Raw genomic sequence first — 54,174 nt, forward strand, 5'->3', positions numbered from 1 at the left:
CGGTGCCGCCGGCTGCATGCCGGTGCTGATCGCATGGGCTGCGGTGACGAACTCGGTTGAGTGGCCCGCCGTCGTGCTGTTCCTCATCATCTTCCTCTGGACGCCCCCGCACTACTGGCCGCTGTCGATGAAGTACAGCGACGACTACAACGCCGCGAACGTCCCGATGCTCGGGGCAATTGCCGGGGCGCGCGTCGTGTCCGTCCAGGTCGTCCTGTATGCGTGGGCGACCGTCGCGTGCTCGCTGCTGCTGGTGCCGGCCGGAGCCGGCTGGGTCTACACGGTGGCCGCCGCGGCTGCCGGCGCCTGGTTCATCCGGGAGACCCACCGCCTTCACGCCAAGGCCCGCCGGGGAACCCTTGAGAACCGGGCGGCCATGAAGGTCTTCCATGGGTCGATCAGCTACCTCACGGTGCTCTTCCTCGCCCTGGCGATCGACCCGTTCGTCGGCGGCCCCGTCTTCTAGCGCGGGAGACCTGCGCCGTTAGCATGGGGGCATGACTTTCACCGGGCTCGTCGCCTACCCCATCACGCCCTTCACCGCCGACGGCGGGGTGAACACCCCCGAACTCGCGGCCCTGGTCTCCTCCCTGGCGGTCTCGGGAGCCGACACCATCGCCGTCCTCGGTTCCTCCGGGAGCTTCGCCTTCCTCAGTTCGGCCGAACGCGACGCGGTGGCCCGCACCGCCGTCGAAGCGGCCGCAGGTACAGTGCCGGTGGTGGTCGGCATCAGTTCCGTGGGAACCCGCGAGGTGCTGGCGGCCGCCCGCTCCGCCGAACGTGCCGGAGCGTCGGGTCTGGTCCTTTCGCCGGTCTCCTATGTGCCGCTGACCGAGGATGAGGTGTCCTTCCAGGTACGCTCCGTCGCGGAGTCGACCGACCTGCCGATCTGCCTCTACAACAACCCCAGCACCACCCAGTTCAGCTACGGGCTAGAACTGGTGGCGGAACTCCTTGCGCTTCCCTCGGTGGTGGCGTTCAAGGACACCGCCGCGGACGTTAACTCCTTCCAGAAGCGGTATGACCGCCTCCGCTCGCTGACGGACGCCAGCTTCAGCCACGGCCTGAGCGGCGACCTGCTGATCGCCTCGGGGGAGCTGGCGGCGGACGCCTGGCACACGGGTCCGGCCGCGCTGCTTCCGGCCTATTACGCCCGGTTCCGCGCTGCGGTCACCGCGGGGGACGCTGCCGGTGTGGCGGAGTGCCGCAGGGTGCTCCTACCGGTGGTGCAGCACGTGGTGAACCTGCGCAAAATCAGCGGGCTGCACCTGCTCGCGCGCGTCTGCGGCATCGACGCGGGGGATCCCCGCCTGCCGCTGCTCCCGGTCCCGGGCAGCGAACAGCGCGAACTGGCTCGGCTCGTTGACGTGGTTGAGGAAGCGCTGGCCCTCAGCGGACCGGTGTCCTGACCTGCCCTGGAGTCCCGGCAGCGGCGCCGGCCGGCTGCCGGGTATACCCCGTGTAGACGGCGTGGACCGCCGCTGCGGTCAGCAGGGAGGCACCGAGCAGGTGCAGGGCCACCAGCCCCACCGGCAGGTGAAGGAAATGCTGGGCGTACCCCACGGCGCCCTGGGCCAGGACCACGACGGCAAAGAGCACCAGCGACCGGCGAAGGGCCGGCGCCACCCGGTACCGGAAGGCCAGCGCCACGGCCAGCGCCACGGTCATCACCAGGAGGTAGACCGGTGCGGCGTGGATGCGGGTCATCAGCTCCGGGTCGAGGTTGTTCCGGGCGGCTCCGTGATCTCCGGCGTGGGGGCCCGAACCGGTCACGATTACCCCGAGCACGACGACGAGCCCGGTCAGTACGGCAATCACCGCCAGGAGCTGGCGCAGGATCCGCGGGGCCGCCTGCGGCAGGCGCTCCCGGCTCTGGGCGGTGGTCAGCCGGGTCCGGTTCACCAGCACCGTCGCGACGGTCACCAGGGCCATGGAGACCAGGAAGTGCCAGCCGACCACCCACGGGTTCAGGTCGGTCCACACGGTGACGCCGCCGATCACGGCCTGCGCGGGGATGCCCGCCAGGAGCGCCACCGAGAGGCGGAAGAGATCCCGGCGCTGACGGCGCAGGTTGAGCACGGACACCAGCATGGCGACCGCGATCACCACCAGCACAAAGGTGAGCAGGCGGTTGCCGAACTCGATGACCCCGTGCAGGCCGAGCTCCGGGGTGCTCACGATCGAGTCGGCGGTGCACCGCGGCCACTCGGGGCAGCCAAGGCCCGACGCGGTGAGCCGCACCGCTCCGCCGGTGACGACGATGACGATCTGGGACACCAGGGATGCGATGGCCAACCGCCGGACGAGGGGGGTCTCGGTGGCGGGGAGCCGGGAGCGCAGGCGGGTCAGGGCAGAAGACGGCATGTTCTCAACTCCATCGGAACCAGCGGACGGCGGCGGCACTGGCCACCGCGGCCCAGCCCAGCAGAATCAGGCAGGACAGGGGATGAAAGGATCCCTCGAGGAAGGCGGCGCGCAGCCCGTCGCCCAGCGCGGAAGACGGCAGGATCCGCACGAACGGCTCGACGGCGGCCGGAAGTCCGGCGGCGGGAAGGATGATCCCTCCGGCGGCGGCCAGCAGGATCCACAGCAGGTTCGTCACCGCGAGCGTCGCCTCCGGCCGCAGCGTCCCGGCCACGAGGAGGCCGAGTGCGGTGAAGGCGGCCGCGCCGAGGGCGAAGGTCAGGACCGCCCAGGGCATCCCCGCCAGCTCCGGGCGCCAGCCCATCAGAACCGCGGCGCCGCCGATGAGCACCACCTGCAGTGCCAGCACCACGGCCACGGCCGCGGCCTTGCCGAAGACCAGGCCGGAGCGGCCCAGCGGGGTGGTCGAGAGGAACCGGAGCACCCCGTACCTGCGGTCGAAGCCGGTCGCAATCCCCTGGCCGGTGAACGCCGTCGACATGACGCACAGAGCGAGCACCCCCGGGGCCGCGGTGTCGATCCTGCTGGGACCGTAGCCGTCGAGGAGGGGCGTGGCCACGAGGCCGGCGAGGGCCAGCAGGGGCAGGGCGACGGCGAGCACGAGCTGTTCGCCGTTGCGGAGCATCGCGGCGGCCTCGTAGCCGCCGTGGCGCAGCACCCTCCGGGCGAGGGGGGCGGCAGAGGTCATCGGATGCTCCGTCCGGCGATGTCGAGGAAAACGTCTTCGAGGGATCGAGGGGCCATGGTCACGGATACCGGCAGGATCCCCTCGGAGTCCCACCACTGGGCCAGGGCCGCGAAGTCGGCCGCGGTGAGGGCGCCGCTGACCAGGTAGTGCCCCGGCTCCGGTTCCGCGCGGTGAAGGTGCGGCAGAATTCCGGGCGGAATCTGAAGGCCGGGCACGGTCTGGAATCGCAGTTCCCTGAAGTTCTCCGGAGCTGCTCCGGCCGTCAGGTCGGCCACGGTGCCCTGGGCGACGGTGCGCCCGCCCTCCATGATGTAGACGTAGTCGGCAAGCTTCTGGGCGTCGTCGAGCAGGTGGGTGGTGAGGATGATCGCGAGTCCCGCCGCGCGCAGTTCCTGAATCAGTTCGAACACGATGGTGCGTGACTGGGGGTCGAGCCCGGCGCTGGGCTCATCCAGGAAGAGCACCTCGGGCCGCCCGATCAGGGCGCACGCGAGGGCGAGCCGCTGCTTCTGGCCGCCGGAGAGGCGGCGGATGGCCGTGCCGCCGAAGTCGTCGATCCCCAGCCGTTCGGCGAGCTCATCGATCGGCCGCGGATCAGCGTACATGGAGGCGACATGGCGCAGCAGGGCCATCGGCTTCACCGAAGGAGGCAGCCCGCCGTCCTGCAGCATGACTCCGACACGGGCGCGCAGCCGGGGACTCGCGCGGTGCGGGTTCTCGCCGAGGAGCAGGACCGTGCCGGCGGTGGGGCGCTGGAGGCCCTGCGCGCATTCGAGCGTCGTGGTCTTGCCGGCCCCGTTGGCGCCAAGGATCGCGGTGACGCTGCCCATCGCCGCCTCGAGGTGGACCCCGTCGAGCACCCGGACCATCCGGCCGTCGAGCGAGGGGACCGGCCCGAAATCCTTGGTGAGGCCCTCGATCACCAGGGCGGCGGCTGTATGGTGCACCCGGCTATTCTACGGTACGTAGTAACCGCCCTTGTAGAGGTCGACTGCGGGGGAAGCCTGCCCTTACTGGCACCGGAAGGCACATTACGTCATGATTGTGTTGTGTATTTTTTGACGCGGGCGGGAGGGATGACGACATGAGTGTGGTTGACCATACCGCCGGGCGGGCGGGGCTTTCCCCCGCTGCGGGCGACACCGACGAGCGCACCCGCGACCGGGTCCTTTCGGCCGTGCTCGAGCGCGGGCCGGTCAGCGCCGCGGAACTGGGCAGCGGGCTCGGCTTCACCCCGGCCGCCGTCCGGCGCCACCTCGACGCCCTGTCCCGTGACGGGCTCATCGAAGTCAAGCGCGGCGGAAGCACCGCGACGGGCGCCGGACGGCCCGCGCGGCGCTACGTGCTCAGCCAGCGCGGGCAGAGCCGGCTCGGCAACGACTACCTCGACATCGCCCGTGCCGCCCTTCAGCAGCTGGGGGCGGCCGCCGGCCCCGACGCGGTGGCGGAGTTCGCCCGGTCCCGCTTCGCCGGCATGGAGGAGCGCTACCGCCCGCTGATCGAGGCCGCCGGGCCCAACCTCGAGGCCCGCGCCCGCGCACTCGCCGAGGCACTGAGCACCGACGGATTTGTCGGCTCGGCCCGGGTCGTTGGCTCGGCCGGCGCCGCTCGGCCGGCCGCCGGGGGAGCCGCCCCGCGCGGCACCCTGCTCAGTGTCCAACTCTGCCAGGGCCACTGCCCCGTGCAGCAGCTCGCCGCTGATTTTCCCGCGTTCTGCGACCAGGAGACGGCGGCGTTCTCCCGGCTGCTCGGCGTCGACGTGCGCAGGCTCTCCACCCTGGCCAGCGGCGGCCATGTCTGCACCACCCACATTCCCCTCGGGCGCACATCAGCCGCGCCCCCGGCGGGTGCCTCCCGCGCCGAGCCCGGCGCCGCACCCCGCTCCTCGAATTTGCCAAACCATCAGCAAGGAAGGCCGTGATGACGGATCAAGTAGACCAGAAGCCACTGACCCCGACCCCCGTCCCGGAGTCGGTCATCAGCGACATCCTGGAAAAGAACCCGGAACTCGAGGGCATCGGCACCTACCAGTACGGCTGGGCCGACAAGAACGAGGCGAGCGCCAACGCCCGCCGCGGCCTGAGCGAAGAGGTCGTCCGCGACATCTCGGCGAAGAAGAACGAGCCCGAGTGGATGCTCGACCTGCGCCTGAAGGGCCTGAAGTACTTCGACCGGAAGCCCATGCCCTCCTGGGGCGCGGACCTTTCCGGGATCGACTTCGACAACATCAAGTACTTCGTGCGCTCCACCGAGAAGCAGGCCAACACGTGGGAGGACCTCCCCGAGGACATCCGCAACACGTACGAGAAGCTCGGCATCCCCGAGGCCGAGCGTGCCCGCCTGGTCTCCGGCGTCGCGGCCCAGTACGAGTCCGAGGTGGTGTACCACCAGCTCCGTGAAGACCTCGAGCGCCAGGGCGTGATCTTCCTCGACACCGACACCGCGCTGCGCGAGCACCCGGAGATCTTCAAGGAGTACTTCGGCTCGATCATCCCGGTGGGCGACAACAAGTTCGCCTCGCTGAACACGGCGGTCTGGTCGGGCGGTTCCTTCGTGTACGTGCCCAAGGGCGTCCACGTCGAGATCCCGCTGCAGGCCTACTTCCGGATCAACACCGAGAACATGGGCCAGTTCGAGCGGACCCTGATCATCGCCGACGAGGGCTCCTACGTCCACTACATCGAGGGCTGCACCGCCCCGATCTACACCTCCGACTCGCTTCACTCGGCCGTCGTCGAGATCGTCGTGAAGAAGAACGCCCGCGTCCGGTACACGACCATCCAGAACTGGTCGAACAACGTGTACAACCTCGTCACCAAGCGGGCCGTGGCCCACGAGGGCGCCACCATGGAGTGGATCGACGGCAACATCGGCTCCAAGGTCACCATGAAGTACCCGGCGGTCTACCTCGTCGGCGAGCACGCCAAGGGCGAAACCCTGTCCATCGCGTTCGCCGGTGAGGGTCAGCACCAGGACACCGGGTCGAAGATGGTCCACATCGCACCCAACACCAAGTCCTCGATCATCTCGAAGTCGGTGGCCCGCGGCGGCGGCCGCGCCGCGTACCGGGGGCTGGTCCAAGTGCGTGAGGGCGCGAAGAACTCCGCCAACACGGTCCGCTGCGACGCGCTGCTGGTCGACACCATCTCCCGGTCGGACACCTACCCGTACGTCGATATCCGCGAGGACGACGTGACGATGGGCCACGAGGCCACGGTGTCCAAGGTCAGCGAGGAGCAGCTGTTCTACCTGATGTCGCGGGGCATGCCCGAGGACGAGGCCATGGCCATGATCGTGCGCGGGTTTATCGAGCCGATCGCCCGCGAGCTCCCCATGGAGTACGCGCTCGAACTGAACCGCCTGATCGAACTCCAGATGGAAGGGGCCGTAGGCTAGCAATGGCTGAAGCGACCAAGATGAACAACGAAGCGCCCCAGACCGGACCGGCCGGCGCCGCAGTGCCCGCCGAGAAGGCACGGATCGGTGCGCCGTCCTCGGCGCCCGCAGCGATCGCGGGCTTCAGCGAGGAGGGCGAGAGCCTCTCGGAGCTGAACACCGGCTCCATTCAGCACGGCTTGAAGAGGCACAGCCACGGCAACGCCCCAGTGGTCCCTGAGGCCTCCCGCGGGGAGCGGCTGAAGTCCTATCGGCTTGAGGACTTCGCCCCGCTCACCGGCCGCGAGGAGGACTGGCGGTTCACCCCGCTGAACCGCCTGCGCGGGCTCCATGCCGACCCCCTCACCGGGACCGGTCCCTCAGTGCGGGTCTCCGGCGCCTCCAATATCGAGGTGGAGACTGTCGGGAGGTCCGACTCCCGGATCGGCTCCGCCGCCACCCCCGAGGACCGCATCTCGGCGGCGGCCTGGGCCGCGGCCGAGGGCGCCACCGTCGTCACCATCCCCGCCAACACCGTGGCCGACGCCGAGGTGACCGTCACGGTCCTGGGCGCCGACAAGGCACCGGCGGCCCAGCACCTGATTCTCGAGGCCGGGGCGTTCTCCACCGCAGTGGTGGTCCTTGACCACTCCGGCTCGGCGACGCTCGCGCAGAACGTCGAGATCGTCGTCGGCGACGGCGCCCAGCTCACCGTTGTCAGCGTGCAGGAGTGGGACGACGACGCCGTCCACGTCTCCTCGCAGCAGGCGAAGATCGGACGCGACGCCCGCTTCAAGCACGTCGTCGTCAGCCTCGGCGGCGACCTTGTCCGCCTCACCCCGTCCTCGGTGTTCACCGCGCCGGGCGCCGAGGTCGAGATGTACGGGCTGTACTTCGCCGACGCCGGCCAGCACCTTGAGCAGCGCCTCCTGGTGGACCATGCGGTGCCCAACTGCAAGTCCCGCGTGACCTACAAGGGCGCGCTCCAGGGACAGGGCGCCCACACCGTCTGGGTCGGCGACGTGCTGATCCGCAAGGAAGCCGAAGGGACCGACACCTACGAGGTGAACCGGAACCTGCTGCTGACCGACGGGACGCGTTCGGACTCGGTGCCCAACCTCGAGATTGAGACCGGCCTGATCGAGGGTGCCGGCCACGCCAGCGCCACCGGCCGCTTCGACGACGAGCACCTGTTCTACCTGATGGCCCGCGGCATCCCCGAGCAGGATGCCCGCCGCCTCGTGGTGCGCGGCTTCCTCACCGAGGTCATCCAGCAGATTCGGGTCCCTGCCCTCGAGGAGCGCCTCGCGCTGGCCCTCGAGAACGAGCTCGCGGCAGGCAACCTGTGAGCGCGGAGGCCACCCCGAGGGGTGAACTGATCTGCAGCGTCGACGACATCGAGATCAAGCAGGCCCTGCGCGTGCTCATCGATGACTACCCAGTCGCGATCGTGCGGGACTCCCAGGGTGACATCCACGCTCTGGGGGACACCTGCTCCCACGCCGACATCTCCCTTGCTGAGGGCGACGTCGAGGGCTGCGCCATCGAATGCTGGGGCCACGGGTCCCAGTTCGACCTGCGCAGCGGCGCTCCCCTCCAGCTGCCGGCCTATGAGCCGGTTCCGGTGTTCGCCCTGGAGATCCGCGACAACAATGTGTACGTGGACATCACCACGGTCACCAACGGAGCACCCACCCCCCAGCTCGGCTGACCGGCCCGGCACCAGCACACTTAGACGACGCCCTGGCCGCCAGGGCAAAGGAGAACGGAAAACAGATGTCCACCCTTGAAATCAAGGACCTCTACGTCAGCATCGTGACGGAGCAGGGCTCCAAGCAGATCCTCAAAGGCGTCAGCCTCACCATCAACACGGGTGAGACCCACGCGATCATGGGCCCCAACGGCTCGGGCAAGTCCACCCTGGCCTCGACCATCGCCGGCCATCCCCGGTACACCGTCGACAGCGGCTCCATCACCCTCGACGGCGAAGACGTCCTGGCCATGAGCGTCGACGAGCGCGCCCGCGCCGGGCTCTTCCTGGCCATGCAGTACCCGGTCGAGGTGCCCGGAGTGACCATGACCAACTTCCTGCGCACCGCCAAGACGGCCCTCGATGGAAAGGCACCGAGCCTGCGCCACTGGACCAAGGACGTCAAGCAGGCGATGTCCCAGCTGCGCATCGACGCCGACTTCGCCCAGCGCAACGTCAACGAGGGCTTCTCCGGCGGCGAGAAGAAGCGCGTGGAGATCCTCCAGCTCGAGCTGTTCCGCCCCCGCTTCGCCATCCTCGACGAGACCGACTCCGGCCTCGACGTCGACGCACTCAAGGTCGTCTCCGAGGGCGTGAACCGCGAGCACGAAAAGGGGGAGATGGGCACGCTCCTGATCACCCATTACACGCGCATCCTCCGCTACATCAAGCCCGACTTCGTGCACGTGTTCGTTGACGGACGCATCGCCGAAGAGGGCGGCCCCGAGCTCGCCGACCGGCTCGAAGAAGAGGGCTACGACCGCTTCGCAGCAACCACCCCCGCCGTCGAGGCGTAGGCCCGACGTCCCCGTCCGGGAAAGGAAAAACGATGAGTGAAGTAGAAGCAGCGCAGACAGCGCTCGAAGACGTCGAAGAGGCGCTGAAGGATGTCATCGATCCCGAGCTCGGGGTGAACGTCGTTGACCTGGGCCTGCTGTACGGGCTGAAGTACGCCGAGGACGGCGCCCTCCTGATCGACCTGACGCTCACCACCGCCGCGTGCCCCCTGACCGATGTGCTCGAAGAGCAGGTCGGCCAGGCGCTCGACGGCGTGGTCGACGACTGGCGGCTGAACTGGGTGTGGATGCCGCCGTGGGGCCCGGAGAAGATCACCGAGGACGGCCGCGACCAGATGCGCGCCCTCGGGTTCAACATCTAGGACGACCGCAGGTCCGCGCTCCGGCGCGCATGTAAGCGAGAAGGGGCGGCTCCCATGGAGCCGCCCCTTTGCCGTCCTCGGAACCTGAGGGACAGCCGCCACGCAAGAGGTCCTCGCGGCAGACAAGCCCTCCACCACCTCGGTGAATTCTCCAAAAGTTCCCTCCGAGGTGCGGCGCCCTAGGGCTCGTCATCACTATCCGTGTGCTCGCCGAGGCCCCGGGCGGCCAGGGCCTGGCCGGTGGCCTGGGCATAGGCGACGGCGTTGACCACCACCGGGACCACGACGGCCCGCGGGCTGCGCTGCAGGCCGCGGGCCTTCGCCGCGTCCCGCAGGTCCGACAGCGAACCCACCAGGTACGGGATGCTGCGCACCATGATGGACAGGGCGAGGGCAAAGCGTTCGGGGTCGGCTCCCAGCCGCCGCAGCGGACGCACGAGGCGCACCAGCCCGTCGAGCAGTTCCTGCCCTGGGGTGGTGACGGTCAGCAGACGGGCCGCCAGGATGCACACGGCGATGCCTCCGGGCACCACGAAGGCGGCCTCCGGGCCGCGGGTGAACCCGGAATAGAGAGCGAGCAGGGCCAGCACGGGCAGCGCAGGCACCAGGGCGCCGAGCACCTTCCGCAGCGGCAGTCGGGCACCAAGGGTCATCAGGAGAAGGAACAGAACGAGCCCGGCGGCGGTGGTGAGCGGCTGGCGGATCAGCACCACCGGGGTGCTGGCCCCCACGCAGAGAAGGGCCTTGAGCGCCAGCGGAGCGCGGTGCAGCAGCGACTGCCCGGGAACGTAGAGGCCGAGGAGCTGGCCATGGCCCCTCACCGGAGGCACAGCTCCTGGTAGAAGGCAACGGCGTCGACCGGGTCGCCGTCGAACACCACGCGGCCGTCGTCGAGCACGAGGGTGCGGTCGCTGTCCTGGGCGAAGGAGAGGTTGTGGGTGGTGAAGAGCACCTGCTGGGGGAGTCCGCGGAGCACGGTGCGGATGGTCTGCTCGTTGCGGAGGTCGAGCAGGGTGGTTGGCTCGTCGGCGACGAGGACTTCGGGATCGACTGCCGCCACCACCGCGATCGCCAGGAGCTGGCGCTCACCGCCGGAAAGGTCGTAGATCGAGCGGTCCGCAAGGTGGCCGATGCCGTAGGACTCAAGCACTTCCATGCCGGCCGCCCGGCGCTCATCCGCGCGCCGGATCCGGCCGCGCAGGGACAGCTCGACGTCCTCGCGGCCCGTGGGCATGACCAGCTGGGACAGGGGATCGGTGAATACGAAGCCGACTTTGCGGCGGACCTCCCTGCCGCGCCGGGCAGTGTCGAGGCCGTCGACGCTGACGCTGCCCGAGGTGGGCAGCGTCAGCCCGTTGATCAGTTTGAGCAGCGTCGATTTCCCCGAGCCGTTGGCGCCGACCACCGAGATGCGGTGCTCGCCCAGCTCGAGGGTGACCGGGTGCAGGATGGTGCGGCTGCCGCCGTCCTCTCCGGGGGCAGTGACTGACGCATCGGTGAAACGGATCATGCCGTGCGTGCGGCTCCTTCGGCGCCATCATGGCCCGACGCAGCGGCGCCTGCGCGCGGCAGCAGCCGGGGGAACGCCCGGTGCACCGCAGCCGCGATGCCGGCCGCGAGCAGGTTTTTTAGAACGTCTCCGGGCAGGAAGACGGCGTCCGCGGCGATCGCATCTCCTACGCTCAGCCCGCCGTTGACCACCAGCCCGGTGATTCCGAGCGGGTGGATGAGCAGGAGGCTCGCCGTGAAGCAGGCAATGAACAGCACGCCCACGCGGAACCTGCGGGTCCGGCGCAGGAGCACGGTGGCGAGGAAGCCGGCGAGCATCGCGGCCAGCGGGAAGGCGATCAGGTAGCCGGCGGACGGTCCCGCGAGGACGGCAAGGCCGCCGCGGAAGCCGCTGAAGATCGGAAGGCCGGCCAGTCCCGCCAGGACATACAGCCCGACGGCGGCCCCACCCCGGCCGGGACCGAGGACCACCCCGGCGAGCATCACCCCGAGCGTCTGCAGCGTGATCGGCACCCCGAGCGCGCCGACCGGGATACCGGGTACGATTGCGAGGGCGGCAATAAGCGCGGCGAACACTGCGATCAATGACAGATCGGTGGAACTCCACCGCTTCCGGGCGCGCCGACGGGATACGACAGCTGCCCCGGAGGAACTCGGGTGGGCCTGGCTCATGGTTTCTTCCTCGCGGTATTGGATCGAGGCAGCATCCAGAGTGGATGCGGCATTGTGGCAATGTGACAACCGCATTGCGTCTCATCCCGAGAATAGCGCCGGAACCGCAACATTCCTTTGTAGATTATCGACAAAAAATGCCCCTGTGCAGCGCACAGGGGCACCGAAAGGCCACGGAATTGATTACCGTATCGAACCTTGAGCTGCGAGCAGGAGCCCGGCTGCTGATGGAGTCGGTGTCCTTCCGCGTGGACCGCGGCGACAAGATCGGCCTCGTCGGCCGGAACGGCGCCGGCAAGACCACCATGACCAAGGTCCTCGCCGGCGAATCCCTGCCGGCGGCCGGCTCGGTCTCACGCAGCGGGGAGATCGGCTACCTGCCGCAAGACCCCCGAACACCCGACATGGACCAGCTCGCCCGCGACCGGATTCTCTCCGCGCGCAACCTCGACACCGTGGTCCGCGACCTCCGGCAGGCGCAGGAGGATATGGCCAGCGAGAACACCTCGGTCCGGTCCAAGGCCATGAACCGCTACGACCGGATCGAGGCGGCGTTCCTCGCCGGCGGCGGCTACGCCGCCGAGGCCGAGGCCGCGGCGATCTCCTCCAACCTCGCCCTGCCCGAGCGCATCCTGAACCAGCCGCTGCGCACGCTCTCCGGCGGCCAGCGCCGCCGGGTGGAACTGGCCCGCATCCTGTACTCGGGCGCCGAGACGATGCTCCTTGACGAACCGACGAACCACCTCGACGCCGACTCCATCACCTGGCTGCGCGAGTTCCTGCGCACCCACCAGGGCGGGCTGATCGTGATCAGCCACGACGTCGACCTGCTCGAGGCCACAGTGAACAAGGTGTTCCACCTCGACGCGAACCGGGCCACCATCGACATCTACAACATGGGCTGGAAGCGGTACCAGCTGCAGCGTGAGACCGACGAGCGCGCCCGCAAGCGGGAGCGCGCCAACGCCGAGAAGAAGGCCCAGGTCCTCATGGACCAGGCCAATAAGATGCGCGCCAAGGCCACGAAGGCCGTTGCGGCCCAGAACATGGCCAAGCGCGCCGAGCGGCTCCTGGGCGGCCTCGATGCGGTCCGTGCCAGCGACCGCGTCGCCGCGCTGCGGTTCCCCGACCCTTCGCCCTCGGGCAAGACTCCGATGACCGCCGAGGGCCTCAGCAAGTCCTTCGGGTCCCTCGAGATCTTCACCGACGTGGACCTGGCCATCGACCGCGGCTCCAAGGTGGTCATCCTCGGGCTCAACGGTGCGGGGAAGACGACCCTGCTGCGCATGCTCGCCGGCGTCGACACCCCCGACACGGGCCGGGTGATCCCGGGCCACGGCCTCAAGGTCGGCTACTACGCGCAGGAACACGAGACACTCGACACCGAGCGGACGGTCCTCGAGAACATGAAGAGCGCGGCACCGGACATGAAGGACGCCGAGGTGCGCGGCATCCTGGGGTCGTTCCTGTTCTCCGGCGACGACGTCGAAAAGCCCGCCGGGGTGCTCTCCGGCGGTGAGAAGACGCGCCTCGCGCTGGCGACCATCGTGGCGTCCTCGGCGAACGTCCTGCTGCTCGACGAACCAACCAACAACCTCGACCCCGCCAGCCGGGCGGAGATCCTTGGGGCACTAGCCAACTACACCGGCGCCGTCGTCATGGTCAGCCACGACGAGGGGGCCGTCGAGGCCCTCAAGCCAGAGCGGGTCGTGCTGCTGCCTGACGGCGTCGAGGACCTGTGGAACGAGGACTACCTCGACCTCGTGACGCTGGCCTAGCGGCTCAGCGGTAGCCCTGGGCGTCCAGGAGCGCGTCCTCGGCCTCCTCGGCCGTGGGGCGCCGCCCGGGACGCCGGGTCGCCTCCGGCCGGCCTCCCGCCTCTTCGCGGTCCAGGCGGGCCTGCTGCCGGGCGGCATAGCCGAGCCCGACGAAGAGCAGCACGCCGAAGGCGAACCACTGCAGGGAGTAGGAAAGGTGCGGTCCCTCGTTCAGTGACGGCTTGGGGAACTGCGAGGGGGCGACCGCCGGCGCGGGGTCCTCGGCGGCCATGAGCCCGTACGCGCCGGTCTGTACGGGGTAGCCGAGCTTCGCGGCGTACCCCTTGAGGTCGATCGAGGCGACCTGGCCCTCCGGGGCGCCCCGATTCACTGCCGGCTCACCGGGCTTGATGCGCGCCGTGACCGTGACGGTTCCCTCCGGCGGTGCGGGGATCGAATCCGGCCTCCCCGCCCGGTCATTGCCGATGGGCAGCCAGCCCCGGTCGATGATGACAGCCGTGCCGTCGGCCAGGCGCAGCGGAGTGAGCACCTCATAGCCGGGCTGGCCGTTCATCGGGCGGTTACGCACCACGACCTGCCCCGCCGTGTCGTACTCGCCGGTGAGCCGAACCGGAGTCCATTCCCGGAGGGGATCGTAGGTGGCGAAGTCGGTTGTGCCTTTTGCGTAGGGCACGGGGGACTTCTCGTAGTTCGCCTCGATGCGTCCGATGTCGGACACCACCGCATTGCGCCGCTCCAGCTGCCACATGCCCAGTGCGGCGCAGGCCGCCGCCAGTGCCATCACCAGCGCGAACCAGCCGAGCCAGCGGCGGGAGATCAGGAACCGGTACACCTAGGACGCACCGCCAGCCAGCGTTATTGTCTCTTTCCAGAGCCCACGGACCTGGAGGTAGTCCTGCAGCCAGTCGACATGGGCGGCGCAGGCGGCCCAGGCCTTGCGGCGCTCAGGGGTGTGGATGCGGGGGTTGTTCCACAGCAGCTGCCATTCGGCCGCCTCGCGGCAGCCCTTCCGCGAGCAGACCGTCGATTCGGCCGCCTGCTGAGGGGCACCCGAGAGGGAGTCGAGAATGTTGAAACCGGGTGTGCTCACGCGGCGGTGTCCGTCCTTCCGCGCAGCGGATCGTCGTTCTCATTGTGGTCATCGGTGGGTGCCAAACGCTCCTCCTCGATGATCTCTCCGGTCAGGACGTCTGGACCGGGGTCCTCCGTCTCGACCGGGCTGGTCGGGGCTTCAATTTCGCGCACCGGCGCGCGGTCGAGCAGGGCGTCGGTGTGGCGGATGTCGCTGGTGTCGCTGCCCCCGTTGGCGATGATGACGGCGAAGTAGGGCAGGAGCACCGCCCCCGCGATCACAACCCACACCATCCACCCTTCGACGAAGAAGACGAGGATGAGGCATACCATCCGGATGCCCATTGAGATCGAGTACTTGATCATGCGCGAGCGCATTTCGTCGGTGTGGGACTCCCGGGCGTCGGAAATGCTGTGAACGTCGGTGTCGTGCCTGCTGTGCCTGGTCTGCTTGCTCATTCCACTCCCAAGGGGCTTCATCCATCATCTCATCCCACCGCCCGTTGTTAAAGTTGGCTGCCTCACGGCTAGGATCGACGGGACACTTTGACATGAGTTCGTTAAGTAACAACGTGTAGCGAGAAGCGGAGGATCCCTGTGCAGGAAACAAGTCGCAGCGATGAAGACAGGCCCGGACGCAGCGTCCTCGTCACGGGTGGGAACCGGGGCATCGGGCTTGCCATCGCGAATGCGTTCCTTGCCAACGGGGACAAGGTGGCGATCACCTACCGCAGCGGCGAGGTGCCGGAGGGACTGCTGGGCGTGAAGGCCGACGTGACGAGTGAGGAGCAGCTCGACGCGGCGTTCACCGAGGTCGAGGCCGCCCACGGGCCCGTCGAGGTGCTCGTCGCCAACGCCGGCATCACCCGCGACACGCTGCTGCTGCGCATGAGCGAAACCGACTTCACCGACGTCATTGATACAAACCTCACCGGTGCATTCCGGGTGATCAAGCGCGCCTCCAAGGGCATGATCCGGCTGCGCCGCGGGCGCGTCATCCTGATCTCCTCTGTGACCGGTCTCTACGGCGCCCCCGGCCAGATCAACTACTCCGCCTCCAAGGCCGGGCTGGTCGGCATCGCCCGCTCGCTTACCCGCGAACTGGGCTCCCGCGGCATCACCGCGAACGTCATCGCCCCGGGATTTATCGACACCGACATGACGGCGGAGCTTCCCGAGGACACCCGCAAGAGCTATCTGGCCACCATTCCCGCCGGGCGCTTCGCGTCCCCGGACGAGGTGGCCAAGGTGGTGCGCTGGGTCGCCAGCGAGGAGGCAGGCTACATCTCCGGCGCCGTCATCCCGGTCGACGGCGGCCTCGGCATGGGCCACTAGGCCCCATCAGCATTCCGGCGGCAGCGTCCGCTGCCGCCGCACGGGAAACGCGAAGTCACGATGCGTGGGAACCAGCCCGCGCCAAGAAGGAGTAGTCATGGGTGCTTTGGACGGCATTGGAGCAATCGTCACCGGATCATCACGGGGCATCGGGGCCGATGTGGCCCAGCTGCTCGCCGCCGAAGGCGCGGCCGTCGTGGTGAACTACCGGCAGAAGGCCCCCCGGGCCAACAAGGTGGTCGCCGGGATCGAGGGTGCCGGCGGCCGGGCCGTCGCCGTCGGCGCCGACCTGACCACTTCCGAGGGCCCGGCCGCACTGGTCGCCGCCGCGGTGAGCAGCTTCGGGGGGCTTGGCCTGCTGGTGCTGAATGCGTCGGGAGGCATGGAGAGCGGTGTCGGCGAGGACTATGCGCTGAAGCTCAACCGGGATGCCCAGGTCAATATGCTCAAGGCCGCCGCGGAGGTCATGCCCGCCGGCTCCCGCGTGGTGTTTGTCACCAGCCATCAGGCGCACTTCATCGACACCGTGCCCACCATGGACGCCTACGAGCCGGTGGCCCGCAGCAAGCGCGCCGGTGAGGACGCGCTGCGCGACCTCATCCCGATGCTCGAGGAGAAGGGCATCCGCCTTGTCATCGTCTCCGGCGACATGATTGAGGGCACGGTGACCGCAACCCTGCTGGACCGCGCGGCCCCCGGTGCGATCGAGGCGCGGCGCAGCGAAGCAGGCAAGCTGTACTCAGTGGCGGAGTTCGCTGCGGAAATCGTGAAGATGGTCACCGCCGACGTGCCGACCGGCCACACCGAACTGGTCGGGGGAGCGCGCGGCTTCGTGCCGCAGGGCTGAAGATGCGGCGGGCTGCGCGCCCCACCCTGGCCGCTGCGCCTTCGCCGTCCAGGTCGGTCGGTACTGCGGTGAAAGAGCCGTGTACGGGATCTCAGCGGTCCATCGTGGGTCCCGCGGGCCACACCCCTGCTGTGGCCGCTTCGACGGTGCCGCAGCACTCCTCCAGCCGCTTCCGCTCGTAGTCGCTCAAGCCGGAATCGGCCAGGACGGCGCGGGTCCGGGAGAGCTGGTGGAGCACAGCGTCGAGGTGCCGCCCGGATGTGTCGGTCCAGGCGATTTCCCGGAGCATCTGGACCGTGCGCTCCGCGGTCCGGGGGTCGGTCATGCCATAGGTGAGCAGCTGTCCCATGGCCTGGTCCAACAGGGAGGGGAAGCCTGGGTACGTCAACCTCACCCGGGGCGTGCCGTCCTCGTCCTGCAGGGTCTTGGGGCCGGCATTCCGCGATACCAGCGAGCACAGAACCGCGGAGATGTGGGCCACGGCGTGAACGGCCGTCGTCGGATCGTTGACCCCCGGGGAGAGCGCGCGGCTGGCGACGTCGAGCAGCTGCTGGAGCCCGAATCCGGCATCCTGTACGGACGTGCGCTCAAAGCCTGTCCTGAGGGCGGCGTTCAGCTTCTTTTCCACGGTTTCCCGCACTGCCGGATCAATGGCCGTCCCGTCGGGGTCCCAGGCCCTCGCGCAGGGGATTCCGACGATGAGGGAGCTGCCCGGGGCGGCGTCCACGGAGATGAGGACCCCCGTATCGGTTGCGGCACTCAACGCCCGGTCCTCATCGATTCCCGTCAAAAACCCGGATGAACTGCTGACCAGAACCACGCCGTGCGGTCTCCCAGCGAATCCGCTGTCCGGCCGGGGCTGGTCATCCTCGGGGAAGATCCGGGCGATGGCCACGTTGGCCTCCGCGTGGACGTCCCGCAGCATGGTTTCAACCCGAATCTGCCGTGACAGGTGCGCCAGGAAAAGGACGAGGGCGATGACGCTGGCCACGGCAAGAACGAAGGCGAACGTTACGGAGATCTCGGGGACGAATCCGGGGTCCGTCGAGGTCTCCGCCCTGATACTGCGAAGAACGGTCAGCGCGAACACCAGCGTGGCGAGAAACAGGGCCAGCGTGTTGTGGACGAACCGGTCGCGGGTGAAGGTGCGCAGCAGGCGGGGAGAGAACTGGCTGCTGGCCAGCTGCAGCGTCACCACCGTGAGCGAGAAGGTCAGCGACGTGACCGTGACCAGCGACCCCGCGATGGTTTCCATGAGCGATCTGGCCGCCTCGGGACCTCCGCTGAACAGCAGACCCGACAACAGCGGTGCAACCCGGTCCTGGATGGCACGGTCAAGGAGTGGCAGTAGCTGACCCAGGATGAGGGCCACGAACAGCGCCAGCAGGGGAATGGGCCAGAGTTGGGTGCGGAGCGAATCCCGGAGGGTGCTCCGGGAGACCTGCCCGCTCACTGCTGCCCACTCCGGGTCCGGGGGCGGGCTCCTGGGTCTTCCTCGGTGCACGTCATGCCAGAAGACTAACCGCTCCCAGGCATCAGCCGTAACGGGATCTCCGGGTCGCCGGTGCGGAAGGCGGCGTCTTCCATTCCGGGGTTCGCGCCGATGTCCCCGGCGGGCCTGCCTGTCGCACCTTGCGGGTCAACATGCACCGATCCGCTCGGTGCGGAGGATCAGAACGACGCGCGCCGCTGCCCCCTGTTCAGCTGGTGTCAGCGCTTCGGCGGCGCCGCGTTCTTCGGTCTGGTCAGGAGAGCGGCAAGACCCGCGGCCACAGCCGCGGCAAAAAGAACGAATTTCAGGATGGTGAACGTCGACGCGGCGGCAACGGCGCCGGGCCCCAGAGACTCCGCCGCGAAGACCGCCTCGAGGAGCAGATTTTCAGTGATGTCGACCACGACGTAGACCACCGGGACGGGCAGCAGAAACCACCGGATTTTCCTGCCGCGGGTGATGGTGGAGATCAGAAGCATGACAGTGGCCGCAAAGACGACCGGGAACAGGACATCCCAAAGGTAGTGGGATGCTCCGTAGCGCTCGTACAGTTCGTCGGTCATGCGTGACTGCACGCGGGTGATGTAGTCGCTGTCGTACCCGGTCAACAGGGTATCGGGCATGGCCAGGCCGCCCGTTGCGCGCTGCAGGGAGGCGAGTTGCAGGCCGTTGATGGCCGCCAGAACGGCGCTCACGACGACGCCGGCAATGATCAGCAGGGCTGCTCTCCCCGGTCTTCTCGCCGCGGGCAATCCGGATCCGGCGGGTGCACGCCTGCTCCGCCGGGGCTGATGTGGGTTCGATGCCATCGACCCATTATGTACACCATCTCGGCGGCTTGAACCTCACAATCCGGTAAACGCCCCGGCTGGGCCGGTCCACCTCGGGCGTCGGTCCGGTATACGTTGCGCCACAACCCGGTCTCGCGCCCCGTCTCGAGGTCACAGACCCATGAAGCCGGTTGGGGACCGGAAGCGGTGCTGCCTAGGTTGTTTGGACGGCGCGGGGAACCAACCACAATGCGGACCGGATGCGCTGCCGGCCCCAGCGATATGGAGGAGTCATGGAATCGATGACCAGGAAACGATGGGCGATGCGGGCTGCTGCGATGTCGATGCTGCCGATTACCGCACTGGGGCTCGTGGGTTGCGACAGCACCGCGGGCACCGAGGAGGGCGCCGATGTGGAAGACATCGTGGACGAGGAGGCCGATGGCACCGAGGCGCCGGGTGGAGTCGAACCCTACAACGGGGTCTATGACAGCACGTTCTTCGACGATCGGGAGAGTTATGTCGGGGAGGAAGTGACCCTGTCCGCAGATGTGAACGAGGTGATGTCTCCGATGTCATTCACCATCGCCGGCACCGACGACACCACCGTCGAGGCTCTGCTGGTTGTGCATGACATGGAACTGCCCGAGGTGGCCCCGGAACTGACGGTCAGCGTCACAGGGGTCGTCCGTGAGGCGTTTGACCTTCCAACAGTCGAGGAGGAAATGGGAATCGACCTTGATGATGAGGCATTCGAAGATTGGGACGGTGAACCCTACGTCGAGGCCAAGAGCGTCGATACCGCTGTCCCCGCCGACAGCTGACCGTCAACTGGATGCGCGGCCCCGTCCGGAGCGCCGGACGGGGCCGCGCCGAACAACGGGAAGGGACACACCATGGCAGAGAGTACGCCGACAGCGGCCCGATCATGGCATCACGGCACCCGCCGGGCCGCCGACGTCGTCAGACTGCTCGCTGCACTCAGCATCAGCGTGTGCGCGGCCGGGATGGGGCAGCCCGACACACTGGGCTTTGCCATCGTGTTTCTTGGGTTGCTCGTTCCACGGATCACCCGCCTGCCCGGTCCCTTCGATTTCGGTTTTTGCCTGAATATTTTCGTGGCGACCTGGAGCGGGATCGCCGGGCTCTATCGGGCCATCTCCTGGTGGGATCTGCTGATCCACTTCATTACGGCCGGAGCAACGGCGGCGGCACTGTTCCTTGTGCTGGCCCGCACGGGTCTGACCCCGGGCACCGCTGATGGGCAGGTGCTTCGCGGCCGTTCCATCGCAGCCATGACCTTAGCCCTGGGACTTTCCGCTGCGGTTGTCTGGGAGTTCTTCGAATGGGCGGCGAATGCCTATCTCACCGAGGAGATCCACGTCGGATACAACGACACCATGGCCGACCTCGCGGTCGGAGGCCTCGGAGCGCTTCTGGCAGGCGTTGCATTGGTCGGCTGGAAATCCGCCAGAACGGGCCGGCCGGTCGAACGCCCCCAGGCGCCAACCGGGTGACCTCGCCCGCCGCGCCGGACTCGCTGCCCTAGCCCCAAACACGGTCCAGGACGCCCGGACCGACGGTCGGCCCCGCCCGGATCACGGACGGAACTGATGATACGGGCAGGCGGCGACCGGAAGGCTGTGGAGGTTCCGGTGCCCGATGGCACTCCGCTCCGCCCCTCGGGGCCCGCACCACAGCTTGGTGACGTTCCGGTCACAGCTGGGTCGCAGGGACCGGTCCCGGGTAACGATGGAATAGACCAGGGGTCCCACGCACCGGATGCTTGCCGAGGCTGGGAGAAGAGCGGCGCCATCCTCCCGCAGACGCCGCCGGCTACCGCCGCAGTTAGGCGGGGCCGCTCGGTCCGCCCCCGCGCCGGGAGCGCAGCGATAACCGGCGGGCACCGCGCCGGACGCAGGCGGACAAACCGAGGCCTATGAGGTGGCCCCGACATAAGCAGATAAGCGGCAGGCACTGCCCAGAACACGCAACAGATCCGACGATTGTGCTCCTCGGAAACCCGGGGGCAGAGGAGTTGGGACTGGAAGCATAAACATTTTCGGCAGGATCCGTGAGGGAATGCAGGTTTTCGATCGGGCGGGCGAACGGGTCGGTGTGGTGAGGTCCGTGGAGCTTGGACGCGACCGCGTACCGTCATCGCAGATGGAGGCCGGCGGAGGCGGCAGGGTATCGGGGCTGCGCGGAGCGTTCGCTACCCCTGTCGCCGACCTGCCGATGGCATGCCGCGACCGCCTGCTCCACGACGGTTTCATCCGCATCGACTGCGACCGTTCCAGCACGGATTTCTTCGAGTCCTTCGATGCGGTGGACCGGGTGGCAGGCAGCATCGTGCGCCTGGCTGTGCGGCACCACCAGGACAGCGCGCGTTCCCCCGCTATTCGCTGAGCGCGGTGATGACCGTGAGGAGGACTGCGTAAAGCACGAGGCCCACGGCGAACCAGGCGAAGCTTGAGTTTCGGTTGGAGGGCAGTTCTTCCTTGAAGACGTTCAGCAGCACCGACCCGGCAAGGAAGGAGGTCAGCAACGCCACGACCAGGGTGCTGGTCGGCGCAAACAGGGCCGAGAGCACCCATCCCGCCAGCAGGGACCCGGCCAGCAGGATGCGGCCGGTTGACCTGAAGCGCCGCGGGTAGTGCTCCTCCAGGCCGCGGTCCGTCAGGATGAAGTGAAGACCCATCGCGACCGTGAAGAGAACGGCGAACAGGACTCCGGTGCGCACCCGCAGCGCCATGGTGTACGTGATGAGCACGTTGTACGCCATGAAGGACGCAAGGTGGAGCCAGTAGACTCCCGCGGAGCCGGAGTCTGTCCCACCGCTGCGGTCCCCGGCGCGTGCGGCCATGCGCTCGAGCCCGTAGAACAGTGTGAATCCGGTGAGCGCGACAACGAAGATGCCCAGGTCGAGCAGGGGAGTGACGGTGAGGGAATCCTCCAAAGCCTCTCCGATGGCATTGCTGCCCTCGGCCACCTCGGGCAGCAGGTGCAGGAAGACATAGGCGACGGCGAGGCCTCCCGCGAAGGAGCCGGTGTACCGCTCGGGAACGAGCGGCAGCTTGCGGATATGCGGGGCGCCCAGGTGCAGCGCCGCGAGGAGCACGGCGATCAGGAGTGCGCCCACCACACTCTGTGCCACGGTCGGTTGCACGCTCACCCTTCCCGCCGGGGGCGCGCCCGGTGTCCGGCCTCATCCGCCACCGGTGCCTCCGGGGCCCGGGCCCGGTCCTGGTCCCGTAGGAAGAAAGCCCCAAGGGATCCGGCAAGGGTCGCGAACACGGCCACCGAGTAGACCGCCAGCAGCACCTGAAGAATGCGGGCAAATGGATCCGTCGGGGTCAGTCCGCTCCCGGTGATGGTGGCCATCGCGGCTTCGAAAAGCGCCTCGGTGTAGGAGGTGTGGGAACCGGTTGCGTAGAGCAGCTGGCTGGCGGCGAGGATCACGACGGCGGTCACGGCCGCGAGCCAGCCGATCCGGCTCGAGAGCAGTCGACCCGCCGACCGGGACCCCCGGATTCCCGCGGACAGGATCCCTCCGAAGCGGGCAAACCGCGCGATCCGGACGATCCGGAGGACCTGGAGCGCACGGAAGAACCGCAGGAACGGCACGAGCAGGAAGACAAGCTGCCACCAGTTCTTCGCCCAAAACGCCCTGCTGAAGCCGCCAAGATAGGCCCGCAGCAGGAATTCCGCGACGAAAACGGCCCAGAACACCCAACCGGCAATGCTGAAGGCCAGGACCACGGCCGGGTCCTCGGCGAGGAGTTGCCCAAGGACCACGAAGAGGAAGATCACGCCGAGGATCCCCATGGGTTTATCCAGCCGGCGGGCGAGGACCTCCGCGCTGCGGAGTCTGTCGGACGCCGCCGGAGCGGTGCCGGGCCCGGCGGCGGGCCCCGTCACGGCGATTCTTCCCCGAAACGGTTGGCCACACCATCCAGGGCCGACCCGCTGCCGGCCTTGGCTTGGGCGATCACGCTGATCGTCCCATTCGTCTCGAGCACGACGGCGGCGATGCTGGAGAGGTCCCCGAACCCGCTGCCGCGCACCGCCTGCAGCACCTCGGACTCTGTCAGCCGGTTTCGACGCAGCTGGCTGTGCTGAAGCTTTCCGTCGATGACAAGGGCAACCGGTTGCGCGGTGACGAAGGAGCGCGCCCGGGGCCAGTGCGCCGATACCCAGGCGACGACCAGTTGAAGTGCCGCGAGCAGTGCCAGGGCCGTGACCCCCTCCAGGAAGGCGACGTCTGAACTGAGCAGGATCGTGGCAAGCGTCGACCCGAACGCAACGGTGACGATGAAGTCAAAGGCATTCAATTGCCCCAGCGTGCGCTTGCCCGAGGCCCGCAGCACTAGCACCAGGGCGGCATAGGAAACCGAGCCGATGAGCAGCACCCTCAGAATCTGCGCCCATGAGTCAAACCACATTCAGGACCCCCTCCAGAGCCGTCCAACTAGCGATCGAGGCTATCAGGTCCCCCTGTCGCGGATCCCTGATGGTGCGGCGGACCACCGCCGACTCCATCGACAGTACGGGGGGTGCAGCTGTGCGACCAGCGGGTGACCGGCTGGCCGGGCTCCCGGACTGCGCCTCACCGCGGGGACGTCGGAGCGGCGCTGGCGGCGCTCTTGGCCTCCGCCGCGGTCTTCGCATACGATGCCGAGACGCGGCGGTACACGGGCGTCAGGAAGGCGAGCAGGGCGGCGAGAATCAGGATGATTCCGGCCACCAAGAACACCAGGGCGATGCCGCGGGAGGTGCCCTCTCCCAGCAGCGGAGCCAGTTGGGCGGCGCCCTCGTCGGAGCGTGCATACGGGATGATCCAGAACTGCGCGATCGGGGCGATGAGGAACGCGGTGATAGGGGCTGCCGCGGACTCGAACGCCATGGCAAACCCAAACACCCGCCCCTGCCGCTGCAGGGGCACCACCTGCTGGATGACCGTCTGCTCGGCAGCCTCGACGAAGGGCACGAGCACCAGGTAGAGCCAGATGCCGGCGATGTACAGCCACGCCCACTCCCGCAGCGTAAACACCGCGCCGAGGACCCCCATCAGGATCACCGCGAGGAGCATGGTGCGCAGCGGGTTGGCTCCCAGCCCGAACCTGCCAATCAGCGCGCCGCCCACGATGAACCCGGTGGCACCGAGCGCGAAGAAGGTGCCCCACAGCTCCACGGGGAAAAGCTCAAGCCCATAGGGATCCATCAGGGCCAGGTAGACGCCGCCGACGAAATTGTTGAAGGTTGAGAACAGGATCAGCGCGAACAGCCCCGACACGGCGAGCACAGCGGCCAGTGAGCCGCGGAAATCGAAGCCGCCGTGGGCGTCCGTCGCTGCCGCGCGCACCTCCTCGGGCATGCTCAGCGTCAGCAGGTGCGCGAAAGCCAGCGCCGTGAACACCAGGGCGACGACGATCGTCCAGCCCATACCCAGCAGCCCCACCGACAGCCCGGACAGCACCGAGGTGACGATGAACATCAGGCCCTGCACCATGCCCACCAGCCCGTTGGCATTGGCCCGCCGGTCCGGCTCGATGAGGATGGTGACCGTCGTGGAGAGGGCGATGTTGCGCAGGTTCTCCACCACCGCGCCGATCAGGATAATCAGGGTGAAGACCCAGAACCATGGCCGGGTCAGGGCAAGCAGCGCGGGTGTGGGCGCCAGGGCGAACATGATCCCGGACAGCACGAACATGACGAGGGTGAAGCCCGCGGCGAAGCGCATCACGGCCAGCTTGCGGTAGCGGTCCACGTAGGTGCCGAAGCTGATGCTGGAGAGGGCGATGAGCAGCATGTACGCCCCACCCACCACACCGGTGGCGATCACGTTGCGCGTCTCCAGGTACACCCAGAACGTCAGCGCGAACCACAGGTAACTGGTGGTGATATTGGCGAGGGCAGTGTTGATCAGGATCCCGGCGAAGGTGCGGGACCGCTCCGCCGGGGTGCGCAGGGAGGTGTCGATGGCGTCGCTGTCCGCAGGCGGCGGCGCCGCATCCGCCCCGTCCAGCGTCGGAGGGACGGCTGCGTCCACGCGCGTGCCGTCGAGGGGATCCGCAGCGGCCCGGGGCTGGGCCGGTTCGTGCCCGGTCATGCGTCCCAGTGTAGTGACCGGCACCGACACTGTCGCTGCGCCGGCTGGACCTGTTACGCGCCGCTGGGGATCCCAGGGAACGGTGCCGGTGCGGGCCTTAGATCCCCGCGAAGTTCCGCACAATGTCGAGGTAGGGCAGATCGACGGAGGCGTCCGCGGCTGCCCGCACGGCGGGCTTCGCGTTGAACGCCACCCCGAGCCCGGCGGCGCCGAGCATGTCGAGGTCGTTCGCTCCGTCGCCGACCGCGATGGTCCGCTCAAGCGGAATGCCGGCGTCCTGCGCCCACCGCCGCAGGGAGCGCTCCTTTTCCGCCCGGTCGATGACCCGGCCCGACACCCGACCGGTGAGGAGGCCGTCGCGGATCTCCAGCACGTTCGCCTTGGCGTGGGTCAGGCGCAGGCGCGCCGCCAGCGGGTCGAGGATCTGGCTGAACCCGCCGGAGACCACCGCCACAAGGTGGCCTGCCCCGAGGAACGCTTCCGCCATCACCTCGGCACCCTCGCTCAGCTCGATCTGGGCGCCGACCTTGTCCAGAACCGCCTCGGGCAGTCCTGCCAGGACGGCGACCCGGGCATGAAGGCTCTGGGCGAAGTCGATTTCACCGCGCATCGCGGCTTCCGTGACGGCGGCGACCTCCGCCTCGCGGCCCGCAAAGGCGGCCAGCAGTTCGATGACCTCCTGCTTGATCAGCGTCGAGTCGACGTCGAGCACCAGCAACGTGCGCCCCGGGCCGAAAACCGCACCGGGAACCACCGCGGTCCCGACCGGCCGCACCGGCGCTCCGGCGGCGGCATCGCCCGCTCCCGGCAGGACCGCACGCAGGTCCGCCACCGGACCGGTGTACTCCACCGTGAGCGTCCGCACCCGGTACCGGGAGTCACCGCCGTCACTGGCCGCCAGGATCCTCGCGCCGGCGGCGCGGACGGCGTCCTCGACGGCCAGGAAGCCCGCCTCGGAATCGTTCAAACCGTAGCTGACGACTCGGAACGGCGCGGTCATTAAACCTCCAGGGATGCAGGGGTGCCCAGTGGGTCGGGACGGGTGCCACGGGCGGGGCCGGACGGCGGTGCTGGTTTCGCCAACTACCCCGGTCTTAGCCTAGTGTCTAGTGCTATGAGTGACGTTCTTGAATTGGCCGGGGTGAGCCTCGTTCGGAGTGGAAAAACGCTGCTGAACAGCGTCGACTGGCAGGTCAAGGAGGGCGAACGCTGGGTCATCATGGGCCCCAACGGAGCCGGAAAAACGACACTCCTCCAGATCGCCGGAGCGCGCCTGCACCCCACCACGGGCGTGGCAGGGATCCTCGACGAAGTGATGGGCGCCGTCGACGTCTTCGACCTGCGCCCCCGGATCGGACTCGCCTCGGCGGCCCTGGCCGCGCAGATCCCCGAGCACGAAACGGTCCTCAACGTCGTTGTCACCGCCTCCTATGGTGTGACGGGCCGCTGGCGTGAGCAGTACGAGAAGCTCGACGAGCGCCGTGCCTTCCGGCTGCTCCACACCTGGGGCATGTCGACCTTCCTGAACCGCCCCTTCGCCTCGCTCAGCGAAGGCGAACGCAAGCGGGTGCAGATCGCTCGAGCGCTGATGACAGATCCCGAACTGCTGCTGCTGGACGAGCCGGCCGCCGGTCTCGACCTCGCCGGGCGTGAGGACCTCATCCGCCGGCTGACCGAACTCGCCCAGGATGAGGAGGCCCCCGCCACAGTGCTGGTCACCCACCACCTCGAGGAGGTTCCTCCCGGGTTCACCCACGCGATGCTGATGCGAGACGGCGGGATCGTCGCCGCCGGACCGCTCGAGGACGTCCTCACCGAGGAACATCTCTCCGAGGCGTTCGGCCTGCCGCTGAAGGTCAGCCGCGCCGACGGCCGCTACAGTGCTGTCGCCCGCACCGCGTAGGCCGGAGGCCGGGGCGCAGCACCGCACGGCTCCGCCGGGAGCGGGCGCGTGGGCCTGATCCGGCTCGAGGGCCCGGGGGACCCGCGCACCACGGACTACCGCAACCTCACCGACACCCAGCTCCGCCGCCGTGTTGAGCCCGCCAACGGCCTGTACATCGCCGAGAGCTCCAAGGTGCTGCGGCGCGCCATCGATGCCGGACACTCACCGCGGTCCTTCTTCCTCGCCGAGAAGTGGCTGCCGGGCCTTTCGGACGTCCTCGACCGGTTCCCGGAGGTTCCGGCGTTCATCGGCGACGAGGCCACGCTCGAGGAGATCACCGGTTTCCACCTCCACCGGGGGGCCCTGGCCGCCATGAACCGCCCGGCCCCGAGGACCCTCGACGAGGTCCTCGCCGGGGCCCGCAGGGTGGCGGTGCTCGAGGACATTGTGGACCACACCAACCTCGGGGCGCTGTTCCGGTCCGCCGCGGCGCTGGGCATCGACGCGGTCCTCATCAGCCCCCGGTGCACCGACCCGCTCTACCGCCGTGCCATCCGCGTAAGCATGGGCAGCGTCTTCCAGGTGCCCTGGGTCCGCCTCACGGACTGGCCAGGGCAGCTCGCGGCCCTCCGGGAGGCGGGGTTCACCGTCGGGGCGCTGGCGCTGGGGCCCGATTCGGTGCCCGTCCAGGACGTCGGAACGGCCGGACACGAGCGGCTGGCGCTGGTCCTTGGAACCGAGGGCGAGGGCCTTTCCGCCGGTGCCCTCGCCGAGGCCGACCTGTCGCTTCAGATCCCCATGCACGCCGGAGTGGATTCGCTCAACGTGGCCGCAGCGGCCGCCGTCGCCTTCTGGGAGTGCCGCTACCGCACCCCCTAGCGGGGAAGGCGCGGGAAAACGGCAGTAGCGGGCGCCGATACCCGATGCAACACTGGGAGGGTGACCGCTCCATCGGCCCGCTTCAAGGCTCCCGGCGCACGGACCGTCCCCGTGGCCGCGGCGCTCCTCTTGGGCGCGGCCGTCGCGCTGAGCGGATGCGGCCGGCTCGCCGAACAGATCGACGCAGCGGAATCCTCTCCGCTGACCGCCCCCGCCCCCCTGGCGACCGCGCCGGTCAAGACCCCATCGCCCGCACCCGTGGCCACCGCACCGGCACCTTCCGCGGCCCCGAAGCCCACGCCGGCGCCGACGAAGGCCCCCGAGCTGTCCCTGACCCAGAGCCAGCAGTCCCTGCCGGCCGAGGTGGTGAAGGCCTGCGGTGCCCTGCTCACCGGCACGCTCCCGGAACGGCTGCCCGCCGCGGAGGCGGGTGCCTGCGTCGAAGCGTCGATGCGCGCCGGCACCGGAGCGCAGCAGACCCTGTCGACCCGCGCCACCGGCCTTCCCGCCGGAGAGCACACCTCGGTGCTGAGCACGGCGCCCGAGTTCGGCCTGCATCTGCGCAACGGGGAGCACGGGGTGGAGATTATCGTCAGCGGCGGCGAGGGGTACCTGCTCACGCCGGAGGGAGGAACACCGGCCGACGCCGAGGGCGGGCCGGAGGAGCGCTTCGCCGCGGTCCTGGTGGAGGCGGCCTCCGCCACGGCCGACCCGGCCGCCGTCGGCGCCCTGTTGGCGGACTCCGGAGAGTTCCTGGTGACACCGCGCAGCGAACGGGACGGCATGCTCTATACCCGGCTGTCGGCGGTGTCCGGGCCCGAACTGCAGGGCGTCAAGATGGCCACCCTCGACATAGAGCTCGACGAACTGATGCGCCCGGCGCACCTGAGTATCAGCGGGTTCGAACATGAGATCCTCAGCTCGGTGGAGGTCGGATTCTCCGACTGGGGCATGCCCCAGGCCATTACGGCCCCCGCTTTAGCGCAGCTGGGCGGATTGCGCTAGGATTACTAGCTGGTCCCGAAGGACCGTTTCCGCTTTCAATCCCAGTGCCTGGCAAAATCCAGGCAACCAGAGAAGGTATTCCTGTGAAGTCTGATATCCACCCCCAGTACCACGCCGTCGTTTTCCGCGACCTCGCCTCCGACAAGTCGTTCCTGACGAAGTCGACGGCCACGTCCAAGAAGACCATCGAATGGGAAGACGGAAACACCTACCCGCTGATCGAGGTGGAAATCTCCTCGGAGTCCCACCCGTTCTACACCGGCAAGCAGCGGATCATGGACTCCGCCGGCCGCGTGGAGCGCTTCAACGCCCGCTTCAAGGGTTTCGGCAAGAAGTAGTCCCGGCTCTTCTCAGCACCTCAGTTTCGACAGTGAAGCCACGCGCGCACGACGCCGTGGCTTCACTGCGTTAAGCCAACCAAGCAGGAGGAACCCCGGATGGGTCAGGGCCAGGAAACGAGCGGCGGACGGCGGCACGGCGAGTACAAGACGCCGGGGGGCAAACTGACCGCCGTCGACCTCGCGGTGGTGGACGGACGTCTGGCCCAGGTGTCGGTGAACGGCGACTTCTTCCTCGAGCCCGACGAAGCCCTCGACGACATCAACGCCGCCCTCGAGGGCCTGGCGGTCGACACGCCCCCGTCCGAGCTGGCGGAGGCCGTCCGGGCCGGGCTCGACCCCTCGGCCCAGCTCTTCGGGTTCTCCCCGGAGGCCGTGGCCACCGCCGTGCGCCGCGCCCTGGGGCACTCCACGGGCATCGCGGACCACACGTGGGAGATCGTCCCGCCGACGCCGCTGAGCACCGCCATGCACGTCGCCATGGACGAAGTGCTCACCCGCGACGTCGGGGACGGGCGCCGCAACCCCACCCTGCGGTTCTGGGAGTGGGAATCGCCCTCGGTCGTGATCGGCAGCTTCCAGTCGGTGCGCAACGAGGTCGATCCCGACGGCGTCGCCCGGCACGGGGTGAGCGTCGTGCGCAGGATCAGCGGCGGCGGTGCCATGTTTATGGAGCACGGCAACGCCATCACCTACTCGCTGTACATCCCGCAGACGCTCGTGGACGGGATGAGCTTCGCCGATTCGTACCCGTTCCTCGATGCCTGGGTGATGGAGGCCCTGGCCGCCCTGGGCATCAATGCCTGGTACCAGCCGCTCAACGACATCGCCACCGATCTGGGCAAGATCGGCGGGGCGGCGCAGAAGCGGCTCGCCAACGGCGGGATGCTGCACCACGTCACGATGAGCTACGACATCGACGCCGACAAGATGCTCGAGGTGCTGCGCATCGGCAAGGAAAAGCTTTCCGACAAGGGCACGAAGAGTGCCAAGAAACGCGTCGACCCGCTCCGGCGCCAGACCGGGCTGGCCCGGGAGGAGATCATCGCGGTGATGATCGAAACCTTCCGCCGCCGCTTCAGCGCCGTCGACGCCGGCCTGAGCGAGGACGAGCTGCGGCGCGGCCGCGAACTCGTCGAGGAGAAGTTCGGCACCGAGGAGTGGCTCTACCGGGTGCCGTAGGCCTGGGCGGTGAGGGAGCGCAGCAGGTGGTCGCGGTCCTCCACCAGGATGCGCCGGAGGGCCCCCGGCGCATCCTGGTTGGCGGCGAGCCAGCTGTCTGTGGCCAGAAGCACCGGGTGCACTTCCGGGCGGCCCTGGAGGTCCTGGCGGCCGGGATAGAGGCCGCGCACCACGCGGGTTGCCATCTCGATCCCCCGGGCCTCCCAGACCTCCCGGAGCGCCTCGAAGTACGGTCCGTTGTAGGGGGCCGTCAGCTCCGGCCCGCCGAGGGTGAACCCCTCGATGGTGGCGCTGAGCAGTTCGTTGGACAGCCGGGTCCCGAAGACCGCCTCGCGCCAGGCGAGGTCCTTCACCGCGGCGTCCGGCACGGCCGAGCAGGCCAGCGTGAACGCTGCCTTGCCCGACGCCGTATTATCGCGGGCCAGCTCGGTCTCCAGTTCGTCGATGGGGGCCAGGCCCTGCGCGGCCAGTGCCGCAAGGAACATCCAGCGCAGTTCGTCATCCAGGACCAGCCCCGGCACGGTGTCCGCGCCGTCGAGCAGGCCGCGCAGCACGGCCGCCGCCGAGCCGGTGGTCCGGCCGCCTCCCGCCAGTGCCCGCGCCCACGCGAGCTGGAGGTCCGAGCCCTCCGCGGCGTCCCGCAGGCCCCGCTCCAGGAAGCGTGCATAGCGTTCGCGAAGCGCCGCCCGGCCGGCGGGTGCCGTGTAGCGTTCGACGGCGGTGCCGGCGTTCTGCAGGAGCACCTGGAGCACCCCGACGCCGGGTTCGGCCGGTGCGGCCAGCTCGACGGCGCCGAGGTAGTCGGCGGCGGCCAGATCGGCATCCCGGGTGCTGGACCACAGGGCGGAGAGGCAGATGGCGCGGGCGAGCGGGTCGGCGATCCGGTCCACCGACCGCAGCAGCGTCGCCAGGGAGCGGGGGTCGAAACGCAGCTTGGCGTAGGTGAGGTCCTCGTCGTTGACCAGCAGCAGGTCCGGCTGGGTCCGGCCGACGAGCCCGTCCAGCGGGACCGAAGCGCCGGTGACCTCGACGGCGTGCGACTCGGTGCGGACCAGGGAGCCGTCGGCGTCGTAACTGTAGAAGCCGACCTTGAGGGAGTGGGGACGGGGCTCGGGCACCCCGGTGATGGGGTCGAGCGCGTCCTGCCGGATCGCCGCGGCGGTGTACACGCCGTCCTCGACGGAAACCTCCGCGGTGAGCGCCGGCACCCCGGAGGTCTGCAGCCACTGCCGGGCCCAGGCCGTCATATCCTGCCCCGAGGCCTCGCTGAGGGCGGCGAGCAGGTCCGCGAGGGTGGTGTTGCCGAAGGCGTGCGCCCGGAAGTACTTCCGGGCCGCCTCCGTGAAGGCGTCGAAGCCGACGTAGGCGACGAGCTGCTTGAGCACCGAAGCGCCCTTGGCGTAGGTGATGCCGTCGAAGTTCTGCTTCGCCGCCTCGAGGTTGGGGATGTCCGCCACGATCGGGTGGGTCGTCGGCAGCTGGTCCTGCACGTACGCCCAGGCCTTGCGCTTGTTCGCGAAGCTCACCCACGAGGTCTTCCACTCGGTGGCCTCCGCCACGCCGAGGGCGCCCATGTAGTCGGCGAAGGACTCCTTGAGCCACAGGTCGTCCCACCAGGTCATGGTGACGAGGTCCCCGAACCACATGTGCGCCATCTCGTGCAGGATGGTGTTCGCCCGCGCCTCGTACTGGGCGGCCGTGGCCGCGGAGCGGAACACGTAGTTCTCCGTGAAGGTCACCAGGCCCGGGTTCTCCATCGCGCCGAGGTTGTACTCGGGGACGAAGGCCTGGTCGTACTTGCCGAACGGATAGGGGTAATCGAAGAGGCGGTGGAAGAAGTCCAGCCCGCGGCGGGTGGTGTCGAAGATCGCCTCGGCGTCGAACGCGGACGCCAGCGACCGGCGGCAGTAGAGCCCGAGCGCAATTTCGGGCGAGCCGGTGCCGTCCGCACCGGTCCAGGATCCGGCGACGTGGTGGTAGGGGCCGGCGAGCACCGTGGTGATGTAGGTCGAAATGCGCTCCGTGGGCGCGAACTCCCAGCGCAGCGCCCCGGCGGAGACCGGGGAGGGGGCGCCCAGCGCCGGGGCGTTGGAGGCGACCGTCCAGGCCTCCGGGGCCGTGACGGTGAAGGTGAAGGCTGCCTTCAGGTCGGGCTGTTCGAAGTTGGCGAAGACCCGGCGGGCGTCGGCGGGCTCGTACTGGGTGTAGAGGTAGGTAAGGCCGTCCGCTGGGTCGGCGAACCGGTGCATGCCCTCGCCGCTGCGGCTGTAGAGTGCGGTGCCGCGAACGGTCACCGTGTTCGCCTCAAGCAGGTCCGGAAGGTGGATGCGCGAACCGTCGACGGCCGCGCCCAGGTCGAGGGCCATCCCGTTGAGGAGAACCTCGTCGACGCCGCCGTGGATGAAGTCGAGGAAGGTGGACGCGCCGGGGGTGGTGCAGCGGAACACCACGGTGGATTCGCTGGGAAACCCCTCCGCCGAAGGGTCCTCGGCGCCGCTCAGGTCGAGCCTAACATCGTAGCGTTCGACCCGGATCAGCAGGGAGCGGGCGGCGGCCTCGTCACGGAGCAGGTTCTCGTTGCGCATCCGGTTATTCAATCACGCGCCGCGCACCGGCAGGCACGGCGGGTCGTGGTGGAATCGAAGCATGGACACGACGATTCCCGGGAACGAACCCACTCCGAGCGTGCAGATCGACGCCGGCCGGTTGGAGGCGAACATCACGGCCATGGCCTCGGCCATGCGGGCCCGCGGGGTGGCGCTGCGCCCCCACGCCAAGACCCACAAGATCCCTGAGATCGCCGCGCTCCAGGTGGCGGCGGGCGCCGTCGGGCTGACCGTGGCCACGGTCGGCGAGGCGGAGGTCTTCGCCCGGGCCGGGGTTGAGGATCTGTTCATCGCCTACCCGCTGTGGGTTGACTCGGCGAAGGGGGAGAGGCTGCGTAGGCTCGCGGAAAGGGCGCGGATCACCGTGGGCGTGGATTCCGTCGAAGGCGCCACCGCCCTGGCACGCGGCCTCGGCCCGGCCGTCGCCGCGGTCGCGGTCAGGGTTGAGGTCGACAGCGGCCACCACCGCAGCGGCGTGGCGCCCGGGGACGCCGCCGGCGTGGCCGTGGCAGCCGCGGAGGCCGGTCTAGAGGTCACCGGCGCCTTCACCTTTCCGGGCCACAGCTACGGCCCGGGAATGCCCGTCACGGCGGCACGGGACGAGGACGCGGCGTTGGCTCGAGCGGCCGCCGGGCTCCGCGCCGAGGGCTTCGCTGCTGCCGAGCTGAGCGGCGGGTCGACCCCGTCGGCGCTGATGGGAGGAGGAACCGCCACCGAGCTGCGCCCGGGTGTCTACGTCTTCGGCGATGCGCAGCAGTGGGAGCTGGGCACGATCGCCCCCGGCGACATCGCCCTCACCGTGGCCGCCACCGTGGTCAGCCACCACCGGCGTGCCCCCGGGGAGCCGGGGCGCTTCCTGCTCGATGCCGGCAGCAAGGTCCTCGGCAGCGACCGGGCGGCCTGGGCGACCGGCTACGGCAGGCTGCTGGAGCACCCGGAGGCGCGGATCGTTGCCCTCTCGGAACATCACGCCACGGTGCAGGTGCCCGCCGGAGAACCCCTGCCGGCCCGCGGCACCCGCGTCCGCGTGGTCCCCAACCACGTCTGCCTGCCCGTGAACCTGGTGGACGAGGTGCAGGTGGTCCGGGACGGCGCGGTCGTCGACCGCTGGGCGGTGGCGGCCCGGGGCAGGAACAGCTGACCCACCCCGGGCGGCCGCTCAGCCTGCGGGGACGATCTGTCCCTTGCTCAGGATGGTCAGTCCGGACTCGGTCACGGCGAAGCCGCGGCTGAGGTCGAGCTCACGGTCCACGCCGATGCGTGCCCCGGCCGGGATCTTCACGTTCTTGTCGATGATCGCGCGGCGGACGATGGCGCCGGGGCCGATGCTCACCTTGTCCATCAGCACCGAATCGCTCACCTCCGCGTTCTCCTCCACAAAGACGTCGGTGGCGAGGATCGAACCCTGAACGGTGCCGCCGGAGACGACGACGCCTGCCGAGACGATGGAGTCATGGGCAGCTCCGGAGCGGCCGGTGGCGCTGCGCACGAACTTCGCCGGCGGCGAGACGCTCTGGCGGGTGTAGATCGGCCACTGCAGGTTGTACAGATTGAACAAGGGCAGCGGGGAGATCAGGTCCATATTGGCGTCGTAGTAGGAATCCATCGTCCCTACGTCGCGCCAGTACTGGCGGTCCCGGTCGGTCGAACCCGGGATGAGGTTCGTCGTAAAATCGTAGACGGCGGCGTCGTTGCGGTCGACGAAGTGGGGGATGATGTCCCCGCCCATGTCGTGCTTGGTGTCGAGCCGGGCCGCATCCTCCTCGAGAGCCTTCAGCAGCGCGTCGGTGGTGAAGACGTAGTTGCCCATCGAGGCGAGGAAGCTGTTGGGGTCATCGGGCAGCCCTGGGGTGGTCTTGGGCTTCTCGACGAAGGCGGCGATGCGGGTCGGGTCCTGCTGGTCGACCTCGATGACGCCGAACTGGTCAACGAGGTTCATGGGCTGGCGCACGGCGGCGACGCTGACGGAGGCCCCCGAGGCGATGTGCGCGTTGACCATCTGCTCAAAGTCCATGCGGTACACGTGGTCGGCGCCGATGACCACGACAATGTCGGGCTGGGCGTCGTGGATGAGGTTCAGGGACTGGTAGATCGCGTTGGCGCTGCCAAGGAACCAGCTCTTGCCGCGGCGCTGCTGCGCAGGCACCGAGGCGATGTACTGCTGGAGCTGGGTTGACATCCGCCACGTCTCGGAGACGTGCCGGTCGAGGCTGTGCGACTTGTACTGCGTGAGCACCACAATCTGCAGGTAGCCGGAGTTCACCAGGTTCGAGAGGGCGAAGTCGATCAGCCGGTAGCTTCCGGCGAACGGCACGGCCGGCTTGGCCCGGTCCGCGGTGAGGGGCATCAGGCGTTTGCCCTCGCCACCTGCCAGTACAACCGCCAGAACTTTCTTAAGTGCCACGGGTAACCCCCTTTGAGTATTCCAACGTGTCGGTCCAATTCTGTTCACACTAGAGGACTGCGGCCTCCTGCACTACGTTGGGGGAGTGCGAGTAGATATTGTCTCTAAGGAATTCCCCCCAGAAATCTATGGCGGGGCAGGCGTCCATGTCGCGGAACTGAGCCGCGTGCTGGCCGGGCAGGTGGATCTGAACGTCCACTGTTTCGGCGCGGAACGGCCCTCCGACTACCACGGGGCGCGGGTGCGCGCCTACGGCGTGCCCCCGGGGCTGGCCGGAGCGAACGCAGCCGTGCAGACCCTCGGGACGGACCTGGAGATGCTCGGAAACATCGGCGGCGCCGACCTCGTCCATTCCCACACCTGGTACGCGAATATGGCCGGGCACCTTGCCTCCCTGCTCCACGGCATCCCGCACGTGCTCAGCGCCCACAGCCTTGAGCCGCTGCGGCCGTGGAAGGCGGAGCAGCTCGCGGGAGGCTACGCGCTGTCCTCCTGGGCGGAGAAGACCTCATACGAGGCCGCCGCGGCGGTGATCGCCGTGTCGGCGGGAATGCGCGACGACATCCTGCGCAGCTACCCCGCCGTCGACCCGGCGAAGGTGCATGTGGTGCACAACGGCATCGACGTCTCCGAGTGGGTGCGCGACGAGGACGACGACGCCGTGCGGGCCCTCGGCATCGACCCGGACCGTCCCAGCGTTGTCTTCGTAGGGCGCAACACCCGCCAGAAGGGCGTGCCCTACCTGCTCCGGGCGGCCGCACAGCTGCCTGCGGACGTGCAGCTGGTCCTGGTCCTCGGTGCGGCCGACACCCCCGAGCTCGCCGCGGAGACCGAGAAGCTGATCAACGAGCTCCGGGACCGGCGCGGCTCGGTGGTGCTCATCGAGCGGATGCTGCCGAGGCGCGAAGTGGTCCAGGTCCTGAGCCACGCGACGGTGTTCGCGTGCCCGTCCATCTACGAGCCGCTGGGCATCGTCAACCTCGAGGCGATGGCCTGCGGAGCGGCCGTGGTGGCCAGCGCCACCGGCGGGATCCCCGAGGTGGTCGAGGACGGCGTGACCGGAACCCTCGTACCGCTCGAACAGGTCTCCGACGGCACGGGCACCCCCCTCGATCCCGAACGGTTCGTCTCGGACTTCGCCGCCGCACTCACAGCGATGCTTTCCGATCCGGCGAAGGCCCGCCGCATGGGCGAGGCCGGCCGGACCCGCGCCGAGCAGCACTTCGCGTGGGACTCCATCGCCGAGGCAACCCTCGAGGTGTACCGCAGCGTGCTGTGAACCCGGGAGCCCCGATCCGCCCGCCGGGCGGGCGGATCGGGACCGCCAGTTCCCGGTCTCGGATCATCGCCGGATTGGAGACCGGCCGGTCAGGCTGATGACTTCTCGGGCACCTGCCGTGCCTTGCGCGGTGCGCTCTTGCGCCGCGCCTTGGTCTGTTCCGCCTGCCGGGCCAGCAGGGTCTTCTCCTCGATCGGGGAGCCGCTGCTTGCCCGCACCGCCCGGGCGTGCGCGGCGGCCTCGTCCTGGCGCCGCTTCTCCGTTCCGGTGGCGATCGCGGCGCGGAGGTGCTCGGGCCCATAGCCGAAGGCCTCGACCAGGTCGAGGGCGTGCGGGCGGAGCTTGGCGAGCAGCCGGTTGATGTAGGGCGTGAGGGTCCGGGCCCGCTGCGAGGAAAGCCGGCCGTTCATCAGGTACCAGGCGAGGTTCCGCTCCAGCAGGCACAGCCCGAACAGGTCGCGCAGCCAGGTCAGGACCTGCCGGGTCCCGGGCTCCTCGACCCGGTGCAGCGCCGCCGTGAACGCCTCCCACTGCAGCAGCTCAGCGTGCGCCCGGGCCGTTTCGATCAGTTCGTGCTGGTGTTCGTTGAACAGGGCAGCAGCCTTGTCCTGCGGCATCGCCCCGGCCCCCCGCAGGGCGCCGGCGAGCTCTGCCACCATGGTGCCGACCCGGTCCGACAGCAGCCCGTGCTGGGTTGCCTCGTCCCGCAGGGCGATCGCCGACTTCTTCTCGGACCCGGTGTCCACGACGGTCTGCACCACACGGCGGAGCCCGGAGCGGTGAACCGTCCGCCCCGCGGCCTGGGAGACCGCGTAACGGGCGAGGACGCCGAAGTCCATGCCCTTGAACTCGCGGGCATAGTCCATCAGCAGGCGCTTGGCGACGAGCTGGAGCAGGACGTTGTTGTCACCTTCGAAGGTGGCGTAGACATCCATGTCCGCCCGGAGCGACGTGAAACGGTTTTCCGTGAGGAACCCGGCGCCGCCGCAGGCCTCCCGGCACTCCTGCAGCGTATCCAGGGCCAGCCACGTGGACAGCGGCTTGTAGGCCGCGGCGAGGGTCTCGAGGTCCTGGCGGTCGGCGTCGGTATCGGAGGTTCCCGAGAACACGCCGTCGAACTTCTCAAGCAGTTCCTCGTGCGCGAAGGACGCCGCATAGGTGGCGGCCAGCCGCGGCAGGAGGCGCCGCTGGTGGCGCTGGTAATCGAGGATGACCTCTTCGGAGAGGTCCGAGGACGCGTTGAACTGGCGCCGCTCGGAGGCGTAGGTGATGGCGGTCTTCAACGCAATCTTGCTCACTGCGACGGCCGCGCCGTCGAGGGACACGCGGCCCTGGACGAGCGTGCCGAGCATGGTGAAGAAGCGGCGGCCCGGCGAGGCGATGGGGGAGCTGTAGGTGCCGTCGGGGGCGACGCTGCCGTACCGGTTCAGCAGGTGCGTCCGGGGCACCCGGACGTCCTCGAAGTGGAGCCGGCCGTTGTCGATGCCGTTCAGGCCGCCCTTGAGGCCGTCGTCCTCGCCGCCGATGCCGGGCAGGAAGGCGCCGTCGGCGTCGCGCAGTTCGACGTAGAAGGCATGCACCCCGTGGTTGACGCCCCGGGTGATGAGCTGGGCGAAGACCACGGCGGCTCGGCCGTCGACGGCGGCATTGCCGATGTAGTCCTTCCAGGCCGCCCGGAAGGGGGTGTTCAGTGCGAAGGATTCATCCTCGGGGGAGTAGACGGCGGTCGTGGCGATGCTTGCCACATCCGAGCCGTGCCCGGTCTCCGTCATGGCGAAGCAGCCCGGGATGTCCATGTTCATGATGCCGGGCAGCCACGCCTCGTGGTGCTCCTCGGTGCCCAGGTGGAGCACCGCAGCACCGAACAGGCCCCACTGGACGCCCGCCTTGATCTGCAGGGAGGGATCGGCGACCACCAGTTCCTCGAACCCAGCGACGTTGCCGCCGTGGTCGTCGTGCCCCCCGAGCGAGGTCGGGAAGGCCCTGTGCACCGCCTGGTTCTTCACCAGGTAATGGAGCTGGTCGAAGCAGCGGCTGCGGTGCTCGGCCGAGGTGAGTCCTTCGATCTTGTGCACTTCGGGGCGCCCTGCGAGCTCCCGGGCGGTCCGGCGCACCGAGGCCCACTTGCCGAGGAGCAGTTCCCCGAGCACAGCGGGGTCGAGAACGGCCGCGTCGTTGTCGGTGATGGTGCCCGCTGCGGGAACCTCGCGCCGGGGGGCGGCTGCTGTCTGCGTCATGAGTTGTCCTTTGCAGGGGAGGAGGTGGTGGAGTCCGGTGCCGGGCGGGACGGTTGCCCGGTGGGCACCTGGTGGCTGATGCCTTCGAAGAGCCAGTCGGTCAACTGGTCGGCGAGCTGCTCCACGCCGGGCTTGCCTGGGCCGGCGGGCGTCGCGAGCCATAGCTCACCCGCGGAGCGGACCATGCCGATGGCGGCCCGCGGCCAGTACGCGAGCCGGGGGTCGGCGGGGCCGCTCAGGTGGGGCGAGGACCGCAGGTAGGCCCGCATGGGGCGGGCCAGCATCTCGGTGACGGCCTCGAGGAAGTGGGTCAGGGGGTCGGCGGGCCGGGCCTCATCGGCCGGGCCCGCGGCCAGGTCGGCCGGGCCGACCCGTGTGACGAACGCGTACACGTTCGGTGAGGTCTGTGCCATCTGCAGGTAGACGTAGATCATGGCGCGCAGGCCCTCGCGGGGCGTCTGGGCCTGCCGTGCCGCCGCAAGGATCTTCTGCTGCATCTGGCCCGTGACGACCTCGGCCATGGCCTGCTGAAGGCCGGTCTTGTCACCGAAGTAGCGGTAGTACACGGACTTCGAGGTGTCGGCCGCCGCCGCGATGTCCTCCATGGAGGCGCCGTGGCCGAGGGTGTCGACGGCGCGGCGGGCGGTGCTGATCAGCGCGCGCCGGCGCTCGGCACGGTGTTCCTCCCATCGGCTTGACCGGCCGTCGGGCACCGCCCCCGTTCCGGCGGGCACGGCGGAAACCGTTGACGAAGTGTTCATGATACTCAGCGTATCAGGTACGCTGGGTATCGGTAATCCACCACCACCACCAGGAGATCCCTCATGTCGAACCAGCCAGGAGCAGGCGCGGGCACCACCACCGTCCGCAACGCCGTCGTCATCGGCGGCAACCGCATTCCGTTTGCGCGCTCGGGCGGGGCCTACGCCCATTCGTCGAACAAGGACATGCTCATTGCGGCCCTCGACGGCCTCGTCGCACGGTTCGGCCTCCAGGGCGAACGCATCGGCGAGGTGGCAGCAGGCGCCGTCCTCAAGCATTCACGGGACTTCAACCTCACCCGCGAGGCGGTGCTGGGTTCCGCCCTCTCCGCGCACACCCCGGCGTACGACCTCCAGCAGGCCTGCGCCACAGGGCTGGAGACCGTTGTGGGCCTCGCCAACAAGATCAAGCTGGGCCAGATCGACTCCGGCATCGCCGGCGGCGTCGATTCGGCCTCCGACGCGCCCATCGTGGTCAGTGAGGGCCTGCGCCGGGTGCTTCTCGACCTCTCACGGGCCCGTACGCCCAAGCAGAAGCTCGCCGCGGTCAGCAGGCTGCGCCCCCGGGACCTGGCACCGAACGCCCCAACCACCGGTGAACCCCGAACGGGGCTCTCGATGGGCGAACACCAGGCGCTGACCACCGCGGCCTGGGGCATCACCCGCGAGGCCCAGGACGAACTGGCCTACCGCAGTCATGCCAACCTCGCCGCGGCCTACGAGCGCGGGTTCTTCGAAGACCTGATGACCCCCTACCGCGGGCTCACCCGGGACGCGAACCTGCGCGCCGACACCTCGCTGGAGAAGCTGGCGAAGCTGAAGCCAGTGTTCGGCGCCGGGCTCGACACGCCGGCCACCATGACGGCGGGCAACTCCACGCCGCTGACCGACGGCGCCGCCGTCGTCCTGCTCGGCTCGGAGGACTACGCGCGGGCGAACAACCTGCCGATGCTCGCGAACGTCGTCGACGCCGAAGCCGCCGCCGTGGACTTCGTCAACGGCCAGGAGGGCCTGCTGATGGCCCCCGTCTATGCGATGCCGCGGCTGCTCCAGCGCAACGGTCTGCACTTCGACGACTTCGACTTCTTCGAGATCCATGAGGCCTTCGCCTCCACGGTCCTCAGTTCCATCGCCGCGTGGGAGAGCGAGGAGTTCTGCCAGACCCGGTTGGGCCTCGACGGCGCACTCGGCAAGATCGACAGGAGCAAGCTCAACGTCAACGGCTCCTCGCTGGCCGCCGGCCACCCCTTCGCCGCCACCGGCGGGCGGATCGTGGCCTCCCTGGCCAAGGCGCTGGCGGAGAAGGGCTCGGGCCGCGGCCTGATCTCCGTATGCGCCGCCGGCGGGCAGGGCGTTGTTGCCATCCTCGAGGCGCGCTGAGGTGGCGGATACCTATCTCGGCCTCGTCAACACGCCGCTGCCGGGCAAGCTGGCCAAGACGCTGGGGCTGCCACGCCCGGCGGTGCTGCGCCGCTACACCCCCGGCGACCCGCTCGTCCCCGGCCCGGTGCTGGTCCTGGGTAGCAGCCCCGGCGCCGACACCCTCGCGGAGGCCCTGCTCGGCTGGGACCAGGACGTCCGCCGGCACCTGCGCCCGGGGGAGAAGCTCGGAGCGGTGGTCGTGGCCCTCGATGCGGTGTCGCGTCCGGAGGACCTGGGTGCGCCCCTGCTCGAGCTCGGCCCGGCCGTCCGCGCCCTGCTGCCCGGCGGGAGGATCGTTTCGGTCGCCCGGCCGGCGGAGGAGACCGGGGACCCCGCCACCGCCGCCGCCCGCCAGGGCGTGGACGGCGCCGTGCGTTCGGTCGCCAAGGAACTGCGGGCCGGTGCCACCGCCAACGGGATCGTGCTTTTGGACGGGGCGGCGGCTGACAGCCCCGGTGCCCTGGGGGCCCTGCGGTTCCTGCTCTCCGGGCGCAGCGCCTACGTCGACGGCCAGTTCCTGCGGGTCTCCGCCGTGCCCGCGCCGGAGGAGCCGGCCGACTCTGATGCTCCGCTGGCCGGCCGGACCGCCGTGGTGACCGGCGCCGCGCGGGGCATCGGGGCCAAGATCGCCGAGGTCCTGCACCGGGACGGGGCGACGGTCGTCGTCGTTGACGTGCCCGCGGCAGGTGAGAAGCTTGCGGAGGTCGCCAACCGGGTCGGGGGAACGGCACTCCAGGTCGACATCACCGCTCCCGACGCTGCCGCCCGGATCCTGAGCCACGTGAAGGAGCGCCACGGCACCCTCGACATCTTCGTGCACAACGCGGGCATCACCCGGGACAAGCTTCTTGCCAATATGGATCCGGCACGGTGGAGCGCGGTCATCGCGGTCAATATCTCCTCGCAGCTGCACATCAACGACGAACTGCTTGCCTCCCCGGTGTTCTCGCCCGGGGGCCGGATCATCAGCCTCGCCTCAACCAGCGGCATCGCGGGAAACCGCGGACAGAGCAACTACGCCGCCTCCAAGGCCGGGGTGATCGGCATGGTCCGCGCCACCGCGGCCGCGTTCGCTGGGCCCGGACGCACCATCAACGCCGTCGCCCCCGGGTTCATCGAGACCGATATGACCGCGAAGATGCCGATGCTCACCCGTGAGGCGGCCCGCAGGCTCAGCAGCCTGCAGCAGGGCGGGCAGCCGGTGGACGTCGCCGAGACCATCGCGTTCCTCGCGTCCGGGCCGGCGGGCGGCATCAACGGCCAGGTTCTCCGGGTCTGCGGACAGAACCTGGTGGGAGCATGAACGAGGTCCTCCTGCCGGCCATGCCGGCGCTGGCGGGCCTGTACCGCCAGGCGGCACTCGGCGCCGTGCTGCGCCGGGCCGGCCGCCGCAGGCCCGCGACGGCGCTGCCGGAGATCCGCCACCGTGCCTCCGGCGGCCCTGTGGACCGGGAGCGGCTCACCGCCTTCCAGCATCTCGTCGGGCAGGCGGCACGCGACGCCGTCCCCTCGGCCCACGTCCACACCCTGGCCTTCCCGGTGGCCATGAGCGTCATGGCCCGCCCGGACTTCCCGCTCCCGATGCTGGGTATGGTCCATCTGAGCAACACGGTGGTGCAGACCCGGGCGCTGCGCGTGGGGGAGGAGTTCGAGTCGGTGGCCTACGCCGAGAACCTGACTCCGCACCGGTCCGGAACCTCGGTGGACCTCGTCACCGAGGTGTCCGTGGACGGGCAGCGCATCTGGACGGGCCGCTCGGTCTACCTTGCCCGCGGCGTCCGGACCCCCGGCGGCCGGGAAGCTGATCCGGCGCCCTCCCCGGAGGGGTCCACGGGGGGAGGCCCGGAGGTCGATGGCGACAGGAGGGACTCTGCCCTGCCGGGGAGCGGGGACGCCTTCATCCCGCCGGTGCCCACTGCACAGTGGCACCTGGCCTCCGACACCGGCCGGGCCTACGCGGCCGTGTCCGGGGACTGGAATCCGATCCACCTGAGCGCGCCCTCGGCACGGTTGCTGGGGATGAAGCGTGCCATCGCGCACGGGGTGTACCTTGCCGCCCGCATGGTGGAAATGGCGGAGCCGGCGGCGCCGGAGGCGCTGTCGTGGGGCGTGGACTTCCTGTCGCCGGCGCTGCTCCCGGGCACGCTCGCCGTCGCCGTCCGTCCCGGGGAGCCACTCGACGGGTCCGTCCGGCGCACCGAGGTCACCGGCTGGGCGCCCGGCGCGAAGCGGCCGTCCTTCACCGGATGGGTCACTGGGCAGGCAGTGGGCCCGGCGTCGCCTTAGACTGGGCCCATGGTTGACGATCCGCTCCTGCAGCGCGCCCGCGAACTCGACGACGAGGACCCGCTTGCCGGGTACCGTGACCTGTTCATCATCGACGACGCCGACGGCATTGCCGCCTATCTTGACGGAAACTCCCTGGGCCGCCCCCTCGCGGCGACCGAACAAAGCCTTGCCGAATTCGTCCGGCACCAGTGGGGGTCCCGCCTGATCCGCGGCTGGGATGAGGGCTGGCTCGAGCTGCCCGAACGGATCGGTGACCGGCTGGGGAGCATCGTCCTCGGCGCAGCGCCGGGGCAGTGCATCGTCGCCGACTCCACCAGCGTCCTGCTGTACAAACTGGCGCGCGCCGCGGTCTCGGCCCGGCCGGGCCGCACCGAGATTGTGATCGACCGTGACAATTTCCCCACCGACCGGTTCCTGATGGAGGCCATCGCCCGCGAGCGCGGCCTTACCGTGCGGTGGCTCGACGTTCCCTACGACGGCGGGGCGAGCGCCGAGGCCGTTGCCGGCGTCGTCGGGCCCTCGACCGCCCTCGTGGTCCTGAGCCACGTGGCGTACCGGTCCGCCCACGCCGCCGACGTTCCCGGCGTCACCTCGGTGGTGCACGACGCAGGCGCCCTGGTCCTGTGGGACCTGAGCCACTCGGTGGGCTCGGTGCCCCTTGAACTCGATGCCTGGAATGTCGACTACGCCGCCGGCTGCAGCTACAAATACCTCAACGGAGGTCCGGGCGCCCCCGCCTGGGCGTACGTCGCCGAACGGCACCTCGATTCCTTCGAGCAGCCCATCCAGGGCTGGCTCGGCAGCGCCGATCCGTTCGCCATGGGCGGGTCATATGAGCCGGCGCCGGGCATCCGCAGGATTGTGTCCGGCACTCCGCCGATCCTCGGCATGCTCGCCCTGCGCGACATGCTGGATGTGCTGGAGAAGGCCGGGGTCGGGGCGGTGCGGGAGAAGTCGGTGGCCCTGACCGGTTTCGCCATCGAGGCCGTCGACGCCCTCCTGGGGCCGGCCGGTGTAGTGGTGGCCTCGCCGCGCGCACCGGGTGAGCGCGGCGGCCATATCACCATCGACCATCCGGCGTTCGCCACCATGGTGCCCGGCCTTTGGGAGCAGGGGATCATCCCCGACTACCGGAACCCCTCCGGCATCCGCCTGGGCTTGTCCCCGCTGACCACGTCATTCGAGGAGACGTTGGTCGGAATCCGCGCCATCGCCGACAAAATGGTTTCTTGAGGGGTGGGGCCTGTCGCTCGCTGAGCGAGGCGGTCTATTGTGGGGCTATTGCCCGGACCGGAGCCGGGCGTCGTTAGAGGGCGGCTGATCAGTGCGGACAAGCGGAGGCAAGGGCATGGCTGAGGACAAGGGCGATTCGCCCACCCTGCAGGTGGGTACCCTCCTCCAGGACATGGTGCTCGACAGCACCGATGTCGAGGAGTTCCTGACCGAACTGGTGAAGCTCGCGGCCGCAACCCTGGAGGGACGGCACGGCGAGATGCTTTGCGGTGTGACCCTGCTGCGTCCGAAGCGGACGGGCACCGTGGCCAGCAGCAGCGAGCACGCCCGGAACATGGACGAGATCCAGTACAACTTCGGGGATGGCCCGTGCCTGCGCGCCGCCAGGGAGGAGAAGCTCGTCCACGTCCCGGACATCACCAGGGACACCCGGTTCCCCGAGTACCGGGATGCCATCGCCGAGCACGGCATCCGCTCGATCCTCGGAGTCCCGATCCTGCTTGAGGGCGACGCAAACGCGGGGCTGAACCTTTATTCGAACCACGTCGACGCGTTCGACGACGATGCCGTCGCCGCGGCCGAGACCTTCGCGGACGAGGCGTCGAAGGCCCTGCGGCTCGCTGTGCGGATCGCCCGGCTGACCGAATCCGCGAATGACCTCAAGGCCGCGATGGAAGCACGGACCACCATCGACCTCGCCGTCGGAATTATCATGGGCCAGAACCGCTGCAGCCAGGATGAGGCGTTCGGAATCCTCCAGTCGGCCTCGAACACCCGGAACATGAAGCTGCGCGACATCGCCACCGCCATCGTGGCCTCCACCGGAAAATCGACGCCGAAAACCCACTTTGAGGTCTAGCCGCGCCTTGGCGGCCGGCTCAGCCGGACTTCCCTGCCAGGCCCTCGGTGAGCCTGCCCAGAAGGCGCAGCAGGGTGGAGTAGTCCTCACCGGGCAGCAACTCGCCGACCCGCCGCCGCACGTCGGCGACGGGCACGCTGAGTGCCTCGTGCACGTGCCTGCCTGCCTCCGTCAGGCGTAGCAGGCCGGCGGTTTCCTCAACCAGGCCGCGCTCCGTCAGGTCGGCGACGACGCCCGCGACGACAGTCGGCGGATCGAAGGGGCTCAGCAGGTCCACCAGGCCGGCGCGGCTCTCCGGCCGCCGTGTCAGGGAGGCCAGCACCTGCCAGGACCGCCGGTCGCTTCCCTGGCCCTCAAGGGCACGTTCGAAGGCGCTGTCGAGCTGCCGGTCGGCCTCCTTGAGCCACCAGCCGATAGGCCTGTCCTGCTGACCCGGTGTGGGTTCCGGCCCCTGGTCAGCCACGTCCCGCGAGGACCTGGTGCGGATACTGCGCACCGCGGCCCTGGAAGTCGAGGATGGCCGGGTTCACTACCGCGCCATCCCGGATTTCGATGGCGCGCCTCAGCGTCTCGTTGGCATTCCAGGCCTCCGGCCCCTCCAGAACCGGGCCGAGGAACGGCAGCAGCGCCTCGCTGATCTCCCAGGTGGCCGAGTCCCACAGGTAGGACGGGGTGTGGTCGACGGCGTAGTAGCGGACGTGGTCCCCGACCTCGAATACCGGTTCGGCGAACGAGGTGGGCCGGGCCCAGCTGAAGCCCATGCCCCGGTCACAGGAGACATCGATGATGAGGCTGCCACTGGAGAACAGGGGAAGGTCGGCTTCCTTGAGGTACATCTGCGGCGCGTTGGGGTTCTGCAGGGTGCAGTTCACCACCAGGTCATGACGGGCCAGGTAGGGGGCCAGGGGCACGCGGCCTTCCTCAGTCAGGACTTCGCTCAGCTGCGGGTCCTCGGCGGTGGCTTCGATCTGGGCGATGCGTGCCGAGTGGATGGGTGACCCGACGGCCGCCACGCCGCGGCTTGTCAGGACCTGCACGTCGCTGACGCCGTGGGCGTTCAGGGCGGTGACGGCGCCCCGGGCGGTTGCACCGAAGCCGATGACGGCCGCGGTGAGCCTGCGGCCGTAGTCCCCGGTGAGGCCGGAGAGCTGCAGCGCATGAAGGACCGAGCAGTAGCCCGCCAGTTCGTTGTTCTTGTGGAAGACGTGGAGGGAGAACCCGCCGTCCTCCGTCCAGTGGTTCATCGCCTCGAAGGCAATCAGCGTGAGCCGCTTGTCGATGGCCAGCTGGGTGATCTCACGATCCTGGACGCAGTGGGGCCATCCCCAGAGCACCTGGCCGTCGGCCAGGGAGGCGAGGTCGGACGCCTGCGGTTTGGGGAGCAGGACGACGTCGGAGGAGGCGATGATCTCCTCGCGCCTCAGCAGGGGCCCGACCAGCGGCTCCAACTGCGCGTCGGAGAGGCCGAACTGGGCACCGTAGCCCTGCTCAACGCGCATCCGCCCGCGGATCGCGGCGTCGATGCGTTCGAAGTGGTGAGGGTGGAGAGGAAGCCGTCGTTCGTCCGGCTTGCTGGAGAGGGAGAGGACACCAAGGCGCAGTTCCGTCATGGTTCACGCCCTCCCGGGTCCGGCGGGGGCCGCCGTCGCCGTATCCCGTGTTCCCGGTGCGGACGCGGTCGAGGGCCTCGGTGGGACCGAATGTGGGCAGGTCTGGATCATCGTTGCTCCCTATGAGGAACCAGGGGGTTCCGTGCGTTGACACTACACCCAGCAGGGCGTGCCCCTGCACCCTTCCTCCGGGTAACCCGGGCGGAGTGCCTCCGATGCCTGCCGAACCAGCCGGCGCCGTCCGCCAACCCGGATCTTTCCCGGAAGTCAACAGGTGCGAGCCCTACCGCTTCTGCGGGCGGCTTTTATACTTTCGGTGTGGCAATGTCGCTCCTGTTCGGTGTCGTGGCATCGAGCGCCCTGGTGATTGGGGCGCTCATCGGGGTGCGCTTCAACCTTCCCAAGCGACTGCTGGCCATTCTCCTGTCCTTCGCCGCCGGTTCGCTGATCACGGCGCTGGCGTTCGAGCTGTTCGAGGACGCGTTTGAGCACGGCGGGATCTGGCGGGCCGCGATCGGGCTTGCCGCAGGGGCCATCGTCTTCACTGTCCTCAGTGCGCTGCTCGACCGGTGGGCCCAGGCCGGGACACACGACACCCCGGCCGACGAATATCAGGGCAGTGCCAAACTTGACACAGACTCCGCCGCCCAGGACCGTCCGTCCTCGAAGGCCTCGACGAAGGGGGCCGCGGGCCTGGCGCTGCTGGCGGCGGTGACCCTCGACGGCGTTCCCGAGAACGTCGCCCTGGGCGTCGCCCTGGGGGAAGGCACCGGGGGACTGGCCCTCCTTGCCGCCATCTTCGTCTCGAACTTTCCGGAGGCCCTCGTTGGCGCATCCTCGATGCGCGACCAGGGGAAGTCCTCGGCAGCGATCGTCGGCCTGTGGGTGGGGTGTGCCGCGCTGCTGGTGATTGCCGTCCTCATTGGGGCCGGACCGCTGTCGGGCAGCGGCCCCGAAACCATCTCCATCCCGCTTGCCTTTGCAGCCGGCGCGGTGATCGCTTCCCTGGCCGACACCCTGATGCCCGAGGCCTATGAGAACGGCGGGCCCGCCGTGGCGCTGAGCACCGCGGCAGGCTTCCTGCTGTCCTTCGTGCTCTCCCTCATGTGAGGTCGCGGGCGAGACCGGCCGTTCCGCAGGCACTTGTACTGTAGGGCGATGAGCGAAACGACCTTCCTGCGCAGCTCCATGCTTTATACGGGAGCGCAGTATGCGGCGGCAGCACGAGTGCCTATAGGGGAGCACCTGATCTTCACTGCCGGGGCGTGTCCACTGGATCCTGACGGATCGACGGCGGCCGTCGGCGACTACCGGGGGCAGGCGGCCAAGGTGATGGTCAACCTTCTACTCGCGCTCGCCGCCGGCGGCGCCGACTTCTCCCATCTCGTCAAGACCACCGTCTTCGTGGCATCGAGCGACCGTGAGGACCTGGCCGAGGTCTGGAACGTCGTTCGGGCAAGGATGGGGGACCGGGACGTGCCGGGTACGCTTCTCGGCGTCGCGGTGCTTGGATACCAGGACCAACTGGTGGAGGTCGAGGCCATCGCTGCGCTTCCTGTCCCGGATCCCTTGGCACCTGCCCCCTGACGGGCATCACTCCGGGGCGCCCGTTCCGCCGAAGCCCGTCCGGCGTTCCGGACACACCGGCCGAGAAAGTGCGGAATCCAGAGCGGACAGCACCCTCGGGTCGAGCCCACTGAGGAGGAGGGGCAGGTCGTGGGTCGCATAGGAAATGCCTCCCTGCCAGTCGGTTCTGACGACCGTATTCCCGTCCCACCAGAACGTGTTCCGCGGCTCTCCTTCGACTTCCAGTTGGACCTTCAGTGCCTCGTGCCGGCCGCACGGGGTGTCGATCGTCTCCGGCCCCCGCACGGCGAAGACGGCGTCGCGAGCCCTCCGGTCCCCGTCCTCAACGAACTGGCTGAACTCCAGCCGATCCTTCCCCGCCCGCAGCGCTTGCACCAGGAGCAGGTGTGCCGCGTAGCTCGGCACCGGGCGGGGGCCTGTCCCGCCCGCGTCGCCTGCCTGGACTCCGGTGATATCGATGTCGGAGCGGTGATCCACATAGCGGTATGAGGTCCAGCCGAGGACATCACCTTCATAGCGTGTCTCCTGGGTTAGGTGGACAAGCTGTCCATCCGGAAGCACAAACGCGACCGTGGTCCGGAGCGCGCCACCTCCGGTCTCACGCACCAACGCACCGGTCCGCCGTCCGTCGATGTAGAACGCCTCCGCTTCCAACTCCATTGGCACAACCTAGTCCCTTTCGGTGGGCTGGGGGCGATGCCACGCGTCGACATTGCTCACCGGCGGAGAACCGGCAGGCATAATGAGGCGCATGCAGCCACAGTGGACCCCCCGGATCGGCTGGAACGACCTGCCCGCGCACGTCCGGGCCGGCGTCGAAGGAGTCCTTGGGGAGCCTGTGGCCGGGTTCACCGGTCAGCAGGGAGGATTCTCGCCCGGCAGCGCGGACCGGGTGGTAACCCCCACCGGCCGGAGGGCGTTCGTCAAAGCTGTGGGGCCGGCCCTGAACGCCGCTTCACCGGGGATTCACCGGAAGGAAGCGGCTGTCGCCGCCGTCCTGCCCGGGACCCTGCCCACAGCGTCCCTAATCGGCACCTTCGACGACGGCGAATGGATCGCCCTCGTGCTCACCGACGTGGACGGACGCCACCCCCACCTGCCGTGGGAGCTCCGCGAGGTGGGGCTGGTCCTCGATGCCCTGCTGACGGTAGCCCGGACACCTGTCCTCCCGGCGCTGGGCCACCTTCCCGACCTGGCCTCGGACGTCGGCCCCGCGTTCGCCGGGTGGGAGCGCGTCCGGGCCGATCCGCCGCAGGACGCCGCCGGCTGGGTTCTGGAGAACCTCGATGTCCTCGAACGGGTGGCGGCGCGCGGAGTGGGGGACCTCCGGGGCGAGTGCCTCGTACATACCGATCTGAGGGCGGACAACATCCTGATCACCCCGGCCAACGCGGCGGTGCTGGTCGACTGGCCGTGGGCATGCGTCGGAGCCGCGTGGTTCGACGCGCTGAGTGTCCTAATCAACACCAGGGTCTTCGACCCGGCCTTTGAGGTGGAGCCGATCCTGTCAGGCCACCCGATCTTCGACGGGGTGGCACCCGAGAGCATCGACGGTGTCCTTTCGGGGTTCGGTGCCTACTTCACCGACGCCGCCCGCCAGCCGCCACCGGCCGGACTGCCCACGCTGCGGACCTTCCAGCGACAGCAGGGGGACGCCGTCCTCGGCTGGCTCCGCCAGAGGTTTGCCGCTCGCAGCTGAACCCGCCGGCAGCCTTTCTTTCAGTCGGGGAGGTCATTCCAGTCGAACGGGGTCACGGTGTTCGACTCCCAGTCCTGCCGGAGGATCGAGTACGCCACGGAGGCGAGCCTCTCACCATCGGCGGTTGGCCACCCCAGGCGGTAATGCGCCTCCTTCAGGAAGCCGGCACGCAGGAAGGTCCTGCGCATCGCGATGTTGTCCTCGCGCGTCTGGCCCTCGAAGCGGACGACGTCCGGCATTGAGGTGAACACGAGCGCGCACAACGCCCGCAGGGCCGCGGTCCCGCCACCCCGTCCCCGGTGGGAGTCGCCCAGGCGCAGGTCGAACATCGGAGTGTCATCGCGCAGGTCCTGGAGGACGGCCATGCCGATGCAGTGTCCGGCATCGTCAATCCAGTAACCCTGGGTTTCCTCGTTCCAGAAGCGGCCCGTCTCCACACCGGGAGGGAGGCCGCCGGGGGTGGGGGAGGCCAGGACGTGGAAGGGGAAGGTGTTGGAGGCGAGGAACTCCACCACGGCGTCGGCATCGCCGGAACCCATGGCCCTCAAGGTGATGTGCATGGACGGAGCCTATAGGCGGCACACGTCCGACCAGAGGAGGTGCGCGGCCCCGGCCGGGGTCCATCCACGCCCGGGACCCTGATGCTACGGGCGGGCCGCCCGTCCCCGGCCCATATGTCCGCCAAGGAAGCCGCCAATCACCAGGAGCGCTCCGCCAACCCGGCCCAGACCCACGCCGATGCCATGCCGGCCCCGTATGCGCGCATACCAGGAACCGAAAAAGACGAGGACGGCCATGCCGTTGGCTGCCGCGTGCACAATTCCCACGCGGCGAGTAGGCCGGTCGGCCATCGCCCACTCGGCCCAGCCGGTGATCCCCGCCGCCCCGGAGGAGGCGAGCCCGAGCGCCACGAGCCGGGTGGCTGCCTGCCGTGAGCCGGGATCGGGAAACAGGTCGAGGAACTGGGCCATGAACCATGCGCCGAATGGAAGGTCCTTGACGATGATGTGCAGGGGAATGCCCGAGGTGTCGCCGTGGAATAGCCGTCGTGCGCGCTCGCGGACGATGATGCGCTGGGCTGCGGGGGCCGCGGCGTCGACGTACCTGTCCAGGCCGTCTGCATGCTCAAGCGCCCCGAGAAGCCGCGAGTACACGCCGGAATTCGGCGCCTCCGGGTTGCCAGCGTTGGAGGAGTCCGGCTGGGGGAGATGCATCGCATCGGATGACATGGAAGCAGGTTACTACTTTCATAGTGGAAAATCACTATGTTTATAGTAGGTTCATGCAACCGATCCGTCTCCGCGCCCTCGACGCCGCCGTCGACCTCCTGGGTTCCTCCGGCCTGCGCGCGCTGTCGCATGCCCGGGTCGATGAGCGGGCGGGGCTGCCTCGGGGATCGACCTCCAACTACTTCCGGACCCGCCGGGCGCTGCTGGCGGGCGTGGTGGACCGCATCGTGGAGAGGGAACTCGATGCGTACGGCCCGCAGCTCGCTCCGGGCACCGCGCCCGAATTCGTCGACGGGCTCTGCCTCCTGTTCGAGCAGACAAGCGGCGCCAACCGGACCCTGACGGCGGCACGCCTGGCCCTGTTCATGGAGGCGGGGCACGATACCGCCATCCGGGACGCCGTCGTGCGGGGCAGGGCCGCCATGGAGTCAGCGCTACTGCCGGCCCTCGCAGGGCTGGGGGCGCGGGACCCACGCACCTCCGCCGCAGCGGTTATGGCCTGCTTCGAAGGTCTCCTGCTGCACCGCATCGCCCGGCACGACGAAGCCGATCCGCGTCCAGTGTTCAGCTTCGTGGTGGCCGCCGCCTTCGACTGACGGCGACGGTCAGGCGGACCTGAGGGCGTTGACGCTCGGGACGGCGGACAGCCTTCCGCCTGGAGGTGTCAGCTGGCGCGCTCCAGGCGGTGCCGGAGGCCGGAGGCGACCGCCGGCCATTCGGGAGCGGTGATCGAGAAGACAACGGTGTCCCGCAGGGTGCCGTCGGCCATCCGGCTGTGCGCCCGGAGCACACCGTCCTGGCGGGCCCCCAGCCGGGTGATGGCCTCCCGCGACTGGAGGTTGTGCCAGTGGGTGGTGAAAGTGACGGAGGCACAGCCCTCGGTTTCGAAGGCGTGGGTCAGCATCAGGAGCTTGCTTTCGGCGTTGGTCCCGGTCCGCTGGGTCGACAACCGGTTCCAGGTGTAGCCGATCTCCACGCGCGGCGTCGCCCTGTCGATGTCGCAGAAGGTCGTCATCCCCAGCACCGCGCCGGTCTGTGCGTCCAAGGTCGCAAAAGGAAGCATCTCTCCTTCCGCCTGACGTGCTAGCCGGCGGTCAATTTCCTCCGCCATGCCTTCGGGAGAGGGAATGCTCGTGTACCAAAGCTTCCACAGCTCACCGTCACGGACGGCATCCACCAGCCCCTGGTAGTGGCGGTGGGCGAGGGGTTCGAGGACAACCCGGGAACCGGTGAGCGTCAGGGGTGTGAAAGCCATGAAATCATCCAAGCACAGCCGACGTGCTGTCCGGTCCGCCCGGGGTGCGTCCTACAGCGGCTTCTTGGCCAGCTGCTTCACCCAGGAGGGCGTTTCCTTGCCCAGCTTCCGGTCAGTGGTCAGCCGCAGGCGTGCCGCACGGATCCGGACCCGCTGCTCGTCGCCCTGGGCGGGGTGATCGGCGGGCTGGCGGCGTCCAGCGTTCACATTGCGGCTTGTGGTTGCGCTCATTGCCCTGCCTCCTCCACGATCGGTTCCCCTGCTGCTCCATTGTCTCCCACGCCGTCAACCCCGTCCACTTCCGACGGGAGGAACCGGGCCCAGGCGACCTCGAGGATTGCGACCTCCTCGGGGCCGGCGAGGTCGCTGGCGGCGAGGCTGTCCAGGACGCCCAGCCCGATCTCCTGGCGCGGAGGGTCTTCGGACATGGCCGCATCAAGCGCCCATTCGGCCCGGGCCCACCACTGGGAACGCTGGTCCGCCTCCCGGCGGTCCCGCACGTTGCGCCACGCGATCACTCCGGTGATGACCGCCGTCAGGAGGATCGCCAATGGTCCGAACGAGCTGACCACCTCCCACCACGGCGTGCCGTTGGAGATGACGTCGACCCTGACCGGGTCGGGCGGAGTGGTGGCGGACGGCAGCATAGTCCCAGCTTAACCGGGCGCGGTGACGCCACCGTCGAGCGCCCAGCAGTACCCGCCGGAGGTGGTGAACGCCTACCGGACCGGTCATCGGCGTCTGGCACGCTTCGGCCCCGGGGGCTGGTTCTCCGGCGGGTTCTCAGCCCGGTTGTCAGCTGTCGCCCCTGCTTCCGCCTTGCTGTCCGGGCTGGCTTCCTGCCTTATTGTCCGGGACGGCTTCCTTGTTGATGGGCGGGCTGGCGTCCTGCCTTATTGTCCGGGCTGACTTTCCTGCTAATGGGCGGGCCGGCTTCCTGCCTTAATGTCCGGACTGGCTTTCCTGCTAATGGGCGGGCCGGCTTCCTGCCTTAGTGTCCGGACTGGCTTCCCTGTTGATGGGCGGGCCAGTGGTGCCGCCTTGAAGTCGGGCGGTTCGGCTGGTTTACGGGTGGTTTTCCTGCTGACTTTCCGACCGAAGAATGTCGGTGGGGGGTGACATTCTTGGGTTATGGAAAGGGCAGGCTCCCCCGATTCGGGGGTGGATCCCACAGCGCAGGACCCCGGGTGGCTTGAGGCGGCCGCGGAGATCCTCGGTGCCGGGTTCCTCACCGGCGGCGCCGCGGACACCGCCGGGCTCGATGAGGCGATCGGCGGGCTGCAGGCCATGGCGCGGCTGAAGAACTGGGCCGATGCCCAGACCGTGAGGTTCACCGAGCGGGTCCGGATCCTCACCGAAGAACACCTCCAGGAACGCGGCATGCGGGCCGGCTCCCTGGCCGATACCCTGGCCGCCTCGGAGGTGGCGTGCGC

Annotated in this window: 59 protein-coding genes (2 of these 59 running past the window's edge); 31 read left to right on the plus strand and 28 right to left on the minus strand. The window is 69.1% G+C overall.

What is annotated here, in order from left to right; genetic code table 11:
- Both GVV77_RS03355 and GVV77_RS03360 read left to right on the plus strand, forming a co-directional pair.
- Nucleotides 1-466 carry the 3' end of a heme o synthase gene (locus GVV77_RS03355; RefSeq protein ID WP_159616367.1) on the plus strand. 476 nt of this gene lie to the left of the window's left edge, so only the last 466 of its 942 coding nucleotides appear in the window; its start codon lies beyond the left edge, outside the window; its stop codon occupies nucleotides 464-466.
- Nucleotides 467-497: 31 nt separating this feature from the next.
- Complete coding sequence (locus GVV77_RS03360; RefSeq protein WP_159616368.1) at nucleotides 498-1,409, plus strand: dihydrodipicolinate synthase family protein; 912 nt, start codon at nucleotides 498-500, stop codon at nucleotides 1,407-1,409.
- Here GVV77_RS03360 and GVV77_RS03365 read toward each other — a convergent pair.
- From GVV77_RS03365 to GVV77_RS03375, 3 genes are read right to left on the minus strand one after another with little or no spacing between them, the layout of a single operon-like run.
- On the minus strand, nucleotides 1,390-2,364 hold the full coding sequence (locus GVV77_RS03365) for a COX15/CtaA family protein (RefSeq protein WP_159616369.1): 975 nt from the start codon (nucleotides 2,362-2,364) through the stop codon (nucleotides 1,390-1,392). The genes GVV77_RS03360 and GVV77_RS03365 overlap by 20 nt on opposite strands.
- Nucleotides 2,365-2,368: 4 nt before the next feature.
- A complete protein-coding gene (locus GVV77_RS03370; RefSeq protein ID WP_159616370.1) occupies nucleotides 2,369-3,112 on the minus strand; it encodes an ABC transporter permease in 744 nt (247 codons plus the stop codon).
- Nucleotides 3,109-3,981 (minus strand): ABC transporter ATP-binding protein, encoded by an 873-nt coding sequence (locus GVV77_RS03375; protein ID WP_159616969.1) that lies wholly within the window; start codon nucleotides 3,979-3,981, stop codon nucleotides 3,109-3,111. The genes GVV77_RS03370 and GVV77_RS03375 overlap by 4 nt, the downstream gene beginning before the upstream one ends.
- A gap of 215 nt (nucleotides 3,982-4,196) precedes the next feature.
- Here GVV77_RS03375 and GVV77_RS03380 point away from each other — a divergent pair, with 215 nt between their 5' ends.
- The 6 genes from GVV77_RS03380 (at nucleotide 4,197) to GVV77_RS03405 (ending at nucleotide 9,396) form a co-directional block, all read left to right on the plus strand.
- A complete protein-coding gene (locus tag GVV77_RS03380) occupies nucleotides 4,197-5,033 on the plus strand; it encodes a helix-turn-helix transcriptional regulator (protein WP_159616371.1) in 837 nt (278 codons plus the stop codon).
- On the plus strand, nucleotides 5,033-6,508 hold the full coding sequence (sufB, locus tag GVV77_RS03385; RefSeq protein WP_120168205.1) for a Fe-S cluster assembly protein SufB: 1,476 nt from the start codon (nucleotides 5,033-5,035) through the stop codon (nucleotides 6,506-6,508). Before GVV77_RS03380 ends, sufB begins: the two co-directional genes overlap by 1 nt.
- A 2-nt stretch (nucleotides 6,509-6,510) precedes the next feature.
- Nucleotides 6,511-7,836: a Fe-S cluster assembly protein SufD gene (sufD, locus tag GVV77_RS03390; protein ID WP_425483333.1), complete on the plus strand. Its 1,326-nt coding sequence runs from the start codon at nucleotides 6,511-6,513 to the stop codon at nucleotides 7,834-7,836.
- Complete coding sequence (locus GVV77_RS03395) at nucleotides 7,833-8,198, plus strand: non-heme iron oxygenase ferredoxin subunit (protein ID WP_159616372.1); 366 nt, start codon at nucleotides 7,833-7,835, stop codon at nucleotides 8,196-8,198. The genes sufD and GVV77_RS03395 overlap by 4 nt, the downstream gene beginning before the upstream one ends.
- Before the next feature lie 65 nt (nucleotides 8,199-8,263).
- Nucleotides 8,264-9,034, plus strand: a complete 771-nt coding sequence (gene sufC / locus GVV77_RS03400; RefSeq protein ID WP_159616373.1) for a Fe-S cluster assembly ATPase SufC — start codon at nucleotides 8,264-8,266, stop codon at nucleotides 9,032-9,034.
- A gap of 32 nt (nucleotides 9,035-9,066) precedes the next feature.
- Nucleotides 9,067-9,396, plus strand: coding sequence for a metal-sulfur cluster assembly factor (locus GVV77_RS03405; RefSeq protein ID WP_120168199.1), 330 nt, complete (start codon nucleotides 9,067-9,069; stop codon nucleotides 9,394-9,396).
- A gap of 179 nt (nucleotides 9,397-9,575) precedes the next feature.
- On the opposite strand, the gene GVV77_RS03410 is transcribed toward GVV77_RS03405, so the two are convergent.
- Genes GVV77_RS03410 through GVV77_RS03420 form a run of 3 tightly spaced genes read right to left on the minus strand, consistent with a single transcriptional unit; the run spans nucleotide 9,576 to nucleotide 11,577 of the window.
- Nucleotides 9,576-10,217, minus strand: coding sequence for a CbiQ family ECF transporter T component (locus GVV77_RS03410; RefSeq protein WP_159616375.1), 642 nt, complete (start codon nucleotides 10,215-10,217; stop codon nucleotides 9,576-9,578).
- A complete protein-coding gene (locus tag GVV77_RS03415) occupies nucleotides 10,214-10,906 on the minus strand; it encodes an energy-coupling factor ABC transporter ATP-binding protein (RefSeq protein ID WP_159616377.1) in 693 nt (230 codons plus the stop codon). Before GVV77_RS03415 ends, GVV77_RS03410 begins: the two co-directional genes overlap by 4 nt.
- Nucleotides 10,903-11,577: a biotin transporter BioY gene (locus GVV77_RS03420; protein ID WP_159616379.1), complete on the minus strand. Its 675-nt coding sequence runs from the start codon at nucleotides 11,575-11,577 to the stop codon at nucleotides 10,903-10,905. Before GVV77_RS03420 ends, GVV77_RS03415 begins: the two co-directional genes overlap by 4 nt.
- 179 nt (nucleotides 11,578-11,756) lie before the next feature.
- On the opposite strand from GVV77_RS03420, the gene GVV77_RS03425 reads away from it, so the two are divergent.
- The gene (locus GVV77_RS03425) at nucleotides 11,757-13,355 is read left to right on the plus strand and encodes an ABC-F family ATP-binding cassette domain-containing protein (protein ID WP_159616381.1); all 1,599 of its coding nucleotides are present in this window, start codon (nucleotides 11,757-11,759) and stop codon (nucleotides 13,353-13,355) included.
- Between the two features lie 4 nt (nucleotides 13,356-13,359).
- On the opposite strand, the gene GVV77_RS03430 is transcribed toward GVV77_RS03425, so the two are convergent.
- Genes GVV77_RS03430 through GVV77_RS03440 form a run of 3 tightly spaced genes read right to left on the minus strand, consistent with a single transcriptional unit; the run spans nucleotide 13,360 to nucleotide 14,885 of the window.
- On the minus strand, nucleotides 13,360-14,187 hold the full coding sequence (locus GVV77_RS03430; RefSeq protein WP_159616383.1) for an SURF1 family cytochrome oxidase biogenesis protein: 828 nt from the start codon (nucleotides 14,185-14,187) through the stop codon (nucleotides 13,360-13,362).
- Nucleotides 14,188-14,424 (minus strand): hypothetical protein, encoded by a 237-nt coding sequence (locus GVV77_RS03435; protein ID WP_159616973.1) that lies wholly within the window; start codon nucleotides 14,422-14,424, stop codon nucleotides 14,188-14,190. It abuts the gene before it with no gap.
- Nucleotides 14,425-14,441: 17 nt separating this feature from the next.
- Nucleotides 14,442-14,885, minus strand: coding sequence for a DUF3099 domain-containing protein (locus tag GVV77_RS03440; protein ID WP_246199614.1), 444 nt, complete (start codon nucleotides 14,883-14,885; stop codon nucleotides 14,442-14,444).
- 138 nt (nucleotides 14,886-15,023) lie between these two features.
- Between GVV77_RS03440 and GVV77_RS03445 the strand changes: the two genes are divergently transcribed.
- On the plus strand, nucleotides 15,024-15,761 hold the full coding sequence (locus GVV77_RS03445; RefSeq protein ID WP_159616387.1) for a beta-ketoacyl-ACP reductase: 738 nt from the start codon (nucleotides 15,024-15,026) through the stop codon (nucleotides 15,759-15,761).
- A gap of 97 nt (nucleotides 15,762-15,858) precedes the next feature.
- Nucleotides 15,859-16,608, plus strand: a complete 750-nt coding sequence (locus tag GVV77_RS03450) for an SDR family oxidoreductase (RefSeq protein WP_159616389.1) — start codon at nucleotides 15,859-15,861, stop codon at nucleotides 16,606-16,608.
- 91 nt (nucleotides 16,609-16,699) lie between these two features.
- Here the strand turns inward: GVV77_RS03450 and GVV77_RS03455 are convergent, their stop codons facing one another.
- Both GVV77_RS03455 and GVV77_RS03460 read right to left on the minus strand, forming a co-directional pair.
- A complete protein-coding gene (locus GVV77_RS03455) occupies nucleotides 16,700-18,061 on the minus strand; it encodes a DUF2254 domain-containing protein (RefSeq protein WP_159616391.1) in 1,362 nt (453 codons plus the stop codon).
- Between the two features lie 257 nt (nucleotides 18,062-18,318).
- A complete protein-coding gene (locus GVV77_RS03460; RefSeq protein ID WP_159616393.1) occupies nucleotides 18,319-18,909 on the minus strand; it encodes a hypothetical protein in 591 nt (196 codons plus the stop codon).
- A 263-nt stretch (nucleotides 18,910-19,172) separates the two neighbouring features.
- On the opposite strand from GVV77_RS03460, the gene GVV77_RS03465 reads away from it, so the two are divergent.
- The 3 genes from GVV77_RS03465 (at nucleotide 19,173) to GVV77_RS03475 (ending at nucleotide 21,279) form a co-directional block, all read left to right on the plus strand.
- On the plus strand, nucleotides 19,173-19,694 hold the full coding sequence (locus tag GVV77_RS03465; RefSeq protein ID WP_159616395.1) for a hypothetical protein: 522 nt from the start codon (nucleotides 19,173-19,175) through the stop codon (nucleotides 19,692-19,694).
- A gap of 72 nt (nucleotides 19,695-19,766) precedes the next feature.
- Entirely contained in the window at nucleotides 19,767-20,387 is a 621-nt protein-coding gene (locus GVV77_RS03470) for a DUF2238 domain-containing protein (RefSeq protein ID WP_159616397.1), read from the plus strand.
- Nucleotides 20,388-20,952: 565 nt separating this feature from the next.
- A complete protein-coding gene (locus tag GVV77_RS03475) occupies nucleotides 20,953-21,279 on the plus strand; it encodes a hypothetical protein (protein ID WP_159616399.1) in 327 nt (108 codons plus the stop codon).
- Here GVV77_RS03475 and GVV77_RS03480 read toward each other — a convergent pair.
- From GVV77_RS03480 to serB, 5 genes are all read right to left on the minus strand, one after another.
- A complete protein-coding gene (locus GVV77_RS03480; RefSeq protein WP_159616401.1) occupies nucleotides 21,269-22,045 on the minus strand; it encodes a hypothetical protein in 777 nt (258 codons plus the stop codon). The genes GVV77_RS03475 and GVV77_RS03480 overlap by 11 nt on opposite strands.
- The gene (locus GVV77_RS03485; RefSeq protein WP_159616403.1) at nucleotides 22,042-22,791 is read right to left on the minus strand and encodes a hypothetical protein; all 750 of its coding nucleotides are present in this window, start codon (nucleotides 22,789-22,791) and stop codon (nucleotides 22,042-22,044) included. The genes GVV77_RS03480 and GVV77_RS03485 overlap by 4 nt, the downstream gene beginning before the upstream one ends.
- On the minus strand, nucleotides 22,788-23,315 hold the full coding sequence (locus tag GVV77_RS03490; RefSeq protein ID WP_159616405.1) for a DUF421 domain-containing protein: 528 nt from the start codon (nucleotides 23,313-23,315) through the stop codon (nucleotides 22,788-22,790). The genes GVV77_RS03485 and GVV77_RS03490 overlap by 4 nt, the downstream gene beginning before the upstream one ends.
- 164 nt (nucleotides 23,316-23,479) lie before the next feature.
- On the minus strand, nucleotides 23,480-24,982 hold the full coding sequence (locus tag GVV77_RS03495) for an MFS transporter (protein WP_159616407.1): 1,503 nt from the start codon (nucleotides 24,980-24,982) through the stop codon (nucleotides 23,480-23,482).
- Between the two features lie 97 nt (nucleotides 24,983-25,079).
- A complete protein-coding gene (serB, locus tag GVV77_RS03500; RefSeq protein WP_159616409.1) occupies nucleotides 25,080-25,982 on the minus strand; it encodes a phosphoserine phosphatase SerB in 903 nt (300 codons plus the stop codon).
- 114 nt (nucleotides 25,983-26,096) lie between these two features.
- Here serB and GVV77_RS03505 point away from each other — a divergent pair, with 114 nt between their 5' ends.
- The 5 genes from GVV77_RS03505 (at nucleotide 26,097) to lplAB (ending at nucleotide 30,271) form a co-directional block, all read left to right on the plus strand.
- Nucleotides 26,097-26,885, plus strand: coding sequence for an ABC transporter ATP-binding protein (locus tag GVV77_RS03505; protein ID WP_159616411.1), 789 nt, complete (start codon nucleotides 26,097-26,099; stop codon nucleotides 26,883-26,885).
- A gap of 48 nt (nucleotides 26,886-26,933) precedes the next feature.
- The gene (locus tag GVV77_RS03510) at nucleotides 26,934-27,746 is read left to right on the plus strand and encodes a TrmH family RNA methyltransferase (protein WP_159616413.1); all 813 of its coding nucleotides are present in this window, start codon (nucleotides 26,934-26,936) and stop codon (nucleotides 27,744-27,746) included.
- A 60-nt stretch (nucleotides 27,747-27,806) separates the two neighbouring features.
- Nucleotides 27,807-28,751 carry a hypothetical protein gene (locus tag GVV77_RS03515; RefSeq protein ID WP_159616415.1) on the plus strand — a complete coding sequence of 315 codons (945 nt, stop codon included), beginning with the start codon at nucleotides 27,807-27,809 and terminating at the stop codon, nucleotides 28,749-28,751.
- A gap of 83 nt (nucleotides 28,752-28,834) precedes the next feature.
- Entirely contained in the window at nucleotides 28,835-29,089 is a 255-nt protein-coding gene (locus tag GVV77_RS03520; protein ID WP_120168169.1) for a type B 50S ribosomal protein L31, read from the plus strand.
- A 99-nt stretch (nucleotides 29,090-29,188) separates the two neighbouring features.
- Nucleotides 29,189-30,271 carry a lipoate-protein ligase LplAB gene (gene lplAB / locus GVV77_RS03525; protein ID WP_159616417.1) on the plus strand — a complete coding sequence of 361 codons (1,083 nt, stop codon included), beginning with the start codon at nucleotides 29,189-29,191 and terminating at the stop codon, nucleotides 30,269-30,271.
- Here lplAB and pepN read toward each other — a convergent pair.
- On the minus strand, nucleotides 30,256-32,856 hold the full coding sequence (pepN, locus tag GVV77_RS03530; protein ID WP_159616419.1) for an aminopeptidase N: 2,601 nt from the start codon (nucleotides 32,854-32,856) through the stop codon (nucleotides 30,256-30,258). The two genes, lplAB and pepN, sit on opposite strands and share 16 nt — an antisense overlap.
- Before the next feature lie 61 nt (nucleotides 32,857-32,917).
- On the opposite strand from pepN, the gene GVV77_RS03535 reads away from it, so the two are divergent.
- Nucleotides 32,918-34,018: an alanine racemase gene (locus GVV77_RS03535; protein ID WP_159616421.1), complete on the plus strand. Its 1,101-nt coding sequence runs from the start codon at nucleotides 32,918-32,920 to the stop codon at nucleotides 34,016-34,018.
- 18 nt (nucleotides 34,019-34,036) lie between these two features.
- Here GVV77_RS03535 and glgC read toward each other — a convergent pair whose 3' ends face one another.
- Nucleotides 34,037-35,281 carry a glucose-1-phosphate adenylyltransferase gene (gene glgC, locus GVV77_RS03540; protein ID WP_201291333.1) on the minus strand — a complete coding sequence of 415 codons (1,245 nt, stop codon included), beginning with the start codon at nucleotides 35,279-35,281 and terminating at the stop codon, nucleotides 34,037-34,039.
- An 85-nt stretch (nucleotides 35,282-35,366) separates the two neighbouring features.
- Between glgC and glgA the strand changes: the two genes are divergently transcribed.
- Complete coding sequence (glgA, locus tag GVV77_RS03545) at nucleotides 35,367-36,560, plus strand: glycogen synthase (protein ID WP_159616423.1); 1,194 nt, start codon at nucleotides 35,367-35,369, stop codon at nucleotides 36,558-36,560.
- 89 nt (nucleotides 36,561-36,649) lie between these two features.
- On the opposite strand, the gene GVV77_RS03550 is transcribed toward glgA, so the two are convergent.
- Together GVV77_RS03550 and GVV77_RS03555 are read right to left on the minus strand one after the other, a co-directional pair.
- Entirely contained in the window at nucleotides 36,650-38,797 is a 2,148-nt protein-coding gene (locus GVV77_RS03550; protein WP_159616425.1) for an acyl-CoA dehydrogenase family protein, read from the minus strand.
- On the minus strand, nucleotides 38,794-39,558 hold the full coding sequence (locus GVV77_RS03555) for a TetR/AcrR family transcriptional regulator (protein ID WP_159616427.1): 765 nt from the start codon (nucleotides 39,556-39,558) through the stop codon (nucleotides 38,794-38,796). The genes GVV77_RS03550 and GVV77_RS03555 overlap by 4 nt, the downstream gene beginning before the upstream one ends.
- 63 nt (nucleotides 39,559-39,621) lie before the next feature.
- On the opposite strand from GVV77_RS03555, the gene GVV77_RS03560 reads away from it, so the two are divergent.
- From GVV77_RS03560 to GVV77_RS03580, 5 genes are all read left to right on the plus strand, one after another.
- Complete coding sequence (locus tag GVV77_RS03560) at nucleotides 39,622-40,938, plus strand: acetyl-CoA C-acetyltransferase (protein ID WP_159616429.1); 1,317 nt, start codon at nucleotides 39,622-39,624, stop codon at nucleotides 40,936-40,938.
- A gap of 1 nt (nucleotide 40,939) precedes the next feature.
- The gene (locus tag GVV77_RS03565) at nucleotides 40,940-42,283 is read left to right on the plus strand and encodes a 3-oxoacyl-ACP reductase (RefSeq protein ID WP_159616431.1); all 1,344 of its coding nucleotides are present in this window, start codon (nucleotides 40,940-40,942) and stop codon (nucleotides 42,281-42,283) included.
- Nucleotides 42,280-43,266: a MaoC/PaaZ C-terminal domain-containing protein gene (locus tag GVV77_RS03570; RefSeq protein ID WP_159616433.1), complete on the plus strand. Its 987-nt coding sequence runs from the start codon at nucleotides 42,280-42,282 to the stop codon at nucleotides 43,264-43,266. The genes GVV77_RS03565 and GVV77_RS03570 overlap by 4 nt, the downstream gene beginning before the upstream one ends.
- A 9-nt stretch (nucleotides 43,267-43,275) precedes the next feature.
- Nucleotides 43,276-44,502, plus strand: a complete 1,227-nt coding sequence (locus tag GVV77_RS03575) for a kynureninase (RefSeq protein ID WP_159616435.1) — start codon at nucleotides 43,276-43,278, stop codon at nucleotides 44,500-44,502.
- 115 nt (nucleotides 44,503-44,617) lie between these two features.
- Entirely contained in the window at nucleotides 44,618-45,361 is a 744-nt protein-coding gene (locus GVV77_RS03580) for a GAF and ANTAR domain-containing protein (protein ID WP_159616437.1), read from the plus strand.
- Between the two features lie 19 nt (nucleotides 45,362-45,380).
- Here the strand turns inward: GVV77_RS03580 and GVV77_RS03585 are convergent, their stop codons facing one another.
- The gene (locus tag GVV77_RS03585) at nucleotides 45,381-45,824 is read right to left on the minus strand and encodes a MarR family winged helix-turn-helix transcriptional regulator (protein ID WP_159616439.1); all 444 of its coding nucleotides are present in this window, start codon (nucleotides 45,822-45,824) and stop codon (nucleotides 45,381-45,383) included.
- Nucleotides 45,817-46,971: a N(5)-(carboxyethyl)ornithine synthase gene (locus GVV77_RS03590; protein ID WP_159616441.1), complete on the minus strand. Its 1,155-nt coding sequence runs from the start codon at nucleotides 46,969-46,971 to the stop codon at nucleotides 45,817-45,819. The genes GVV77_RS03585 and GVV77_RS03590 overlap by 8 nt, the downstream gene beginning before the upstream one ends.
- A 324-nt stretch (nucleotides 46,972-47,295) precedes the next feature.
- On the opposite strand from GVV77_RS03590, the gene GVV77_RS03595 reads away from it, so the two are divergent.
- Together GVV77_RS03595 and GVV77_RS03600 are read left to right on the plus strand one after the other, a co-directional pair.
- Nucleotides 47,296-48,081, plus strand: coding sequence for a ZIP family metal transporter (locus GVV77_RS03595; protein WP_425483340.1), 786 nt, complete (start codon nucleotides 47,296-47,298; stop codon nucleotides 48,079-48,081).
- A gap of 48 nt (nucleotides 48,082-48,129) precedes the next feature.
- Nucleotides 48,130-48,558: a RidA family protein gene (locus GVV77_RS03600; protein WP_159616445.1), complete on the plus strand. Its 429-nt coding sequence runs from the start codon at nucleotides 48,130-48,132 to the stop codon at nucleotides 48,556-48,558.
- Between the two features lie 6 nt (nucleotides 48,559-48,564).
- Here the strand turns inward: GVV77_RS03600 and GVV77_RS03605 are convergent, their stop codons facing one another.
- Nucleotides 48,565-49,218 carry a hypothetical protein gene (locus GVV77_RS03605; protein WP_159616447.1) on the minus strand — a complete coding sequence of 218 codons (654 nt, stop codon included), beginning with the start codon at nucleotides 49,216-49,218 and terminating at the stop codon, nucleotides 48,565-48,567.
- Nucleotides 49,219-49,309: 91 nt separating this feature from the next.
- On the opposite strand from GVV77_RS03605, the gene GVV77_RS03610 reads away from it, so the two are divergent.
- Complete coding sequence (locus GVV77_RS03610; protein ID WP_159616449.1) at nucleotides 49,310-50,257, plus strand: phosphotransferase; 948 nt, start codon at nucleotides 49,310-49,312, stop codon at nucleotides 50,255-50,257.
- A gap of 20 nt (nucleotides 50,258-50,277) precedes the next feature.
- Here the strand turns inward: GVV77_RS03610 and GVV77_RS03615 are convergent, their stop codons facing one another.
- Together GVV77_RS03615 and GVV77_RS03620 are read right to left on the minus strand one after the other, a co-directional pair.
- Nucleotides 50,278-50,817, minus strand: coding sequence for a GNAT family N-acetyltransferase (locus GVV77_RS03615; protein ID WP_159616451.1), 540 nt, complete (start codon nucleotides 50,815-50,817; stop codon nucleotides 50,278-50,280).
- 84 nt (nucleotides 50,818-50,901) lie between these two features.
- On the minus strand, nucleotides 50,902-51,486 hold the full coding sequence (locus GVV77_RS03620) for a DUF2231 domain-containing protein (RefSeq protein WP_246199615.1): 585 nt from the start codon (nucleotides 51,484-51,486) through the stop codon (nucleotides 50,902-50,904).
- Nucleotides 51,487-51,539: 53 nt separating this feature from the next.
- Here GVV77_RS03620 and GVV77_RS03625 point away from each other — a divergent pair, with 53 nt between their 5' ends.
- Nucleotides 51,540-52,082, plus strand: a complete 543-nt coding sequence (locus GVV77_RS03625; RefSeq protein ID WP_159616453.1) for a TetR/AcrR family transcriptional regulator — start codon at nucleotides 51,540-51,542, stop codon at nucleotides 52,080-52,082.
- Nucleotides 52,083-52,150: 68 nt separating this feature from the next.
- Here the strand turns inward: GVV77_RS03625 and GVV77_RS03630 are convergent, their stop codons facing one another.
- From GVV77_RS03630 to GVV77_RS03640, 3 genes are read right to left on the minus strand one after another with little or no spacing between them, the layout of a single operon-like run.
- Nucleotides 52,151-52,741, minus strand: coding sequence for a GNAT family N-acetyltransferase (locus GVV77_RS03630; protein ID WP_159616455.1), 591 nt, complete (start codon nucleotides 52,739-52,741; stop codon nucleotides 52,151-52,153).
- Nucleotides 52,742-52,792: 51 nt separating this feature from the next.
- Nucleotides 52,793-52,972 (minus strand): hypothetical protein, encoded by a 180-nt coding sequence (locus GVV77_RS03635; RefSeq protein ID WP_159616457.1) that lies wholly within the window; start codon nucleotides 52,970-52,972, stop codon nucleotides 52,793-52,795.
- The gene (locus GVV77_RS03640) at nucleotides 52,969-53,388 is read right to left on the minus strand and encodes a hypothetical protein (RefSeq protein WP_159616459.1); all 420 of its coding nucleotides are present in this window, start codon (nucleotides 53,386-53,388) and stop codon (nucleotides 52,969-52,971) included. Before GVV77_RS03640 ends, GVV77_RS03635 begins: the two co-directional genes overlap by 4 nt.
- A 484-nt stretch (nucleotides 53,389-53,872) precedes the next feature.
- Between GVV77_RS03640 and GVV77_RS03645 the strand changes: the two genes are divergently transcribed.
- Nucleotides 53,873-54,174, plus strand: the 5' end (the start) of a protein-coding gene (locus GVV77_RS03645) for an HNH endonuclease (protein ID WP_159616461.1). Its footprint extends 1,102 nt past the window's final position; only the first 302 of its 1,404 coding nucleotides appear in the window; the start codon lies at nucleotides 53,873-53,875; its stop codon lies off the right edge, out of view.

Source organism: Arthrobacter zhaoguopingii (assembly GCF_009828605.1).
In the GTDB taxonomy this organism is placed as follows: Bacteria; Actinomycetota; Actinomycetes; order Actinomycetales; family Micrococcaceae; genus Arthrobacter_D; species Arthrobacter_D zhaoguopingii.

Bases quoted from the DNA above. Each gene is read 5' to 3' on its own strand.
- GVV77_RS03360 (WP_159616368.1), top strand. From the start codon at position 498: ATGACTTTCACCGGGCTCGTCGCCTACCCCATCACGCCCTTCACCGCC.
- GVV77_RS03365 (WP_159616369.1), bottom strand. From the start codon at position 2,364: ATGCCGTCTTCTGCCCTGACCCGCCTGCGCTCCCGGCTCCCCGCCACC.
- GVV77_RS03370 (WP_159616370.1), bottom strand. From the start codon at position 3,112: ATGACCTCTGCCGCCCCCCTCGCCCGGAGGGTGCTGCGCCACGGCGGC.
- GVV77_RS03375 (WP_159616969.1), bottom strand. From the start codon at position 3,981: ATGGTCCGGGTGCTCGACGGGGTCCACCTCGAGGCGGCGATGGGCAGC.
- GVV77_RS03380 (WP_159616371.1), top strand. From the start codon at position 4,197: ATGAGTGTGGTTGACCATACCGCCGGGCGGGCGGGGCTTTCCCCCGCT.
- sufB (WP_120168205.1), top strand. From the start codon at position 5,033: ATGACGGATCAAGTAGACCAGAAGCCACTGACCCCGACCCCCGTCCCG.
- sufD (WP_425483333.1), top strand. From the start codon at position 6,511: ATGGCTGAAGCGACCAAGATGAACAACGAAGCGCCCCAGACCGGACCG.
- sufC (WP_159616373.1), top strand. From the start codon at position 8,264: ATGTCCACCCTTGAAATCAAGGACCTCTACGTCAGCATCGTGACGGAG.
- GVV77_RS03405 (WP_120168199.1), top strand. From the start codon at position 9,067: ATGAGTGAAGTAGAAGCAGCGCAGACAGCGCTCGAAGACGTCGAAGAG.
- GVV77_RS03415 (WP_159616377.1), bottom strand. From the start codon at position 10,906: ATGATCCGTTTCACCGATGCGTCAGTCACTGCCCCCGGAGAGGACGGC.
- GVV77_RS03420 (WP_159616379.1), bottom strand. From the start codon at position 11,577: ATGAGCCAGGCCCACCCGAGTTCCTCCGGGGCAGCTGTCGTATCCCGT.
- GVV77_RS03440 (WP_246199614.1), bottom strand. From the start codon at position 14,885: ATGAGCAAGCAGACCAGGCACAGCAGGCACGACACCGACGTTCACAGC.
- GVV77_RS03450 (WP_159616389.1), top strand. From the start codon at position 15,859: ATGGGTGCTTTGGACGGCATTGGAGCAATCGTCACCGGATCATCACGG.
- GVV77_RS03460 (WP_159616393.1), bottom strand. From the start codon at position 18,909: ATGGCATCGAACCCACATCAGCCCCGGCGGAGCAGGCGTGCACCCGCC.
- GVV77_RS03465 (WP_159616395.1), top strand. From the start codon at position 19,173: ATGACCAGGAAACGATGGGCGATGCGGGCTGCTGCGATGTCGATGCTG.
- GVV77_RS03470 (WP_159616397.1), top strand. From the start codon at position 19,767: ATGGCAGAGAGTACGCCGACAGCGGCCCGATCATGGCATCACGGCACC.
- GVV77_RS03475 (WP_159616399.1), top strand. From the start codon at position 20,953: ATGCAGGTTTTCGATCGGGCGGGCGAACGGGTCGGTGTGGTGAGGTCC.
- GVV77_RS03490 (WP_159616405.1), bottom strand. From the start codon at position 23,315: ATGTGGTTTGACTCATGGGCGCAGATTCTGAGGGTGCTGCTCATCGGC.
- GVV77_RS03495 (WP_159616407.1), bottom strand. From the start codon at position 24,982: ATGACCGGGCACGAACCGGCCCAGCCCCGGGCCGCTGCGGATCCCCTC.
- serB (WP_159616409.1), bottom strand. From the start codon at position 25,982: ATGACCGCGCCGTTCCGAGTCGTCAGCTACGGTTTGAACGATTCCGAG.
- GVV77_RS03505 (WP_159616411.1), top strand. From the start codon at position 26,097: ATGAGTGACGTTCTTGAATTGGCCGGGGTGAGCCTCGTTCGGAGTGGA.
- lplAB (WP_159616417.1), top strand. From the start codon at position 29,189: ATGGGTCAGGGCCAGGAAACGAGCGGCGGACGGCGGCACGGCGAGTAC.
- pepN (WP_159616419.1), bottom strand. From the start codon at position 32,856: ATGCGCAACGAGAACCTGCTCCGTGACGAGGCCGCCGCCCGCTCCCTG.
- GVV77_RS03535 (WP_159616421.1), top strand. From the start codon at position 32,918: ATGGACACGACGATTCCCGGGAACGAACCCACTCCGAGCGTGCAGATC.
- GVV77_RS03550 (WP_159616425.1), bottom strand. From the start codon at position 38,797: ATGACGCAGACAGCAGCCGCCCCCCGGCGCGAGGTTCCCGCAGCGGGC.
- GVV77_RS03555 (WP_159616427.1), bottom strand. From the start codon at position 39,558: ATGAACACTTCGTCAACGGTTTCCGCCGTGCCCGCCGGAACGGGGGCG.
- GVV77_RS03560 (WP_159616429.1), top strand. From the start codon at position 39,622: ATGTCGAACCAGCCAGGAGCAGGCGCGGGCACCACCACCGTCCGCAAC.
- GVV77_RS03570 (WP_159616433.1), top strand. From the start codon at position 42,280: ATGAACGAGGTCCTCCTGCCGGCCATGCCGGCGCTGGCGGGCCTGTAC.
- GVV77_RS03575 (WP_159616435.1), top strand. From the start codon at position 43,276: ATGGTTGACGATCCGCTCCTGCAGCGCGCCCGCGAACTCGACGACGAG.
- GVV77_RS03580 (WP_159616437.1), top strand. From the start codon at position 44,618: ATGGCTGAGGACAAGGGCGATTCGCCCACCCTGCAGGTGGGTACCCTC.
- GVV77_RS03590 (WP_159616441.1), bottom strand. From the start codon at position 46,971: ATGACGGAACTGCGCCTTGGTGTCCTCTCCCTCTCCAGCAAGCCGGAC.
- GVV77_RS03595 (WP_425483340.1), top strand. From the start codon at position 47,296: ATGTCGCTCCTGTTCGGTGTCGTGGCATCGAGCGCCCTGGTGATTGGG.
- GVV77_RS03600 (WP_159616445.1), top strand. From the start codon at position 48,130: ATGAGCGAAACGACCTTCCTGCGCAGCTCCATGCTTTATACGGGAGCG.
- GVV77_RS03605 (WP_159616447.1), bottom strand. From the start codon at position 49,218: ATGGAGTTGGAAGCGGAGGCGTTCTACATCGACGGACGGCGGACCGGT.
- GVV77_RS03610 (WP_159616449.1), top strand. From the start codon at position 49,310: ATGCAGCCACAGTGGACCCCCCGGATCGGCTGGAACGACCTGCCCGCG.
- GVV77_RS03615 (WP_159616451.1), bottom strand. From the start codon at position 50,817: ATGCACATCACCTTGAGGGCCATGGGTTCCGGCGATGCCGACGCCGTG.
- GVV77_RS03620 (WP_246199615.1), bottom strand. From the start codon at position 51,486: ATGTCATCCGATGCGATGCATCTCCCCCAGCCGGACTCCTCCAACGCT.
- GVV77_RS03625 (WP_159616453.1), top strand. From the start codon at position 51,540: ATGCAACCGATCCGTCTCCGCGCCCTCGACGCCGCCGTCGACCTCCTG.
- GVV77_RS03630 (WP_159616455.1), bottom strand. From the start codon at position 52,741: ATGGCTTTCACACCCCTGACGCTCACCGGTTCCCGGGTTGTCCTCGAA.
- GVV77_RS03635 (WP_159616457.1), bottom strand. From the start codon at position 52,972: ATGAGCGCAACCACAAGCCGCAATGTGAACGCTGGACGCCGCCAGCCC.
- GVV77_RS03640 (WP_159616459.1), bottom strand. From the start codon at position 53,388: ATGCTGCCGTCCGCCACCACTCCGCCCGACCCGGTCAGGGTCGACGTC.